The 56,054-nt window shown below is 62.2% G+C and carries 53 protein-coding genes (1 of these 53 running past the window's edge); 22 read left to right on the top strand and 31 right to left on the bottom strand.

What is annotated here, in order from left to right:
- Positions 1–1,169: the 3' portion of an FGGY-family carbohydrate kinase gene (locus EJ576_RS24730; protein ID WP_122729307.1), read on the top strand. Its footprint begins 364 nt before the window's first position; 1,169 of the gene's 1,533 nt are visible here — the last part of the coding sequence; its start codon lies beyond the left edge, outside the window; its stop codon occupies positions 1,167–1,169.
- A gap of 137 nt (positions 1,170–1,306) precedes the next feature.
- Positions 1,307–2,032, top strand: coding sequence for an SDR family oxidoreductase (locus EJ576_RS24725; protein ID WP_126571357.1), 726 nt, complete (start codon positions 1,307–1,309; stop codon positions 2,030–2,032).
- On the opposite strand, the gene EJ576_RS24720 is transcribed toward EJ576_RS24725, so the two are convergent.
- The 14 genes from EJ576_RS24720 to EJ576_RS24655 all read right to left on the bottom strand — a co-directional run bounded on the left by EJ576_RS24720 (position 2,029) and on the right by EJ576_RS24655 (position 17,846).
- On the bottom strand, positions 2,029–3,033 hold the full coding sequence (locus EJ576_RS24720; RefSeq protein WP_126571356.1) for a LacI family DNA-binding transcriptional regulator: 1,005 nt from the start codon (positions 3,031–3,033) through the stop codon (positions 2,029–2,031). The two genes, EJ576_RS24725 and EJ576_RS24720, sit on opposite strands and share 4 nt — an antisense overlap.
- A 58-nt stretch (positions 3,034–3,091) precedes the next feature.
- Positions 3,092–3,955: a LysR family transcriptional regulator gene (locus tag EJ576_RS24715; protein WP_122729302.1), complete on the bottom strand. Its 864-nt coding sequence runs from the start codon at positions 3,953–3,955 to the stop codon at positions 3,092–3,094.
- 151 nt (positions 3,956–4,106) lie between these two features.
- The gene (locus EJ576_RS24710) at positions 4,107–5,510 is read right to left on the bottom strand and encodes an amidase (protein ID WP_126571355.1); all 1,404 of its coding nucleotides are present in this window, start codon (positions 5,508–5,510) and stop codon (positions 4,107–4,109) included.
- Positions 5,507–6,775 carry a Zn-dependent hydrolase gene (locus tag EJ576_RS24705; protein WP_028617001.1) on the bottom strand — a complete coding sequence of 423 codons (1,269 nt, stop codon included), beginning with the start codon at positions 6,773–6,775 and terminating at the stop codon, positions 5,507–5,509. The genes EJ576_RS24710 and EJ576_RS24705 overlap by 4 nt, the downstream gene beginning before the upstream one ends.
- 13 nt (positions 6,776–6,788) lie before the next feature.
- On the bottom strand, positions 6,789–7,484 hold the full coding sequence (locus EJ576_RS24700; RefSeq protein WP_126571354.1) for an ABC transporter ATP-binding protein: 696 nt from the start codon (positions 7,482–7,484) through the stop codon (positions 6,789–6,791).
- Positions 7,484–8,233, bottom strand: coding sequence for an ABC transporter ATP-binding protein (locus EJ576_RS24695; RefSeq protein ID WP_038849033.1), 750 nt, complete (start codon positions 8,231–8,233; stop codon positions 7,484–7,486). Before EJ576_RS24695 ends, EJ576_RS24700 begins: the two co-directional genes overlap by 1 nt.
- Complete coding sequence (locus EJ576_RS24690) at positions 8,230–9,240, bottom strand: branched-chain amino acid ABC transporter permease (RefSeq protein ID WP_028616998.1); 1,011 nt, start codon at positions 9,238–9,240, stop codon at positions 8,230–8,232. Before EJ576_RS24690 ends, EJ576_RS24695 begins: the two co-directional genes overlap by 4 nt.
- Before the next feature lies 1 nt (position 9,241).
- Positions 9,242–10,102: a branched-chain amino acid ABC transporter permease gene (locus tag EJ576_RS24685; RefSeq protein ID WP_016974865.1), complete on the bottom strand. Its 861-nt coding sequence runs from the start codon at positions 10,100–10,102 to the stop codon at positions 9,242–9,244.
- 57 nt (positions 10,103–10,159) lie between these two features.
- On the bottom strand, positions 10,160–11,362 hold the full coding sequence (locus tag EJ576_RS24680) for an ABC transporter substrate-binding protein (RefSeq protein ID WP_122729292.1): 1,203 nt from the start codon (positions 11,360–11,362) through the stop codon (positions 10,160–10,162).
- Positions 11,363–11,586: 224 nt separating this feature from the next.
- Positions 11,587–12,354: a FadR/GntR family transcriptional regulator gene (locus EJ576_RS24675; RefSeq protein ID WP_015884774.1), complete on the bottom strand. Its 768-nt coding sequence runs from the start codon at positions 12,352–12,354 to the stop codon at positions 11,587–11,589.
- Between the two features lie 107 nt (positions 12,355–12,461).
- The gene (locus EJ576_RS24670; RefSeq protein WP_126571353.1) at positions 12,462–13,205 is read right to left on the bottom strand and encodes an alpha/beta fold hydrolase; all 744 of its coding nucleotides are present in this window, start codon (positions 13,203–13,205) and stop codon (positions 12,462–12,464) included.
- Positions 13,206–13,308: 103 nt separating this feature from the next.
- Complete coding sequence (locus tag EJ576_RS24665) at positions 13,309–14,712, bottom strand: efflux transporter outer membrane subunit (RefSeq protein ID WP_122729289.1); 1,404 nt, start codon at positions 14,710–14,712, stop codon at positions 13,309–13,311.
- Positions 14,705–16,675, bottom strand: a complete 1,971-nt coding sequence (locus EJ576_RS24660) for a MacB family efflux pump subunit (protein WP_126571352.1) — start codon at positions 16,673–16,675, stop codon at positions 14,705–14,707. Before EJ576_RS24660 ends, EJ576_RS24665 begins: the two co-directional genes overlap by 8 nt.
- 1 nt (position 16,676) lies before the next feature.
- Positions 16,677–17,846: an efflux RND transporter periplasmic adaptor subunit gene (locus tag EJ576_RS24655; RefSeq protein ID WP_028616993.1), complete on the bottom strand. Its 1,170-nt coding sequence runs from the start codon at positions 17,844–17,846 to the stop codon at positions 16,677–16,679.
- A 255-nt stretch (positions 17,847–18,101) separates the two neighbouring features.
- Here EJ576_RS24655 and EJ576_RS24650 point away from each other — a divergent pair, with 255 nt between their 5' ends.
- From EJ576_RS24650 to EJ576_RS24635, 4 genes are all read left to right on the top strand, one after another.
- The gene (locus EJ576_RS24650) at positions 18,102–18,584 is read left to right on the top strand and encodes a sigma-70 family RNA polymerase sigma factor (RefSeq protein WP_028616992.1); all 483 of its coding nucleotides are present in this window, start codon (positions 18,102–18,104) and stop codon (positions 18,582–18,584) included.
- Between the two features lie 119 nt (positions 18,585–18,703).
- Positions 18,704–20,041, top strand: coding sequence for a lysine N(6)-hydroxylase/L-ornithine N(5)-oxygenase family protein (locus EJ576_RS24645; protein WP_126571351.1), 1,338 nt, complete (start codon positions 18,704–18,706; stop codon positions 20,039–20,041).
- A gap of 66 nt (positions 20,042–20,107) precedes the next feature.
- Positions 20,108–21,328, top strand: a complete 1,221-nt coding sequence (locus tag EJ576_RS24640; RefSeq protein ID WP_016974873.1) for a putative DNA modification/repair radical SAM protein — start codon at positions 20,108–20,110, stop codon at positions 21,326–21,328.
- Complete coding sequence (locus EJ576_RS24635; RefSeq protein ID WP_126571350.1) at positions 21,325–22,158, top strand: TIGR03915 family putative DNA repair protein; 834 nt, start codon at positions 21,325–21,327, stop codon at positions 22,156–22,158. The genes EJ576_RS24640 and EJ576_RS24635 overlap by 4 nt, the downstream gene beginning before the upstream one ends.
- A gap of 124 nt (positions 22,159–22,282) precedes the next feature.
- Here the strand turns inward: EJ576_RS24635 and EJ576_RS24630 are convergent, their stop codons facing one another.
- The 7 genes from EJ576_RS24630 to ctlX form a co-directional block, all read right to left on the bottom strand.
- Positions 22,283–22,780: an Lrp/AsnC family transcriptional regulator gene (locus tag EJ576_RS24630; RefSeq protein ID WP_016974875.1), complete on the bottom strand. Its 498-nt coding sequence runs from the start codon at positions 22,778–22,780 to the stop codon at positions 22,283–22,285.
- A gap of 5 nt (positions 22,781–22,785) precedes the next feature.
- Positions 22,786–23,616 carry an ABC transporter ATP-binding protein gene (locus EJ576_RS24625; protein ID WP_016974876.1) on the bottom strand — a complete coding sequence of 277 codons (831 nt, stop codon included), beginning with the start codon at positions 23,614–23,616 and terminating at the stop codon, positions 22,786–22,788.
- Between the two features lie 3 nt (positions 23,617–23,619).
- On the bottom strand, positions 23,620–24,333 hold the full coding sequence (locus EJ576_RS24620) for an ABC transporter permease (RefSeq protein ID WP_028616988.1): 714 nt from the start codon (positions 24,331–24,333) through the stop codon (positions 23,620–23,622).
- Positions 24,330–25,031: an ABC transporter permease gene (locus tag EJ576_RS24615; RefSeq protein ID WP_122729282.1), complete on the bottom strand. Its 702-nt coding sequence runs from the start codon at positions 25,029–25,031 to the stop codon at positions 24,330–24,332. Before EJ576_RS24615 ends, EJ576_RS24620 begins: the two co-directional genes overlap by 4 nt.
- Before the next feature lie 167 nt (positions 25,032–25,198).
- Positions 25,199–25,978 (bottom strand): ABC transporter substrate-binding protein, encoded by a 780-nt coding sequence (locus EJ576_RS24610; protein WP_028616986.1) that lies wholly within the window; start codon positions 25,976–25,978, stop codon positions 25,199–25,201.
- A gap of 245 nt (positions 25,979–26,223) precedes the next feature.
- Positions 26,224–27,270, bottom strand: a complete 1,047-nt coding sequence (locus EJ576_RS24605; RefSeq protein WP_126571349.1) for an ornithine cyclodeaminase — start codon at positions 27,268–27,270, stop codon at positions 26,224–26,226.
- A gap of 16 nt (positions 27,271–27,286) precedes the next feature.
- Entirely contained in the window at positions 27,287–28,213 is a 927-nt protein-coding gene (ctlX, locus tag EJ576_RS24600; protein WP_028616984.1) for a citrulline utilization hydrolase CtlX, read from the bottom strand.
- Positions 28,214–28,480: 267 nt separating this feature from the next.
- Here ctlX and EJ576_RS24595 point away from each other — a divergent pair, with 267 nt between their 5' ends.
- Positions 28,481–29,377, top strand: a complete 897-nt coding sequence (locus EJ576_RS24595) for a GNAT family acetyltransferase (protein WP_126571348.1) — start codon at positions 28,481–28,483, stop codon at positions 29,375–29,377.
- A gap of 42 nt (positions 29,378–29,419) precedes the next feature.
- Here the strand turns inward: EJ576_RS24595 and EJ576_RS24590 are convergent, their stop codons facing one another.
- The 5 genes from EJ576_RS24590 to EJ576_RS24570 form a co-directional block, all read right to left on the bottom strand.
- Positions 29,420–30,439, bottom strand: coding sequence for a branched-chain amino acid aminotransferase (locus tag EJ576_RS24590; RefSeq protein ID WP_028616982.1), 1,020 nt, complete (start codon positions 30,437–30,439; stop codon positions 29,420–29,422).
- 225 nt (positions 30,440–30,664) lie between these two features.
- Entirely contained in the window at positions 30,665–32,044 is a 1,380-nt protein-coding gene (lpdA, locus tag EJ576_RS24585) for a dihydrolipoyl dehydrogenase (protein ID WP_123476032.1), read from the bottom strand.
- A gap of 3 nt (positions 32,045–32,047) precedes the next feature.
- Positions 32,048–33,307, bottom strand: a complete 1,260-nt coding sequence (locus EJ576_RS24580; protein WP_126571347.1) for a dihydrolipoamide acetyltransferase family protein — start codon at positions 33,305–33,307, stop codon at positions 32,048–32,050.
- Positions 33,308–34,369: an alpha-ketoacid dehydrogenase subunit beta gene (locus EJ576_RS24575; protein ID WP_093124311.1), complete on the bottom strand. Its 1,062-nt coding sequence runs from the start codon at positions 34,367–34,369 to the stop codon at positions 33,308–33,310.
- 1 nt (position 34,370) lies between these two features.
- A complete protein-coding gene (locus EJ576_RS24570) occupies positions 34,371–35,606 on the bottom strand; it encodes a 3-methyl-2-oxobutanoate dehydrogenase (2-methylpropanoyl-transferring) subunit alpha (RefSeq protein WP_028616979.1) in 1,236 nt (411 codons plus the stop codon).
- A gap of 195 nt (positions 35,607–35,801) precedes the next feature.
- Between EJ576_RS24570 and bkdR the strand changes: the two genes are divergently transcribed.
- Complete coding sequence (bkdR, locus tag EJ576_RS24565; RefSeq protein ID WP_010209335.1) at positions 35,802–36,287, top strand: Bkd operon transcriptional regulator BkdR; 486 nt, start codon at positions 35,802–35,804, stop codon at positions 36,285–36,287.
- On the opposite strand, the gene EJ576_RS24560 is transcribed toward bkdR, so the two are convergent.
- Positions 36,284–37,147, bottom strand: coding sequence for an MBL fold metallo-hydrolase (locus EJ576_RS24560; RefSeq protein WP_126571346.1), 864 nt, complete (start codon positions 37,145–37,147; stop codon positions 36,284–36,286). The genes bkdR and EJ576_RS24560 overlap by 4 nt on opposite strands.
- 94 nt (positions 37,148–37,241) lie before the next feature.
- Here EJ576_RS24560 and EJ576_RS24555 point away from each other — a divergent pair, with 94 nt between their 5' ends.
- The 5 genes from EJ576_RS24555 to EJ576_RS24535 all read left to right on the top strand — a co-directional run bounded on the left by EJ576_RS24555 (position 37,242) and on the right by EJ576_RS24535 (position 42,911).
- Positions 37,242–37,577, top strand: a complete 336-nt coding sequence (locus EJ576_RS24555; protein WP_005789341.1) for a helix-turn-helix transcriptional regulator — start codon at positions 37,242–37,244, stop codon at positions 37,575–37,577.
- 50 nt (positions 37,578–37,627) lie between these two features.
- Positions 37,628–38,872 (top strand): FAD/NAD(P)-binding oxidoreductase, encoded by a 1,245-nt coding sequence (locus EJ576_RS24550; RefSeq protein ID WP_126571345.1) that lies wholly within the window; start codon positions 37,628–37,630, stop codon positions 38,870–38,872.
- Positions 38,873–39,685, top strand: a complete 813-nt coding sequence (locus tag EJ576_RS24545; RefSeq protein ID WP_122684008.1) for a sulfite exporter TauE/SafE family protein — start codon at positions 38,873–38,875, stop codon at positions 39,683–39,685.
- A 198-nt stretch (positions 39,686–39,883) separates the two neighbouring features.
- Positions 39,884–41,029 carry a nitric oxide-sensing protein NosP gene (gene nosP, locus EJ576_RS24540; protein ID WP_122684006.1) on the top strand — a complete coding sequence of 382 codons (1,146 nt, stop codon included), beginning with the start codon at positions 39,884–39,886 and terminating at the stop codon, positions 41,027–41,029.
- Complete coding sequence (locus EJ576_RS24535) at positions 40,971–42,911, top strand: NahK/ErcS family hybrid sensor histidine kinase/response regulator (protein WP_126571344.1); 1,941 nt, start codon at positions 40,971–40,973, stop codon at positions 42,909–42,911. Before nosP ends, EJ576_RS24535 begins: the two co-directional genes overlap by 59 nt.
- Positions 42,912–42,948: 37 nt before the next feature.
- Here EJ576_RS24535 and EJ576_RS24530 read toward each other — a convergent pair whose 3' ends face one another.
- Both EJ576_RS24530 and EJ576_RS24525 read right to left on the bottom strand, forming a co-directional pair.
- Entirely contained in the window at positions 42,949–43,614 is a 666-nt protein-coding gene (locus EJ576_RS24530) for a response regulator transcription factor (RefSeq protein WP_033899773.1), read from the bottom strand.
- Positions 43,615–43,641: 27 nt separating this feature from the next.
- Positions 43,642–44,181, bottom strand: coding sequence for a PQQ-dependent catabolism-associated CXXCW motif protein (locus EJ576_RS24525; RefSeq protein WP_122729259.1), 540 nt, complete (start codon positions 44,179–44,181; stop codon positions 43,642–43,644).
- A 153-nt stretch (positions 44,182–44,334) separates the two neighbouring features.
- On the opposite strand from EJ576_RS24525, the gene EJ576_RS24520 reads away from it, so the two are divergent.
- Positions 44,335–44,961: a response regulator transcription factor gene (locus EJ576_RS24520; RefSeq protein ID WP_122684002.1), complete on the top strand. Its 627-nt coding sequence runs from the start codon at positions 44,335–44,337 to the stop codon at positions 44,959–44,961.
- On the opposite strand, the gene EJ576_RS24515 is transcribed toward EJ576_RS24520, so the two are convergent.
- Both EJ576_RS24515 and exaA read right to left on the bottom strand, forming a co-directional pair.
- Positions 44,958–45,605 (bottom strand): pentapeptide repeat-containing protein, encoded by a 648-nt coding sequence (locus EJ576_RS24515; protein WP_126571343.1) that lies wholly within the window; start codon positions 45,603–45,605, stop codon positions 44,958–44,960. The genes EJ576_RS24520 and EJ576_RS24515 overlap by 4 nt on opposite strands.
- A 98-nt stretch (positions 45,606–45,703) precedes the next feature.
- Positions 45,704–47,602, bottom strand: coding sequence for a quinoprotein ethanol dehydrogenase (exaA, locus tag EJ576_RS24510; RefSeq protein ID WP_126571342.1), 1,899 nt, complete (start codon positions 47,600–47,602; stop codon positions 45,704–45,706).
- Positions 47,603–47,856: 254 nt separating this feature from the next.
- Here exaA and pedF point away from each other — a divergent pair, with 254 nt between their 5' ends.
- The 8 genes from pedF (at position 47,857) to EJ576_RS24470 (ending at position 55,899) form a co-directional block, all read left to right on the top strand.
- The gene (pedF, locus tag EJ576_RS24505; RefSeq protein WP_028616968.1) at positions 47,857–48,318 is read left to right on the top strand and encodes a cytochrome c-550 PedF; all 462 of its coding nucleotides are present in this window, start codon (positions 47,857–47,859) and stop codon (positions 48,316–48,318) included.
- Positions 48,319–48,321: 3 nt separating this feature from the next.
- A complete protein-coding gene (locus tag EJ576_RS24500) occupies positions 48,322–49,065 on the top strand; it encodes a quinoprotein dehydrogenase-associated SoxYZ-like carrier (protein WP_068937217.1) in 744 nt (247 codons plus the stop codon).
- Positions 49,062–50,000, top strand: coding sequence for a quinoprotein relay system zinc metallohydrolase 1 (locus EJ576_RS24495; RefSeq protein ID WP_126571341.1), 939 nt, complete (start codon positions 49,062–49,064; stop codon positions 49,998–50,000). Before EJ576_RS24500 ends, EJ576_RS24495 begins: the two co-directional genes overlap by 4 nt.
- A 14-nt stretch (positions 50,001–50,014) precedes the next feature.
- Positions 50,015–51,535: an aldehyde dehydrogenase family protein gene (locus EJ576_RS24490; RefSeq protein ID WP_122729248.1), complete on the top strand. Its 1,521-nt coding sequence runs from the start codon at positions 50,015–50,017 to the stop codon at positions 51,533–51,535.
- Between the two features lie 142 nt (positions 51,536–51,677).
- Positions 51,678–51,749, top strand: coding sequence for a pyrroloquinoline quinone precursor peptide PqqA (gene pqqA / locus EJ576_RS24485; RefSeq protein ID WP_010209364.1), 72 nt, complete (start codon positions 51,678–51,680; stop codon positions 51,747–51,749).
- Between the two features lie 104 nt (positions 51,750–51,853).
- The gene (gene ercA, locus EJ576_RS24480; RefSeq protein WP_028616964.1) at positions 51,854–53,017 is read left to right on the top strand and encodes an alcohol dehydrogenase-like regulatory protein ErcA; all 1,164 of its coding nucleotides are present in this window, start codon (positions 51,854–51,856) and stop codon (positions 53,015–53,017) included.
- Complete coding sequence (locus tag EJ576_RS24475) at positions 53,001–54,371, top strand: hybrid sensor histidine kinase/response regulator (RefSeq protein ID WP_122729246.1); 1,371 nt, start codon at positions 53,001–53,003, stop codon at positions 54,369–54,371. The genes ercA and EJ576_RS24475 overlap by 17 nt, the downstream gene beginning before the upstream one ends.
- A 64-nt stretch (positions 54,372–54,435) precedes the next feature.
- Positions 54,436–55,899, top strand: a complete 1,464-nt coding sequence (locus EJ576_RS24470; RefSeq protein ID WP_028616962.1) for a DASS family sodium-coupled anion symporter — start codon at positions 54,436–54,438, stop codon at positions 55,897–55,899.
- Positions 55,900–56,054: the final 155 nt, after the last annotated feature.

Here is a 56,054-nt window from a genome sequence, read left to right as displayed (position 1 = left end):
TGTTCGCGATCACCGGCAACTCGGTGGACAGCTACTACGGCTTCACCAAGATGCTCTGGCTCAAGCAGCACCAGCCCGAGGTGTGGGCCAAGACTCGCTACCTGCTACCGCCCAACAGCTACATCAACTGGTGCCTCACCGGCGAGTTGGCGGTGGACCATAGCAGCGCCGGCAATATCGGTGGCGTCTACGACGTGAAGGTGCGCGGCTGGTCCGCCGAAATGCTTGATGCGCTGGGCATACCGCACACCATGATGCCGGAGCGCCTGGTGTATTCCGGGGAAGTCGTCGGTGGGTTGCTGGAGGGTTGGGCTGCGCGTCTGGGCCTGCAGGCGGGCACACCGATTCTGGCCGGTGGCGTCGATGCGGCCATGGCAACGCTGGCCGCAGGGGTGACGCAGCCAGGCAATCACGTGGCAATGATCGGCACCAGCATGTGCTGGGGTTACCTCAACCAGCAAGTGGATGCACACCATGGCTTGGTGAGCATGCCCCACGTCTACAACGGCCACCGCGACCTGTACATCTTTGGCGGTGCGATCACGGCAGGCGCGTCGGTCAGTTGGTTTCGCGAGCAGTTCTGCCAGGCCGAAGAGCAACAAGCCAAGGCCACCGGCCAGGACAGCCTGGTGCTGCTGGAACAGCGCGCGATGAACATCCCGGCCGGCAGCGAAGGCCTGTTGTTCCTGCCGTACCTGATGGGCGAGCGCAGTCCGGTGTGGGATGACCGTGCCAGTGGCAGTTTTGTCGGCTTGAATCTCTACCACAGCCGTATTCACCTGTATCGCGCGGTGCTGGAGGGCGTGAGTTTTGCCCTGCGACACAACATCGAAGCGGGCACACGCGGCGCGCATTCCCTGGACCCGCGCTTGATCGTGGTGGGCGGGGCGAGCCATTCGGATCTGTGGATGCAGATCATCGCGGATGTCACGCGCTACCCGGTGTACACCATTGTCCAGGAGGTGGAAGCGGCGCTGGGGGCGGCGTTGTTGGCGGCGCACACGGTGGGGTTGGTGAGCGATGGGGAGATGGATAAAGGGTGGGTGCAGTTGGCGCTGCGGGCGGAGCCAAAGGTTGAAAACGTCGGGGTTTATGACCGGGCGTTTGCCGAGTATTTGAAGCTGTATCCCGCCCTGAAACCGATCATGCATAACCTACAAACCAACTGATTCAACACAGTCCAAATGTGGGAGCTGGCTTGCCTGCGATAGCGGTGTATCAGTCGCAAATGTACTAGCTGAACCACCGCTATCGCAGGCAAGCCAGCTCCCACATTGGATCTTCATTGTTTTTGAGATCTCTATTCATGAACGCAGCCTTCGACTTCACCCACCATCGCATCCTCGTCACCGGCGCCAGCAGCGGCATTGGGCGCGAAATCGCTTTGCAACTGATCGCCAGCGGCGCCGATGTCTTTGCTCTCGGCCGCGACGCCCAAGCCTTGGCCGAACTCGGCTGCCACACCTTGTGCCTGGACATCGCCGACAGCGCCGCCCTCGACAACGTCTTGAAGGACCTGCCGCCGCTGCACGGCCTGGTCAACTGCGCCGGCATCTCGCGGCTGGAGCCGGCTGCCGCCATCAGCGCCGAAGCCTTTGACCAAGTGATGCAGGTCAACGCCCGCGCCGCCGCCCAGGTCGCCAGCCGCGTGGCGGCGAAAATGATCGAAGCACAAATCGCCGGCAGCATCGTCAATGTCTCCAGCCAGGCCTCGCTGGTGGCCCTGGACGATCACCTCGGCTACTGCGCCTCCAAGGCCGCGCTGGATGCGATCACCCGTGTGCAATGCGCCGAGTGGGGCCGCTTTGGCATTCGCGTCAACAGCGTCAACCCCACCGTCACGCTCACGCCGATGGCCGCCATGGCCTGGTCCGAACCGGCCAAGCGCGACCCGGCGCTGGCGGCCATTCCATTGGGACGTTTTGCTGAAGCCGTCGAAGTGGCGTTGCCGGTGCTGTTCCTGCTGAGCAGCGCCGCCAGCATGATCAGCGGCGTGAGCCTGCCCATCGACGGTGGCTACACCAGCCGCTAGCCGTTTTCCAACTGACCGGCGATCACCACCTTGTCCCGTGGCTTGAACGGGTCTTCCAGGCGATCGAGCAACAGGCGCACCGCGCTGCTGCCGGCCAGGGACGCATCGTGGGCCACGCAGGCGATGGGCACGCCGAAGATATCGGCGAAGGGCAGGCGGTCAATGCCGCAGATGGTCAGGCTGTCATGGGCGATGTTGTGCATGCGCAGTGCGCGCAAGGCGCCGAGGGTGATCAACTGGTTGAAGCCCATGATCGCGTCCGGCGCCGAGTGTTCGGCCAGGTAGTCGAGGGTGTGCAGGTAGGACGGCATCAGCGTGTAGTCGCCGGCCTGTACTTCGACCTGCACCTGCGGGTGCTCGGCCAGCACTTCGCGCAGGCCCTTGAGGCGTTCGACGGTGATGCGTGAGTGCTCGGGGCCGGTCAGCACCAGCAGGCGCTTGAGGTCGGGCGTCTGGCGCAGCAGGTAGTGCGCGGCCTGGGTGCCGCTGTGGTAGTTGTCGAGCACCACGCGGCTGAACGGGCTGTCGTGGATTGTGCGATCGAGCAGCACCACTGGGGTTTTGCCGTTGCCCAAGCGTTCGAGGTAATCGGGCTGGTAGCTCGGTTCATCCGAGACCGGCGACAGAATGATCCCCGCCACGCGGTAGCCCAACAGGGTGTCCACGGCCTTGCTTTCCAGCTCCTCCAGCTCATCGGTGTCCACCAGCATGATGGTGTAGCCGTGCTGTTTGGCCTCGCGGGAAATCGCCTTGATCATTTCGCTGTAGAACGGGTTGTCCACGGAGGCGGTGATCACGCCGATGATCAGGCTCTCACTGCGCTTGAGCCCGCGTGCGAAGGCGTTGGGCACGTAGTCCATCTCCCGCGCCACTTCGAGGATGCGCGCCAGAGTGGCCGGTTTGACCAGGTCGGGTTTGCTCAGTGCGCGAGACACCGTGATGGTGGTCATGCCAACCCGTTTGGCGATGTCGCTGATAGTGACGGACTTCTTCTTGTTCATCGGTCAGGCTGCAAAAGGAAACACCCGCAGGCTAGCATGCGCGGTGGAGATTGTTGCTTCAAATCAATGGGTCCCAACGCTGCGACCAGTCGCTTTCGGCCTTGACCACCTCACGCAGCAACCCCAGTGCCTGTTGCAACACTGCCGAATCTCGCGCCCGTGAATACACCAGGTATGTCGGGAAGCTGAATTCCGGCGCCTTGGGCACACGCTGCATTACGCCGCTGTCCAGGTAACTCTGCACCACGCGGGTGCGGAAATAACCGGCGCCACCGTTCTCAAGGATGTACTGCAATGCCAGCGGCCCCAGGTTGAAACTCAACGCGGCACGGGCCTTGTCGGGCAGCGCGGCGTCGTGTTGTTGACGAAACCCGGGCCCCCAATCGATATACACGTAGGGCGCCGGGTTACTCACCAACTGCACCAGGATCAGTTTTTCCTCCAGCACCTGTTCCACCTGCAAACCTGGCCAGTATTGCGGCTGGAACACCAATGCAGCGTCGAGTACGCCCAGTTCCAGCTGGCGCAACAGGTAATCGCCTTCGCGGATTTCGGTGCGCAGGGCATGGCCGGGGATGTGTTGGCGTAACGCTTGGGCCCAGCCGAGCATCAACGGGTTACACAGGCTGACCTCGCCGCCGATGTGCAGCACGTTGCGATAGCCATCGGGCAGCGGCAGGTCGCGTTTGGCGGCTTCCCAGGTTTGCAGCAACTGGTTGGCGTATACCACGAAGGCCTCGCCGTCGGCGGTCAGCCGGGCGCCGGCGCGGTTGCGGATGAACAGTGTGCTGCCTAGCTGGCTTTCGAGGCTTTTGACCCGCGCGGTGATGGCGGTCTGGGTGACGTGCAGTTTCTCGGCTGCTGCGGCCAGGCTGCCGCAGCGGGTGATTTCGAGGAAGGTGCGTGCCAGTTCGATGTCCATGAAGCCCCCGGGGATGAATGGGGGACAGTGTAATGGAATGTGGTTGAAACTGTGGGAGCTGGCTTGCCTGCGATAGCGGTGATTCAGTCAACCCAGTTGTCTCTGATACGCCGCCATCGCAGGCAAGCCAGCTCCCACAGTAGATTGCATTTCAGACTGGGGTTTTTGGTGCCTGTAAGTGCGGGGTAGGGAAGGCTTTGGCGTACGCCTGGCACACCCTCAACACCTGCTCATCCGCAAACCGCGCGCCCACCACGTGCAAACCCACCGGCAAGCCGTTCGCTGCCAGCCCACACGGCACCGAGGCTGCCGGTTGCTGCGTCAGGTTGAAGGGGTAGGTGAACGGTGTCCACTGTGTCCATTCCTGCAAACCCGAACCCGGTGGCACGTCATGCCCGGCGTCGAACGCGGTGATCGGCATCATCGGCGACACCAGTACATCGTAGTGCTCATGGAACGCCGCCATGCGTGCCACCAGGGCTGCGCGTGCTTCAAGGGCCGCGCTGAAGTCGTCAAGGCTCAAACGCTCGCCGCGTTGGGCTATGCGCAGCAGCCCGGGGTCCAGCAGTTGTTTTTGTGCCTCGCTCATGGGCCCGGTCAGGCGTGCAGCGCCGGCTGCCCATAAGGTGCTGAAGACTTCCAGCGGGTCACTGAAGCCGGGGTCGATCTGCTCGACAAGAGCGCCCAGTTGTTCCAGGCCTCGCACCGCCTCCGCGACCACCTTGGCCACTTGCGGGTCGACCTCCACGTAACCGAAGTTCGGACTGTAAGCCACGCGCAGCCCTTTCAAATCCGCCGCGCCCGACAACCACGGTGTGGTCCTCGGCGCACCGATCAACCCGTCCCGAGCATCCGGTTGCGCGATGGTCTGCAGCATCAATACGCTGTCTTCCACCGTGCGGGTCATCGGCCCCAGGTGCGAGAGGATCGTCATGGAGCTGGCCGGCCATTGCGGCACATAACCGAAGGTCGGCTTGATCCCGAAGGTGCCGGTAAATGCACAGGGAATCCGAATCGAACCGCCCGCATCGCTGCCTTGGTGCAGCACGCCCAGGTTCAATGCCGCCGCCGCGCCCGCGCCGCCGGATGAACCGCCTGCTGTGGTGCGGGTGTCCCAGGGGTTGCGGGTGATGCCGTACAGCGGATTGTCGGTCACGCCTTTCCAGCCGAATTCAGGGGTGGTGGTTTTGCCCAGCAGCACCGCACCGGCCTTGCGCATAAAGGCCGGGAAGGGCGCGTCCACCTCCCACGGCCCGTCGGCGGACGAGGTGCGTGAGCCCTTGCGGGTGGGCATGCCGATTGTCAGCGTCAGGTCCTTGATCGAAGACGGCACGCCGTCCAACGGACCGCAGGGTTGGCCGTTCAGCCAGCGTTGTTCCGAGGCGCGCGCGGCGTTCAGCGCACCTTCCGGGTCCACGTGGCAATAGGCATTCACCACTGGATTGAAGCGTTCGATACGCAGCAAGGCGTCCTCGGTCACTTCCACCGGCGACAAGGTCTTGTCGCGAAAATGCTGCAGCAGTTGCACCGCCGTCAGTTGGCCGATCTCGCTCATGCCACGTCCCCCTGCGCTGCGTTGACCATGGCGCGCAACAACACCGCGCAGCCTGCCGCCAGGTCGTCCGGCGCGGCGTTTTCGATTTCGTTATGGCTGATGCCGCCTTCGCACGGTACAAAGATCATCCCGGCCGGACCCAGTTCGGCGACAAAAATCGCGTCGTGGCCGGCACCGCTGACGATGTCCATATGGCTCAAGCCCAAGGCCTCGGCGCCTTCACGCACGGCATTGACGCAGGCTGGGGCGAAGTCCAGCGGTGGGAAGTCGGCGGTTGGCGTCAGTTCATATGCCAACCCGTGCCTGGCGGCGGCGGCTTCGATCACGCTGCGCACTTCATCAACCATGGCTTGCAGCTTGTCCGCGTGCAGATGACGCAGGTCGAGGGTCATGTGCACCTGGCCGGGAATCACGTTGCGCGAGCCGGGATGCAGGCTCAGGCAACCGACCGTACCGCAGGCGTGGGGTTGCTGTTGATGGGCGATGCGGTTGACCGCGCTGACCACCTCGGCGGCGCCGACCAGGGCGTCCTTGCGCAGGTGCATCGGCGTCGGGCCGGCGTGGGCTTCGACGCCGGTGAAGGTCAGGTCGAACCATTTCTGGCCCAGGCAACCCATGACCACGCCAATGGTAGTGGCCTGGTCTTCCAGTACCGGGCCTTGTTCGATATGTGCTTCGAAGTAGGCACCGACCGGGTGGCCGAGCACGGCGCGGGAGCCGGCGTATCCAATGCGCTGCAATTCGGCGCCGACTGACAGGCCCTGGTCATCGAGCTTATCGAGGGTGTCCTGCAAATCGAACTTACCGGCAAACACCCCGGAACCCATCATGCACGGCGGAAAACGCGAGCCTTCTTCATTGGTCCACACCACCACTTCGATCGGCGCTTCGGTTTCAATCTTCAAATCATTCAGGGTGCGGATCACTTCCAGTCCCGCCATTACCCCGTAGCACCCGTCGAACTTGCCGCCGGTGGGTTGGGTGTCGATGTGGCTGCCGGTCATCACCGGGGGCAGGGCCGGGTTGCGCCCGGCACGGCGCGCAAAGATATTGCCGATAGCGTCGACACTGACGCTGCACCCGGCGGCCTCGCACCATTGCACAAACAGGTCGCGGGCCTGGCGATCCAGGTCGGTCAGCGCCAAGCGGCACACGCCACCTTTGACGGTGGCGCCGAGCTGGGCCAGGTCCATCAGCGATTGCCACAAGCGGTCGCGGTTGATCAGCGGGGCGTTGCTCTTGAGCGGTTGCGCAAAACTATTCATCAGTAGTCTCCGGTCAGGCACTCAGGGCCAAATAACGGTTTTTGATGGTCGGGTCGGCGCGGAAGGCTTCGGCGCTGCCCTCGTAGACCACGCGGCCCTGTTCAAGCACGTAATGGCGGTCGGCGAGCTTGTCGCAGACCATCAGGTTTTGTTCCACCAGCAGCACCGGCAGGCCGTCGTCCTTGACCTTACGCAGGATCTTCACCAACTCGTCGACGATGACCGGGGCCAGGCCTTCGGTGGGTTCATCGAGGATCAGCAGCTTGGGATCGTTGAGCAGGGCGCGGGCGATGGCGAGCATTTGTTGCTCGCCGCCGGACAACGCGTGGCCAGCGTTTTTGCGCCGCTCCTTGAGGCGCGGGAACATGGCGTACACGTCTTCGAGCTGCCAGCGGCTGGCCTTGCGTGCGGCGATGCGCAGGTTTTCCTCGACCGTAAGCAGGCGGAAGATCCCACGGTTCTCCGGCACCAACGCCAGGCCCTGGCGGGCAATTTCGAAGATCTTCTGGCCCACCAGTGCCTGGCCGTTGAAGTGGATCTGGCCCTGGCGCGGGCAGATGATGCCGAGAATGCTGCGCAGGGTGGTGGTCTTGCCGGCGCCATTACGCCCCAGCAACGTCACCAGTTCGCCAGGGTTGACGGTCAGCGACACGCCTTCCAGCACGTGGCTCTTGTCGTAGTAGGAATGGATATTCTCAACGATCAGCATCAGGCAGCCTCCCCAAGGTAAGCGGTGCGCACGCGCTCATCGGCGCGCACGAATTCCGGTGTGCCTTCGACCAGGATCTGCCCGTGGCTCATCACCGTGATGCGTTGGCTGATGGACATGACGATGCTCATGTTGTGTTCGATCAGCAGCACCGTGTGGTCGCGGCCGAGGTCGCTGATCAACTGCGTCATGATTGGGATGTCATCGATGCCCATGCCCGAGGTAGGCTCATCCAGCATCAACAGTTTCGGTTTGGAGCAGATCGACATGCCCACCTCCAGCACCCGCTGCTGGCCGTGGGACAACTCGCCGGCCAGGGTGTCGGCACGGGCGGTGAGTTGCAGGCGTTCCAGCACCTGGTCGGCCATCTCCAGGTGTTCGCGCTTGCTGTCGACGCGGCGCCAGAAATTCAACGCGCGCGCGCCGTCACGACCTTGGGCGGCCAGGCGCAGGTTTTCGCGCACGCTGAGGTTCTGGAACAGGCTGGTGAGCTGGAACGAGCGCGCCATACCCAGGCCGACGCGGCCGTGGGCAGGCTTGCGCATCAGGTTCTTGCCGTCGAAGTGGATCGCCCCGGCGGTGGCCTGGCGTTCGCCGGTGAGGCAGTGGAACAGGCTGGTCTTGCCCGCGCCGTTGGGCCCGATGATGGTATGGATAGTGCCCGCCTCGACCTTGAGGTTCACGCCGTTCACCGCATGGAACGCGCCGTAGGCCAGTTCCAGGTCTCTGGTTTCCAAAAGGATGCTCATAGCCCTTCCTCCTTGGCGACAACGGCCGTTTTGCGATGGCCGCGTACCTTTTCGAACAGCGACGCGAGGCCGCCCCACAAACCGCCGCGCATGAAGATCACCACCAGGATCAGGATCACCCCCAGCAGCATCAGCCAGCGCGGCCACAGGTCGGAGAGGAAATCCCCGAGCAGCACGATGGAACCGGCACCGAGCAATGAGCCGAACAACGAGCCGGTGCCGCCGACGATGGTCATGATCAGGATGTTTTCCGACATTGCCAGGTCGATATTCGACAGCGGCACAAAGTGCAGCAGCATGGCGTAAAGCGCGCCGGCAATTCCGGTGACCGCGCCGGACAGCACAAACACCAGGATCTTGAAGTGGCGTGTGTCATAGCCGATGGCCGAGGCGCGGGTTTCGTTTTCGCGGATCGCCATCAAGGTGCTGCCGAACGGTGATGCGATCACCCGGCGGGCGCCGATGAAGATCAGCAGGAACAGCACTGCGACAAAGCCGTAGAAGGCGCGGGCGTCGGCCAGTGACAGCAGCACCGTTTCACCCACGCGGATCTCCGGGCGCGGCACGCTGAGCAGGCCGTTGTCGCCACCGGTCCAGTCGCTGAGGGTGTAGGCGACAAAGTAGGCCATCTGGCTGAACGCCAGGGTCAGCATCACGAAGTAGATGCCGGTGCGACGGATCGCCAGGGCGCCCACCAGCAACGCCAGGAAACCACCGGCCACGGCGGCGCCGAGCAACGCCGTGAACAGGCCCAGTTGCAGGTGGATCATCAGCAACGCCGCGCAATACGCGCCGGCCCCGAAGAAGATGCCTTGGCCGAAGGAGAGCAGGCCGGTGTAGCCCAGCAGCAGGTTGCAGGCCAAGGCCGCCATCGCAAAGATCAGGATCTCGGTGGCCAGGGTCGCCGAGGGCAATATCAACGGTAGGCCGATCAGCACCGCCAACACCCACAGCAACATCGCGCGCGATTGCGTCTTGGCAAACGGCAGGGGGTTTTTTTCGCTCATGTCAGGCTCTCCCAAACAGGCCGTAAGGACGGACCAGAATCACCACGGCCATTGCGCCGTAGATCATCAGGCTCGCGCCCTGGGGCCAGAGTGTGGTCATCAGGCTTTGCACCACGCCCACCAGCAAACCGCCGACCAGCGCACCGCTGAACGAGCCCATGCCGCCGATCACCACCACCACGAAGGCCACGCCGAGAATCTCCGGGCCGACAAAGGGTTGGGCGCCGCGCAACGGGGCGAAAAGCACGCCCGCGACGCCGGCCAGGGCTACGCCGAGGGCGAAGGTCATGGAGAACAGCCGGAAGATGTTGGTGCCCAGCAGCGACACGGTCTCGGTGCTTTCACTGCCGGCCCGCACCAGGGCGCCGAAGCGCGTGCGTTCCAGCAGCAGCCACAGACCCAGGCCGACGAGCCCGGAAAATACGATGAGAAACAGGCGGTAGTAGGGGTAGACGAAGTCACCCACCACCAGCACGCCGCGCAGCAGTTCCGGCACGGCGACGCTTTTGCCCACCGGGCCCCAGATCATCACGCTGGCCTCCTGGATGATCAGCGCGATCCCCAGGGTCACCAGGATCTGGAACATGTGCGGTAAGTGATAAATGCGCTGGATCAACAACCGCTCGATGGCCCAGGCCAGCGCGGCCACCACCAGCGGCGCAATCAGCAACGCGAGCCAGAAGTTGCCAGTGAGGCTCACGGCGGTGTAGCAGATATAGGCACCCAGCAGGAAGAACGCGCCGTGGGCGAAGTTGACGAAGTTGAGCAGGCCGAAAATGATCGTCAGCCCGACCGCGATCAGGAAGTAGATCATCCCCAGCCCAAGGCCGTTGAGGATCTGGAACAGATAAAGATTAAGCATGCAGGAACCCTCTGCAGGAGGCCGCTCGCACGGCCCTGCGCTACCAAATTCAGGGGATCAGCCGAGCGTGCAGCCTGTGGCGTCCACGGGCGGGAACGACTGGCCGGCGCTGAGTACCTTGGCCAGGTCATCTTTGTCGGCCATGTCGTCGGTGGCCTTGCCGATCAGCAGGTAGTAATCCTTGATCACCTGGTGGTCGCCGGCGCGGATCGATTCCTTGCCGGTGGGCCCTTCGTAGCTCAGGCCCTGCAGGGCCTTGGCCACGGTCGGTCCGTCGAAACTGCCGGTAGAAATGATGGCTTCGAGCATGACCTTGGTGCTGATGTAATCGGCGGCCAGCGGGTAGGTAGGGTTGATGCCGTATTTGGCTTGGGTGAGCTTGACCAGTTCACGGTTGAGCGGGGTGTCGACCTGGTGCCAGTACTGCGCGCCGAGGTACACGCCTTCCAGCACATCACTGCCCAGTTCCTGGAACTGGTCGAGGCCGGCGGACCATACCAGCAACACCTTCATGCGTTCCTTGATACCGAAGTTCACCGCCTGGCGCAGGGTGTTGGACGACTGGCTGCCGAAGTTGAGCAGCACCAGCACATCGGGCTTGGCGGCGATGGCGTTGGTCAGGTAGCCGGAAAATTCCTGTTCCTGCAACGAGTGGTAGCTGTTGCCGATGTGTTCCAGGCCGTTTTCCTTGAGCACATTCTTCGCGCCTTCGAGCAGCGCTTCGCCGAACACGTATTGCGGGGTGATGGTGTACCAACGCTTGGCGTCCGGCAGCAGCTTGATCAGCGGCACCATGGTTTCACGGATCGCGCCGTAGGTGGGCACCGACCAGCGGAAGGTTGCCTTGTTGCAGTCCTTGCCGGTGACTTCATCGGCGCCCACCGGGGTCATGAACACACCGCCGACCTTGTCCACCTCCTTCGCCACCGCCAGTGCCGACGACGACAGGGTGCAGCCCTGGAAGAACCGCGCGCCGTCCTGCTGGATGGCTTCCTGCACCTTGCGCACGGCCTTGCCGGCGTTGCCTTCGGTGTCGATCACCTTGTAGTTCAGCGGGCGGCCGAGCAGCTCGGGGTGTTGTTCCACCGCCAGGCGCGAACCCATGTCGGCAAACTTGCCATAGCTGGCAAAGGCGCCAGACATGGACTTGAGGCCGTAAAAGGTAAAGGGCTCGGCGGCGAATGCAGACCGAACGCTCAGCGGGAGGCTGAGGGCGGCGGCTGCGGTAAGACTGGCTTTCAACAACGTACGACGCTGCATGGGGTGACTCCCTGGTTTAGTTATTGGCAGGAGTGGCAATGGCGATACGGTGGAGCAAGGGCCTGTGGGCAGGCCTGTTATTGGATGAAACGATGTGTGGTTGAAATGCAGCCCAAATGTGGGAGGTGGCTTGCCTCCGATAGCGGTGTGTCAGTCGACATTAATGTTGAGTGTGCTGGCGTCATCGGGGGCAAGCCCCCCCCACATGGGGCCTGTGGTGTTTTTTAAGAGTGGTCGAACTCCAGCAAAAAGTGCGGGCTGACCTGGCCTTCAAGGGCGGTCATGTGGTGTTCGGCATCGCACATGTGTTCATGCATCAAGCTGCGCACCGCGCTTTCATCCCCGGCACGAAAGGCGATCAGCAACTGCTTGTGATAGTCCAGGTTGGCGGCGTCGAACTGCTTGCGCTTGGGCTTGTAGGCTTTTTTCAGCACCACCAGGTCGCGCAGCAGATCGTTGAGGAACTGCGCCATGAAACTCAGCAACGGGTTGGGGCAGGCCTTGGCCAGCAGGTTATGGAACTCCAGTTCCGCCAGGCGCTGTTCACGCTGGCCGGCCTCGCTGTCTTCGGGGGCGCTGCAAAAATCCACATTGTCTTGCAGGGCCTGATAGTCGTCCTCGCTCAAGCGCCCAAGCACCGACACCGCCAGTTCCACTTCGATGACTTTGCGCAGTTGGTACACCTGTTCGCCGTCCAGGTGCTGGAAGTGCAGGTAGTTGCGCAACGCGCGGCTGGCCGGTTCGGTGCCGGCCTGGTTCAGGTAGGCGCCGCCGCTGGGCCCGGTGCGGGTGCTCACCAGGCCTTCCACTTCCAGTGCCTTGAGCGCTTCGCGGGCCGATCCCTTGGAGCACTGGAAGCTTTCCATCAGTTCGCGTTCGGTGGGCAGGCGGTCGCCGGGCTTCAAGGCGTCGGTGACGATGGAGCGCTTGACCGACTCGACAATCACATCGGACAGCTTCTGGCGTTTGCGTCGTAGCGGGCGGCTTAGCATAGGTTCGATTTATCGTATTAATGCGGATTAATAGCACTTAATAGCGATCGGAATGCAGCGTCAACAGCGGGTGTCGTTTTCGATGGCAACAGGTCGCAATCGGGTGGTTACTCCCCGTTGCCTGAATCGAGGCAGCGCGTGGACGGCGGTGGTTGCTTGCCGAACACCAGAAAGTCGCCCATCCAGCGGTTGATGCAGCTGCTGGCGTCCTGTTGGGCTGTTTCTTTCAGGCGCAGTTGTTCGACCTTGGGTGCCGCCGACTCGGGTTGCTTTGCATTGACCAGTACCATGCGCGCCACCCGTTCGGGAAACAGGGCCGCGTAACGGTTGCCCAGGCGGGCCGCATCGGCATTGCCCAGGTAGAGCAGTTGGGCGTCGCCCAGTTGAGTGCGGACAAACTCCAGGTCTTGGGCGGCTTGTTCGACTCCATTGTCGTTGCCGAGGTCGCGGGGGGTGAGTTCGATGACGTCGTAGCGGTTGACCAGTGTGCGATACGCCGGGTTGGAGTAAGAGCCCCAGAGGCTGGTCAGGTGAATGACAAAGGTGCCGCCCTGGTTCCTTTTGGACGCATCGCCGGCCAGGGCAAACACCACGCCTTCGCGATTCAGCGGGTCTCGGGCGCCGACGCGGGTCAGGTGGAGGCGCAGGTTGCCTTGCCGGGGCGCAGCGTAATTACGCGGCACGCTCACGACGCCGCATTGAGTGCGTTGCAGCACTTCGGGGTCCAGGCGTTCAGTGGTGGGCAGGGGGCAATCCAGCAACCAGTCAATGGCGGTGGGGGGAATCAGTTCTTGGGCAGCGCTTGCAGTCACCCAGAGACAGGCGCATGTCAGGTATTTTGCGACAGTCATCAAGAGGTCCTGGGCAACCGTGTGAGTACGGTTTTTTTACCAAGGACCTTTGCTCAAGAATGTAGGACTAGAAGATAGTTGGTGTACGAAAGCGGAGTTTTGTTTATCGGATCTGCGTCTGCCAGCCGCCGCCCAGGGCTTTGTACAACGCGATACTGGCCTGCAGGCGCGACAGTCGCAGTTGCACGTTCTGGTCCTGGGCCGCGTACAGCGTGCGCTGGGTTTCCAGTACCGTGAGCAGGTCTTCGGCGCCTGCCTGGTAGCGGCTTTCAGCGATCTGGAAGGCGGTCTGGGCCTGTTGCAGTTCTTCGCTTTGCCATTCGCGCTGCTGGTCGAGACGGGTGATGCTGCTGAGGGATTTTTCCACGTCGGCAAAGCCGTTGATGATCGCACCGCGATAGGTTTGCAGCAGTTCATCCTGGCGCGCGCGGGCCTTGTCGCGTTCAGCGCTTAAACGGCCGTTGTTGAAGATCGGCGCCACCAGCCCAGCGGTCAGCGTGTAGTAGGGGCTGCGCAGGATATCCACGGCCTTGTAGGCGTCGGAACCCAGGGTCGCGCCGAGGGTGATGGCGGGCAGCATGGCCGCGCGGGCCACGGTGACGTCGGCCTGTGCTGCCGCCAATTGCGCCTCGGCCTTGGCGATATCGGGACGGCGGCTGAGCAATTGACTGGGCATGCCGGCGCCGATGGCAGGCCAGGTCAAGGCTTGAAACGGTTCGCTGCCAAGGTCCAGGGCTTGGACGGGTTGGCCGAGAAGGGCGGCCAGCGTGATCCGCGACTCTTCGGTCAACTGTTGAATCAGCGGCAATTGACGTTGCTGGCTGGCCACCAGGCTTTTTTGCTGGGCCAGTTCCAGGGCGGTGGCGGAGCCGGCGTCATAGCGGGTCTGCACCAGGTCGAGCACGTTACGCGCATTGGCCAGGTTCAGTTCTGCAATCTGCTGGCGCTGCTGCGCGGCCAGGGTTTGTGCGTAGCGGTCGGCCACGCTGCTGAGCAAGGTCAGCTCCACGGTGGCCTGGTCAAACTCGCTGGCGCGCAGGGTATGCAGGGCACTGTCGCGGGCGGCTGCGCGGCCACCCCAGAAGTCCACTTCGTAGCTGGCGGTGAGGTTGGCGCCAAAGTTGTCGACGGCGTCATCGCTTTGCGAAGCGTCAAGGTCCGGTCCACCCGGGCCACGTAACAACTTTTGGCGGCTGGTGGTGAGGTTGAGCTTCACTTCCGGCAACAGCGGCGCACCGGCGATCACTGCGCTGGCTTGGGCCTGGCGCACGCGCGCGGTGGCGGCGGCCACGTCGAAGCTGTCTCGCCGGGCCTGTTCGACCAGACGGTTCAGCTGTGGGCTACCGAACTGCGTCCACCATTGCTGGTTGGTGACCTGGGCGGCGTCGCGTTCGGCAAATTGCCAGGCGGCAGGCGCTGCAATCCCGCTGTCGAGCGCGGGCGGGTTGCCGGTGCAGGCGCTGAGTAACACGCACAAGGCCGGCAGGTAGAAGGACTGTTTATTCACTGGTCAACGCCTTAACCGGATCGAGCCGGGCAGCTTTACGGGCCGGCATGAAGCCGAATACGACACCGGTGACGAGTGCACAACCAAAGGCGCCAAACACCGCCAAAAGGGAGAACTGCACTGCCACCTTGGCCAGCACCAACACGCCGCCAACCAACAGCGCCAGGGCGATGCCGCACAAGCCGCCGACCACCGAGAGCATCACCGCTTCGGTGAGGAACTGGCGCAGGATGTCGCGTTGGCGTGCGCCGGTGGCCATGCGGATGCCGATTTCACGGGTGCGCTCACGTACGGTCATCAGCATGATATTCATCACGCCGATCCCGCCCACCAGCAAAGATATCGCTGCAATAGAACCGAGCATCAATGACAGCGTGTTCTGCGTACGGGCCTCGGCCTGGATCATCGCCGCGTTGTTGGTCAGCTCATAGTCACGCTTGCCGTTGTGCAGCTTTTTCATCAACTGGTCGATGGCCACTTCGGCTTCGTGGACCTTGCGCGCATCCGCCGCCGCGATCACCACATACTCAGGGTTGTAGCTGCCAAACAGGCGCACACTGGCGGCGGTGTAAGGGATGGCGACACGGTCGTCACTGTCCTTGTTGCCGGAGGCGGCGCCTTTTTCCGCCAGCACTCCGATCACCTGGAACGGCACGTTTTCAATCAGGATGTACTGGCCGATTGGGTTGACCTCGCCCTTGAACAGCTTCTCGCGCACGCGATGACCGATCACCGCCACGGTGGCGGCGGCACGCTCGTCGGCGGCCGTGAAGTAACTGCCCTCGACCACCGGCCAGTTGAAAATCTCCGGGAAGTTGGTGTCATTGCCGCCCACGTACGCCATGTAGTCCACGTTGCCGTAACGCACCCCGACTTCGCTGCCGTTGACCGGCATGATGTGTTTCACCTGGGGCAGGGCCGCCAGCGCGTGGACGTCATTGAGGGTGACGATGCCCAGCGGTGTACGCGGGTTGGGCGACGTGCCGCTGAGGTAGATGATGTTGGAGCCGAATGCGCCCATCTGCGCCATGACTTGCCGCTTGCTGCCCTCACCTACGGCCAGCATCACCACCACCGACGCCACGCCGATGATGATCCCCAACAGGGTCAGCGCGGTGCGGAAACGGTTGATCCACATCACCCGCCAGGCGGCTTGCACTGCGTCCACCAGTTCGGCTTTCCACGCGCCATTGTGTTCGGCACCGTCGGCCAGGCGTTGGCGCAGGTCCACGGCTTGCAAGGCGCCGCTCGCTAATACTGGCGCAACGTCGCTGCCGTCGGCCGAGTCGCTGATGATCAAGCCATCGCGAATCTCGATGATGCGATTGGCCCGCGCCGCCACTTCGCGGTCGTGGGTGATCAGGATCACCACGTGGCCCTGGCTGGCGAGTTCATCGAGCAGGGTCATGACCTCGGCGCCACTGTGGCTGTCGAGGGCGCCAGTGGGTTCGTCAGCGAGGATGATATGCCCGCCGTTCATCAACGCACGGGCAATGGACACCCGCTGTTGCTGGCCGCCGGAAAGCTGGTGCGGACGATTGCCGGTGCGCTCGGCCAGGCCCAGGCGCGTGAGCAGGGCGTTGGCGCGGGCATGGCGTTCGGCGGCGCTGATACCGGCGTAGATCGCCGGCATCTCGACGTTTTCCTGGGCCGAGCCCGACGGGATCAGGTGGTAGCCCTGGAACACGAAGCCAAAGGCTTCGCGGCGCAACCAGGCCAGTTCGTCGCTGTCCAGATGGGCGACGTTTTCCCCGGCGAACAGGTAGTCGCCTGTGCTTGGACGGTCGAGACAGCCAAGGATATTCATCAACGTGGACTTGCCGGAGCCCGAGGCACCGACGATGGCGACAAATTCCCCGGCATGGATCGACAGGTCGATGCCGCGCAACACGTCGACCTGCGGGCTGTCGCCGCCGCCGTAGGACTTGCGGATGTTCTTGAGTTCGATCAGGGGCGTGGTCAACTCAACCCCCGTTGCCGTCGGCTGGGCCGATCAGCAGGTGATCGCCTTCGCTCAAACCGTCGAGCACCTGGACGCGCAGGCGGTCGCTGATGCCCACCTGCACCTGGCGCTGCTCGATTCGGCCATTCTTGCCCACGACCTGGGCGATCTGCTCGTTGGGGTTCGCCGTGCCCGATAACGCGGCGACCGGCGCGGTGAGGGCGTCCTTGACCTGGCTGGCGACGAAAAATACCTGAGTGGTCATTTCGGCCATCAACGCGTTGTCGCTGTTGTCCACGTCCAGCAGCACGGTGTACAGCACCACGCGGCCGCTGCCGCTTTTGCTGGTGCTGTTGGGGCTGCCGCTGCCTTGGGTTTCATTCAATGGCTTGGGCGGAATCGGCAGGATCTGCCGCACGGTGCTGGTCCAGCGCCGGTTGCCGCCGCTCAACGTGGTGAAATACGCGGTCATGCCCGGTTTGACGTGGCCGATATCGGCTTCCGAGACCTCAGCCCACACGGTCATCGGTGACAATTTGGCGATGCGCAGGATCAGCGGCGTCTGCTGCTGGGCGTTCAGGGTCTGGCCGACCCGCGCGTCCACCGCGACCACGGTGCCGGTCATGGGCGCATAGATGCGCGTGTAGCCCAATTCAGCTTCGTCGCTGCGCAAGCTGGCCTGGGCTTGCTGGATCTGCGCCTGGAACATGTCGACCCGCGCCTGGGTGGCGCTCAGTTCGGCCTTGGCGGTTTGCACGTCTTCTTCACGGGTGGCGTTGCCGGCGGCCAGGCGTTGCTGGCGCTGGTACTTCTGGCGTGCCAGTTCGTGCTGGGCCTTTTGTTCCTGCAACTGGGCCTTGAGGTTTTCGATGGCGTAGCGGCTGGCGTCCAGCTTGGCTTTTTGCGTGGAGGGGTCGATCTCCACCAGTAACTGGCCTTCCTGGACCTGGTCGCCGGCCTCGACGTGGATCTTGCGGATCTGTCCGGAGGCCTGGGCCCCCACGTCCACATAACGGCGCGGCTGCAGGGTGCCGAGGGCGGTCACGCTGTTTTCGATACTGCCGCGGGTGACGGTGACGGTGGTGAGGGTGTCACGCCCCGGCGGCAGCACTTGCCAGGCCGCGATGGCGAAAATGGGGATCAGGCACGCGATAACAAGCAAGGCGCGTCGGGCAGGTCGAGGGCGTTTCATGCTTTGGTTCCAGCCAGGAAAGTTCGGACCGCAGTTGCGGGGAGCTGACAAGTAAACGAGAGAATTGCGCGGGGATTTAGGCGGTTACATAAGCAGTTACAGCTCCCTTGAAGAAAAAAATCGTCCGTTGATACAAGTCTGCTTTAAAAGTAGATGAGAATTACTATAAATTGCACGCACTCAAACTGCCATCACCTGAATGCTGTCTTTATTTGCACCCAAGGACCTAATGCCGCCACCCGGCGGTCGGGAGTCATGTTGGAAAACTACTATCGCGAGCTGGTGTGTTTCCTCAACGCCAAGCTGGGCAACCGTCAGGTGGCCGAGGATGTGGTGCATGACGCTTATGTCCGGGTGCTGGAGCGTTCCAGCGACACGCCCATCGAACAACCCCGTGCCTTTTTGTACCGCACGGCGCTCAACCTGGTGATCGACGGCCATCGGCGCAATGCCTTGCGCCAGGTCGAACCCCTGGATGTGCTGGATGCCGAAGAACGCTTCGCCAGCAGTTCGCCGCACACTAACCACGACCACGGCCAACGCCTGGAACTGCTCGAACGCGCCCTGGCCGAGCTGCCACAGGCCTGTCGCGACAGCTTCCTGCTGCGCAAGCTCGAAGGCCTGACCCACCTGCAAATCGCCGAACGCCTGTGCATTTCTCGCGCCTTGGTGGAGAAACACATCGTCAACGCCATGAAGCACTGCCGGGTGCGGATGCGCGAGTGGGAAGCGCACTGATCAATGATCAGTTAAATTTTATTTCACTGTCCTCGTTTCCTATCAACACACGACCTGTTGTTCAGGTCTTGAAGGTATTCCCGCCCCACCGCCAAGGGGCTTATCCAGAGGACACTGGAATGACACAGGCAATTGCTTCGCCCGCGGTTCACGACCTGATCGGTATCGGTTTCGGCCCTTCGAACCTGGCGCTGGCCATCGCCCTGCAGGAGCGCGAAAAGGCCCAGGGCAAACTGGACGTGCTGTTTCTCGACAAACAGGCCGACTACCGCTGGCACGGCAATACCCTGGTGACCCAGAGCGAGCTGCAGATTTCATTCCTCAAGGACCTGGTGACCCTGCGCAACCCCACCAGCCCGTATTCCTTCGTCAACTACCTGAAAGCCCACGATCGCCTGGTCGACTTCATCAACCTGGGCACCTTCTACCCGTGCCGCATGGAGTACAACGACTACCTGCGCTGGGTCGCCGGGCAGTTCCAGGCCCAGGCGCGCTATGGCGAGGAAGTGCTGGCCATCGAGCCGATCCTGCACCAGCAGCAGGTTGAAGCGCTGCGCGTGATTTCCCGCGATGCGCTCGGTGAGCAACACGTGCGCACCACCCGTTCGGTGGTGGTCAGCGCCGGGGGCACGCCGCGCATTCCTGAAGCGTTCAAGGCGCTCAAGGGCGACAGCCGGGTGTTCCATCATTCCCAGTACCTGGAGCGCATGGCCAGCCAGCCGTGTGTCGAGGGCAAGACCATGCGCATCGCCATCATCGGCGGTGGCCAGAGCGCGGCGGAAGCCTTCATCGACCTGAACGACAGCTTCCCGTCGGTGCAGGTCGATATGATTCTGCGTGGTTCGGCGCTCAAGCCGGCGGATGACAGCCCGTTCGTCAACGAAGTGTTCTCGCCGGCCTTCACCGACCTGGTGTTCCAGCAAGAGGGCGCCGAGCGTGAACGTTTGGTCGCCGAGTACCAGAACACCAACTATTCGGTGGTGGACCTGGACCTGATCGAGCGTATCTACGGCATCTTCTATCGCCAGAAAGTCTCCGGCATCGCCCGCCAGGCGTTCCGCACCATGACCGTGGTCGAGAAGGCCACCCCAGGCCCGCTGGGCATTGAATTGGTGCTGCGCAACAACGCCAACGGCGATACCAGCATCAATCACTACGACGCGGTAATCCTGGCCACTGGCTATGAGCGCCAGACGCACCGCGCCTTGCTCGCACCGCTGGAAGACTACCTGGGTGACTTCGACGTCGCGCGTGACTACCGCATCGTCACTGACGAGCGTTGCAACGCCGGCATCTACATCCAAGGGTTCAGCCAGGCCAGCCACGGCTTGAGCGATACCTTGCTGTCGGTGCTGCCGATTCGCGCGGATGAGATTGCGGCGTCGTTGTATGCGCTGGACCGTGGTCGCGGCAAAGGGCGTTCGGTGCAGGACCTGTTGCTCGCCACCGCGAGCTGACAGGCTGCACTTGTGACCTGGAGGGTTGGCTGATACTGTACAAAAAACCAGTATTGGTAACCCTCCATGCAGTTGATCGAAAAACTCAGTATTCTCGCCGACGCCGCCAAGTACGATGCGTCCTGCGCCAGCAGTGGCGCACCCAAGCGCAGCTCCGAAGGCAAGGCGGGGCTGGGGTCTACCGATGGCATGGGCATCTGCCACAGCTACACGCCGGACGGGCGATGTGTGTCGCTGCTCAAGGTGTTGCTCACCAACTTCTGTCTTTACGACTGCCAGTACTGCGTCAACCGCCGCTCCAGCGACGTGCCCCGCGCGCGTTTCAGCCCGGAGGAGGTGGTCACCCTGACCCTGGATTTCTACCGACGCAATTGCGTCAGCGGGCTGTTTCTCAGTTCCGGCATCATCCGTTCGTCCGACTACACCATGGAGCAGTTGGTGCGGGTCGCCAAATTGCTGCGCGAAGAGCATGACTTTCGCGGCTATATCCATCTCAAGACCATTCCCGATGCCGACCCGGCGCTGATCGCCGAAGCCGGAAAGTATGCCGATCGCCTGAGCGTGAACATCGAATTGCCGACCGAGGCCAGCCTGCAGACCCTGGCGCCAGAAAAAAAGATCGTGTCGATCAAGCAGGCCATGCAGACCATCTATACCGGCGAGCAGACGGTCCGCAACGAGCCGCGCGCGCCGCGTTTTGCCCCGGCCGGGCAGAGCACGCAACTGATCGTCGGCGCGGATGACACCGATGACAGCACCATCCTCCACGGTGCCGAGGCGTTGTACGGCAACTTCAAGCTGCGCCGCGTGTATTACTCGGCGTTCAGCCCCATCCCCAACAGCCCGAAAAGCGTGCCCCTGGCTGCGCCTCCGTTAATGCGTGAGCATCGCTTGTACCAGGCCGATTTCCTGCTGCGCAGCTATGGGTTCAACGCCAATGAACTGTTCAAAGGTCCCGGCCACCTGGCGCTGGATATCGACCCCAAGTTGGCCTGGGCCCTGGAAAACCGTGAGGTGTTCCCCCTGGACCTGAACCGCGCCGAGCCGACCTTGATCGCGCGTATCCCAGGCATCGGCCTGCGCACCACCCAGCGCCTGGTGGATCTGCGCCGCGAGCGCAAGATCCGCTTCGAAGACCTGGCGCGCATGCGCTGCGTGCTGGCCAAGGCCAAGCCGTTTTTCATCACCAGCGACTACCACCCGCAACAGGCCGACAGCACCAGCGTGTTGCTGCGCGAACAACTGCGTGACCGTCCGCAACCGCAGCAAATGGGGCTGTGGGGATGATCAGCCTGGAATGCAAAAACCTGTTCAGCACCTGGCGCGAGCAGGCGCGCTGGCTGCTAAGCCATCAGGTCGACCCTAGCCAGGTGAGCTGGGGCGAGGCCGAGGTGGCGGACCTGTTTGCCACCGACGAACCGATTCCCGAAGGCTTGGGGCCTTACCAGACGCGGGTACCCAAGGCCCTGTTGGAGTTGCTGGAGTCGGCCGCCTGTTACCACGGCGAACAGCGCTGGAGCTTGTTGTACGAAGTGTTGTGGCGGGTCAGTCATGGTGACCGCACGGCAATGCTGGCGGGGGACAAGCTGGGCAGTGAGTTGCAACGGCGGATCAAGCAGGTCAGTCGTGAGGCGCACCACCTGCATGCGTTTGTGCGGTTTATCGCGTTACCCGCCGAGGCCGGGCCGCAATTGCCCGAGTACGTGGCCTGGCATGAGCCTGCCCACGACATCCTGAAATCGGCCAGCCAGCATTTCATCGGGCGCATGGGGCGGCATCGCTGGATGATCGCCACGCCGTTGGACGGGGTGTATTACGACGGTGAGCAGTTGATCCATCAGCGCGAGTGTCCCGAGGCATGGCGGCAATTGGCGCAGAATGTCGAAGACCCCCACAGTGCGATGTGGCTGACCTACTACAGCCACATCTTCAATCCGGCGCGGTTGAACCCCAAGGTGATGGAAGGGCACTTACCCAGCCGGTTCTGGAAGAACCTGCCGGAGGGCAAGTTGATACCGGGGTTGATCAGCGAAGCGCGGACGGGCAAGCAGAAGGATGGGCAGGCGAAGATGATTGGGGTCAAGCCTGGCAAGAAAATACTAAGTGGGCACGGTTAAAAAATGTGGGAGCGGGCTTGCTCGCGAATGCGGTGTATCAGTGACAAATTAAGTGACTGACACTCCACATTCGCGAGCAAGCCCGCTCCCACAGGGGTTATGCAGTGTTTGGTGAAATTGGGGCTCAGGCCAGTTCGGTGGCGGTGTTCTTGACCACCGCCAACTCCGGATGCGCCACCAACTTATCGATGTGCAACTCGTCATTGTTCAACCAGGTCTCCGTCAGCACCCGGTAATGCTCCATGTCCCGGCAGCGCATGCGCAGGCTGTAGTCAAACGGGCCGCTGATCAACTGGCATTCGAACACTTGCGGGCAGGCCTTCACACAGGCTTCAAAAGCCTTCTGCGCCGAGCGCCCGCTCTGGTTCGACAAGGCCACCAGCACCAGCAACGACAACCCAGGCGACACCATCTGCACATCAATGATCGCCCCATACCCACGGATCACCCCGCGCCGCTCCAGCTTGCGCACCCGTTCCAGGCAGGGCCTGGGCGTGAGGTGCACCAGCGACGAGAGCTTTTCGTAGGTGATACGCCCCTGGTGGCGTAGGACTTCGATGATGGCTTCATCGATGCGGTCCAGCGCGGGGGAGGAATGGGGTCCGTTGGCCTTGGTATCCATGGGTTTCACTTCAAACGGTTGGAAAGAAATTGCTGCAAGCGTTCGCTATTGGGGTGGTCGAGGATCCTGGCGTCGCCGTGTTCCTCGACCCGGCCCTGGTGCAAGAACAGCACTTGGCTGGACACCTGGCGGGCAAAGCCCATTTCGTGGGTGACCATCAGCATGGTACGGCCTTCCTCGGCCAACGTCTGTATGACTTTGAGGACTTCTCCTACAAGTTCGGGGTCCAGCGCGGACGTCGGCTCATCGAACAGGATGATCTCCGGCTCCATCGCAAGCGCCCGGGCAATCGCCACGCGCTGTTGTTGGCCACCGGAGAGGAACGCCGGGTATTGATCCGCCACGCGGCCCGGCAGGCCGACCTTGTCCAAATACATCCGTGCGCGTTTTTCCGCTTCGGCGGCGCTCACGCCCAACACCCGGCGCGGGGCCATGGTGATGTTTTCCAGCACGGTCATGTGGCTCCACAGGTTGAAGTGCTGGAACACCATGGCCAGGCGCGTGCGCAGGTTCTGCAATTGATCTTGATGCGGCGCACGGGTGCCGGCGCGGCCCTGGCGCATTTCGATGCTGATGCCGTCCAGGGTGATCACCCCGGCGTCCGGCTGTTCGAGGAAATTGATGCAGCGCAGCATTGTGCTTTTGCCGGAGCCGCTGGCGCCGATCAGGCTGATCACGTCGCCATGACGCGCATTCAGGGAAACCCCCTTGAGCACTTCGTGTTCGCCGTAGCGTTTGTGGATGCCTTCGACTTGTAGCTTGATGGCGGCGGTGGCGGGTTTGGCAACAGGTTCATCAACGGGATAAGCGGCCAGGGCCTGCGCGGACTGATTCATGGGTTAGCCACGGGTAGGAACAAGAAAACGCATCCAGCGACGTTCGGCCAGTCGGAACAGGCCCACCAGTGCAAAGGACAGCAGCATGTAGAGCAGGGCAGCGATGCCGAACGCCTGGAACGTCAGGAACGTCTCGGCATTGGCGTCGCGGGCCACCTTGAGGATGTCAGCCACGGTGGCGGTAAACGCCAGGGAGGTGGCGTGCAGCATCAGGATCATTTCGTTGCTGTAGGCCGGCAATGCGCGGCGCAGTGCGGCGGGCACCACCACGAACAGGTTGAGACGCCAGCCGTGCAGGCCATACGCGCGGGCCGCTTCGATTTCACCATGGGGAATATTGCGGATCGCCCCGGCAAAGATTTCCACGGTGTAGGCGCAGGTGTTGAGCACAAAGGCCAGCAGCGTGCAGTTCAGCGCGTTGCGGAAAAACTGGTTGAGCAGGGCGTTGTCCTGCACCACTTCCAGGCTGTACAGCCCGGTGTAGCAAATCAGCAGTTGGATATACAGCGGCGTGCCGCGAAACAGGTAGGTGTAGACCTCCACCGGCCAGCGCAGCCAGACGTGCTCGGAAACCCGCGCGAGTGCCAACGGTATTGATAGGAAAAAACCGAACACGACAGAGATGATGAACAACCACAACGTCATCGCTACGCCGGACAATCCTGTGCCATCGCTGAACAGATAGGCCAGGCCATATTGCTGGAACAGTTCGATCATCGCGCCATCCCTTTGATGCCGAGGTTGTAGCGCCGTTCGAGGCGCTTGAAGATGCGGTTGGAGAGGGTGGTGATCACCAGGTACACCAGGCCGGCGAGGATCAGGAAATACAGTGGCTCGTTGGTCGTCTTGCCGGCGTTCTGCGCGGCCTTGACCAGGTCCGACAGGCCGATGATCGACACCAGCGCGGTGGACTTGAGCAGCACTAGCCAGTTATTGCCCAGGCCCGGCAGGGCAAAGCGCATCAGTTGCGGGAACAGCACCAGGTGAAAGCGCTGCCAGCGGCTCAGGCCATAAGCGGTCGCCGCTTCCAGTTGGCCCACCGGCACGCTGAGGATCGCGCCCCGGAAGTTCTCGGTAAAGTACGCGCCGTAGATAAACCCCAGGGTAATCACCCCGGCGGTAAACGGATCGATTTCGAAGTAATCCCAGCCGAACACTTCGCTCAGGTCGTTGAGCCACAGTTGCAGGCTGTAGAAGATCAGCAGGATCAGCACCAGGTCCGGCACGCTGCGAATCAAGGTGGTGTAGAGCGTGGCCGGCACGCGCAGCCATTTGGCGCTGGAAAGCTTGGCGCCGGCGGCAATCAGGCCCAGGGCAAGGCTGAGGGCCAAGGCGAGGAATGACAGTTTGAGCGTCATCCACGCACCCTGGGCGAGCATCGGGCCGTAGCCCTGCAAGTTGAGGAATTCATTCATGGAAATGATCTCGATGGAGCACAGAGATTGACTGTGAACGCTGCCTTTTGTGGGAGGGGGCTTGCCCCCGATAGAGGTGTATCAGTGCCAAATCAGTTGACTGACCCACTGCAATCGGGGGCAAGCCCCCTCCCACACAAGCAAGTTTCCACAGGGAGGTGAGGGCGTCACTCGTTGTAGATGTCCTGGTCGCCGAAGTACTTCTTCTGGATCTGTGCGTAGGTGCCATCGGCCTGGACGGCGGCGATGCCCTTGTTGATCAGCGCGCGCAGCTCCTGATCGTTCTTGCGCAGGCCCATGGCGATGTCCAGGGGCAGTGTCGGGTCCTTGAAGGCCGGGCCGGTCTTGAAGTCGGCGCCTTCGGGCTTGGACAGGAAGTTGAGCTGGGCTTCGAGCTTGTCGGTCAGGGTCGCGTCGAGTCGGCCGTTCTGCAGGTCGGCGTAGTTCTGGTCCTGGGACTGATACGCCTTGATCTGCGCGCCGAGTTTGGCCAGGTGCGCCCGGGCATAGGCTTCTTGCAGCGAGCCTTGCAGCACGCCGACTTGCTTGCCCTTCAGAGATTCCGGCGTGTCGCCGAAGTCGGCGCTCTTGCGCGTGATCACGGAGGTCGGGCTGAGGAACAGACGATCACTGAAGTCGATGATCTTTTCGCGGGCCGGGGTCACGGCCATGGAGGACATGATTGCGTCGAACTTGCGTGCGCGCAGGGCCGGGATCATGCCGTCGAATTCGTTGTGCACCCAGGTGCATTTCACTTCCAGCTTGGCACAGATCGCGTTGCCCAACTCGATATCGAAGCCTTGCAGGCTGCCGTCGGCGGCGACGGATTCGAAGGGGGGATACTCGGGGAATACGCCGAAGCGAATTTCCTTCCAGTCCTGAGCGTGGGCGGCGGTGGCGCAGAGTGGCAACAGCAACGCGGCGAAGAGTGATCGCAGTGGAGTCATGTGGAGTCCCTATATTTTGTAATTGATGTCAGGGCAGTCTTTAAATTGAAACAAATAGTTTTTGTTGGAGGGAGAGAATGCTTCATGGTGGTGCGTTTTTTGTGTCGTTTACCCCTCCCACAAAGCGCGAATTACGCTGTTAAAACGGGCAATGCAGCGGAATCGGCTGAGGCACCCGCTGAATCGGCTTTTCACCAAGGTGAATCTGGCCCGCCCTCGACGCAAAGCGGCAGGCCAGAGCGTTTTCAGGCGCGCTTTTTCTGCTGTACGCGTGGTTGTTGGGCCAGGCGTGCGAACAGGTCTTTCGGGTCGGCCAGGTCCGGCACCAGCTCCAGGTCGCTGCCTACATCCAGTGCCTTGGCCACGTCCAGCACATAGCGCAGGGCCGAGTAGTCTTCGATGGCAAAACCTACCGAATCGAACAGGGTGACCTGGCGCGCATTTTCGCGGCCGGGCTGCTGGCCGTTGATCACTTGCCACAGTTCGGTGACCGGCGAATCTTCCGGCATGTGCTGGATTTCGCCTTCGATACGGCTTTGCGGTTCGTACTCGACGATCACTCGGGCGCGCTCGACGATGCGTCGGTCCAGCTCAGTCTTACCGGGGCAGTCGCCGCCGACGGCGTTGAGGTGCATGCCGGGCTCGATCATCTCGTCCGTCAGGATGGTGGCGTAGGCCTTGTCGGCCGTGACGGTGGTGACGATGTCGGCGCCTTTCACCGCTTCGGCGACGCTGGCGGCCAGGATCACCTTGATCGCCGGGAACGCCTTGAGGTTGGTCGCCAGCTTGGCGGTGGCTTTGGCGTCGATATCGAACAGGCGGATCTCATTGATGCCGAGCATGGCGTGGAAGGCCAGGGCCTGGAATTCGCTTTGCGAGCCGTTGCCGATCAGCGCCATGCTGCGGCTGTTGTCGCGGGCCAGGTAGCGGGCGACCAGCGCCGAGGTGGCGGCAGTGCGAATTGCGGTGGTCAGGGTCATTTCCGCCAGCAGCACGGGCAGGCCAGTGTCTACATCCCCCAAGGCGCCGAAGGCCATCACGGTGAGCATGCCGGCCAGGGTGTTTTTCGGATGACCGTTGACGTATTTGAACGCGTACAACGACGCGTCGGAGACTGGCATCAGCTCGATCACGCCGTCCGGCGAGTGGTTGGCCAGGCGCGCGCATTTTTCGAAATCCTGCCAGCGCAGGTAGTCGGCACGGATGTACTCGGCCATCTCGGTGATGCAGGTTTGCAGGCCTTTTTGCGAGACCAGGTAGCAGAGATCGTTGACGTCGATATAGCGGGTCATGGCAAGACTCCTTGAGTTATTGGACGGTGGCGCGGGCGGGCAGGTGCACTTCCGCCAGCATGCAGCGGGCACTGCCGCCGCCGATGCGTTCGATGTTGTCGATGTTCACCACCACCGGGCGCGTATGGCGCTCCACGTGCTGGCGCTGGGCGGGTTGCAGGGCGCCCCAGGCGCTGGCCGACATCACCAGCAGCGGCTGGCCGTCGCGGTCATGCACTTCGAGCATGTTGCCGGCGAAGGCTTCCAATTGGTCGAAGTCGAGGGCGAGGATGTCTTTGCCGGTGTCGCGCAGGGAGCGTTCCAGGGCCTGGCGTTCGCTGGCGTCGGGCAGGGCTTGCAGGCACACCACCGAGAGGTCGCGGCCGACGCTCATCATCACGTTGCTGTGGTAGATCGGCGCGTGATGGCGGTCGACGGCGTGAAACACGCAGAGCTGGTAGTCGAGGCGTTCGGCGAACTGGCGCAGCGCGTCGTGATGGGTGCGCCCGGAGTGGCAGGCGTAGCTGATGCGGTGCTGGCGGTCGAGCACCATGCTGCCGGTGCCTTCGAGGAAGATGTTCTGTTGTTCGAGGTGGCTGAGGTCGATGGTGTCCTTGACCGTAAATCGTTGTTCCAACACTTGCAGCACGCCTTTGTTGCGTTCCAGTCGTCGGTTCTGGCCTTCCATCGGGTACAGCACCAGGCTGCCGTCGGCGTGGCTGCTCCACCAGTTGTTGGGGAAGATCGAGTCGGGGGTGTGAGGTGCCGGGGTGTCCTGCACCACCAGTACTTCCACGCCGTGCTGGCGCAGGGTATCGACATAGCCGTCGAATTCTTCCAGCGCTTTCTGCTGTGCACTGAGCGGGTCGAGGGGGCGGCGTTGGAAGCGGTTGTTGATCGCGGTGTCCGGGTTGAAGGCAAAGCGCGCCGGGCGAATCATCAAGACAGTATTGGTGGTTTGCATGGGTGCACGGGTCCATGGGGTGAGCTGTGGGAATATTGTGTGGCTTGTGCGGGATGAATCCCGGCTGAAACCTGAGGGCGGCTCAGCCGGGAAAGCTGAAAAGGGTAATGGCACAGCCGAATCGGCTGTAGGGGTTGGAATGCGATCAATCTGTAGGAGCCGGCTTGCCAGCGATAGCGCTGGGTCTGACAGACCGCTATCGCTGGCAAGCCAGCTCCTACATTAGTATGGGGGCGGTCGCGAAACCCGAACCAGGAAGGAGAATGCATGTCTACCGCTGTTCGTACGGCCCAAACCGCTGATGCCGAGGGGATCAGCCAGGTCATTCTGGCGGCACTGCACAGCAGCAATGCGCGGGACTATCCGGCGGATGTGATCGCGCGGGTTGCCGCTAACTTCACGCCGGAGGCGGTGCTGGAACTGCTCAAGCGTCGCGTGGTGCTGGTGGCGGTTCAGGAACGGGTAATCGTCGCCACTGCGGCCCTCGACGGCAATGTGGTGCGCTCGGTGTTCGTCAACCCGGCGCTGCAAGGGCAGGGCATTGGTCGGCTGTTGATGATCGAGATTGAGCTACGCGCCCGCGAAGCCGGAGTGACGGTGCTGAGCGTACCGTCTTCGCTGACGGCCGAGCCGTTCTACGCCAAGCTGGGGTTCCATACCGTGCGCGACGTCTACCACGGCAACGAGCGTACGCTGGTGATGGAAAAAGCGCTGCTGTCCCGCCACCCTATCGGGCCGTACCGCGACCGCCCACACCGGGCGCAGGTGGTGGCGTTATGGCAGGAAGCATTTGGCTATGACACGGCGCATAACCTGCCGACGCTGGCGATTGATAAAAAGCTGGCGGTCAACGACGGGCTGTTTTTCGTGGCGATGGACAAAAAAACCGTGATCGGGACGATTCTGGCCGGCTACGACGGACATCGCGGCTGGCTGTATTCGGTGGCGGTGCACGCCGACTATCGGCGGCATGGCCTGGGGTCGTCGCTGGTGCGCCATGCGGAACAGGCATTGACGGCGCTGGGCTGCATGAAGATCAACTTGCAGATCACCAGTGGCAACGACGCGGTGGCGGGGTTTTATGAGGCGTTGGGGTATGGAGTGGAACCGAGGATCAGCATGGGCAAGAAGATTGCCGAAAACATCCCCAAGAACGGCGCGTAAACCTGTAGGAGCCGGCAAGCCGGCTCCTACAGGGTTTATGGGTTAGACCTTGACGATCCAGCCTTCCGGCGCTTCAACGTCACCGGTCTGCACACCGGTCAGCTCTTTGTAGAGCTTTTGGGTGATCGGGCCGACTTCGGTCTCGCTGTGGAACACGTGCAACTTGCCGTTGTACTGGATGCCGCCGATTGGCGAGATCACCGCAGCCGTACCGCAGGCGCCGGCTTCCTTGAACTGGTCCAGCTTGTCGATGAACACTTCGCCCTCGATCACGTCCAGGCCCAGGCGGGTCTTGGCCAGTTCGATCAGCGACAGGCGGGTGATGCCTGGCAGCACCGAAGGCGACTTCGGCGTAATGAACTGGTTGTCGTGGGTGATCCCGAAGAAGTTGGCCGAGCCGACTTCTTCGATTTTCGAATGGGTCATCGGGTCCAGGTAGATCGCATCGGCAAAACCGGATTTCTTCGCTTCGGAACCTGGCATCAGGCTGGCGGCGTAGTTGCCACCGACCTTGGCGGCACCGGTGCCTTGTGGCGCGGCGCGGTCGAAGGTGGAAATCTGGAAGTTGTGCGGCACCAGGCCGCCTTTGAAGTAGGCGCCGACCGGGATGCAGAACACGGAGAAGATGAACTCCGGCGCGGTACGTACGCCGATGTTGTCACCGGTGCCGATCACGAACGGGCGCAGGTACAGCGCGCCGCCGCTGCCGTACGGCGGGATGAAGTGCTCGTTGGCCTTGACCACTTGTTTGCAGGCGTCGATGAACACGTCGGTCGGCACATGCGGCATCAGCAGGCGGGCGCAGCTGCGCTGCATGCGGGCGGCGTTCTGGTCCGGGCGGAACAGGTTGATCGAACCGTCCTTGCAGCGATAGGCCTTGAGGCCTTCAAAGCATTGCTGGCCGTAGTGCAGGGCGGTGGAGCCCTCGCTGATGTGCAGCACGTTGTCGTCGGTCAGGGTGCCTTCTTGCCATTCGCCGTTTTTCCAGACCTGGAGAAACCGCTTGTCGGTCTTGATGTAGTCAAAACCCAGCTTGTCCCAATTGATGCTTTCGTTACCCATGACACCCTCTATCTCTGTTCAACCGCCTGGTCGAAGGCAGGCTTGTCGGTTTTTTTCTGGATGGGCGCAACAATACTTCATTCTTGGCCGGTGTGGGAGCGGGTGGGCGGACCATTCAGCCTCTGTATTGGCTGATCCGCCGCTATCGCAGGCGAGCCAGCTCCCACATTTGCAATGCATTCCACTGTGGGAGCCGGGCTTGCCCGCGATGGCCTCACCTCGGTTTTACAGGTGCAGCGCGTGCCCCAACGCTCTTAATGCGGCTTCCTGTACGGCTTCGCCCAAGGTTGGATGGGCGTGGATAGTGCCCGCCACGTCTTCCAGGCGCGAACCCATCTCCAGGCTCAGGCCGAAGGCGGTGGACAGTTCCGAGACACCAACCCCCACGGCTTGCCAGCCGACGATCAGGTGGTTGTCACGCCGCGCCACTACCCGCACGAAGCCGGTTTTGGACTCCAGGGTCATCGCCCGGCCATTGGCCGCGAACGGGAAGCTCGACACGATGCAATCCAATCCGGCGGCCTTGGCGTCGTCCGGGGTCTTGCCGACCACCACCAGTTCCGGGTCGGTAAAGCACACCGCCGGGATCGCGGCCGGGTTGAATTCGCGGGATTGACCGCTGATCAGTTCGGCGACCATTTCACCCTGGGCCATCGCTCGGTGCGCGAGCATCGGCTCGCCGCTCAGATCGCCGATGGCATACACGTTGCGCATGCTGGTCTGGCAGCGGCTGTCGATCTTGATCGCCGCGCCGTTCATCTCCAGGTTCAGCGCCTCAAGGTTCCAACCCTGGGTGTTGGGTTTGCGACCAACGGCAACCAGCACCTGATCGGTTGCCAGCGACAGGGTGTCGCCATTCGGGTCGCGTACTTGCAGGCTGCCATCGGCAAAACCCGTGACGCTGTGCTTGAGGTACAGCTTCACGCCCAGTTGCTTGAGGGATTCGTTCACCGGCTGCGTTAGCTCAGCGTCATAGGCGGGCAGGATGCGATCCTGTGCTTCGACCACACTCACGTCGGCGCCGAGCTTGCGGTAAGCGATGCCCAGTTCCAGGCCGATGTAACCGCCACCGACCACGATCAGGCGCTTGGGCACGCTTTTCGGCGCAAGGGCTTCGGTGGACGAAATGATCGGCCCGCCAATCGGCAGCATCGGCAGGTTGACGCTTTTCGAGCCGGTGGCCAGCAGCAAGTGTTCGCACTGGATGCGCCGGTCGCCGACGTCGACGGTCTTGCCGTCCACCACCTTGGCCCAGCCGTGGATCACCTGCACTTTGTGTTTCTTCAGCAAGGCGGCGACGCCGGTGGTCAGGCGGTCAACAATGCCGTCTTTCCATTCCACGCTTTTGCGGATATCCAGGGTCGGCACATCCACTTCGATGCCCAGTTGCGAACCCTGGCTGTGGTGGATGGTTTGCTGGAACTGCTCGGCCACGTGGATCAAGGCCTTGGATGGGATGCAGCCGATATTCAGGCAGGTGCCGCCCAGCGCCTGGCCTTCCACCAGGATGGTCGGAATGCCCAGTTGCCCGGCACGGATCGCTGCCACATAACCGCCAGGGCCGCCGCCGATGATCAGCAGCGTGGTATTCAATGTCTGTGTCATGCCTTACTCCAGGAACAGGCTGGCGGGTTGTTCGAGCAGGCCGCGAATGGCCTGGATGAATTGCGCCGCGTCCATGCCATCGACCACGCGGTGATCGAAGGAACTGGAGAGGTTCATCATCTTGCGCACCACGATCTGGCCCTTGATCACCATCGGCCGTTCCACGATGCGGTTGACGCCAACAATCGCCACTTCCGGCAGGTTCAGCACCGGTGTGCTGACGATGCCGCCCAAGGCACCCAGGCTGGTCAGGGTGATAGTCGAGCCCGAGAGCTCGTCACGGCTGGCCTTGCCATTGCGCGCAGCCGTGGCCAAACGTGCGATTTCTTCGGCATTGCCCCACAGGCTGCGGGCTTCGGCGTGACGCACCACCGGCACCATCAAGCCAACATCGCTCTGGGTGGCGACGCCCACGTGCACGGCGCCGAGACGGGTGATGACCTGGGCCTCGTCGTCGTAACGCGCGTTGATCTGCGGGAAGTCACGCAGTGCCACCACCATGGCGCGCACGATGAACGGCAGCAGGGTCAGCTTGCCGCGTGTGGCGCCGTGTTTCTCGTTGAGGTGCACGCGCAGCTCGTCGAGGGCGGTGACGTCGATCTCTTCCACATAACTGAAATGTGCGGCGCGCCGGGTGGCGTCCTGCATGCGCTGGGCGATCTTGCGGCGCATGCCGATCACCGGGATCTGTTCTTCGGTGTGGCGTTCGGCGTAAGGGTTGGCAGCGCTTTTATTCTGCGTCGGACCCTGGAGCAAGAAAGCCTCTAAATCTTCGTGCAGAATCCGGCCCGCCGGGCCAGTGCCCTGGACCAGACGCAGTTGAATCCCGGCGTCCAATGCGTGTTTGCGCACGGCCGGGGAGGCCAGCGGGCGATCGTCGGCTTCACGTGCCACAGGCGCCTGGGCTGCGATAACCGGTGCAGGTTTGCTTTCAACCACCACCGGCGCAGGCTTGGCCTCAACCACAGGGGTGGCCTTCGGCGTTTCCTTCACGGCGGGCGCTTCCTTGGCGTTGCCGGCACCTTCCACTTCAATGCTGATCAGAATACTGCCCACGGCCATGACTTCACCCGGCTCGCCGCCGAGGGAAATCACCTTGCCGTGCACGGGCGAGGGAATGTCCACCATCGCCTTGTCGGTCATTACATCCGCCAGCACCTGGTCTTCCACGACCATGTCGCCGACCTTTACATGCCACACCGACAGTTCAACTTCCGCGATGCCTTCGCCAATATCCGGCATCTTGATAACGTGCGTGCCCATTCAGACCTCCATGACCCGTTTCAACGCCGCGCCCACTCGGGACGGCCCTGGGAAATACGCCCACTCTTGCGCGTGCGGGTAGGGGGTGTCCCAACCGGTGACGCGTTCGATCGGCGCTTCCAGGTGGTGGAAGCAGTGTTCTTGCACCAGTGACACCAGCTCGGCACCAAAGCCGCAGGTGCGGGTGGCTTCATGCACCACCACGCAACGGCCGGTCTTCTTCACGGATTTGACGATGGTTTCCAGGTCCAGCGGCCACAGGCTGCGCAGGTCGATGACCTCGGCGTCGATGCCGGTTTCTTCGGCGGCAACTTGCGACACATACACGGTGGTGCCATAGGTCAGCACGGTAACGGCCGAGCCCGGACGCACGATGGCGGCCACGTCCAGCGGCACGGTGTAGTAACCGTCCGGCACCTGGGCTTGCGGGTGTTTCGACCACGGGGTTACCGGGCGGTCGTGATGGCCATCGAATGGGCCGTTGTACAGGCGTTTTGGCTCAAGGAAGATCACCGGGTCATCGTTCTCGATGGAGGCGATCAGCAGGCCCTTGGCGTCATAGGGGTTCGACGGCATCACCGTGCGCAACCCGCAAACCTGGGTGAACACCGCTTCGATACTCTGGCTGTGAGTCTGGCCGCCATAGATGCCACCGCCGCACGGCATGCGCATGGTCAGTGGCGCGGTGAACTGGCCGGCCGAGCGATAACGCAGGCGCGCCGCTTCGGAGATGATCTGGTCGGTGGCGGGGTAGACGTAGTCGGCGAACTGAATCTCGGCCACCGGGCGCAGGCCATAGGCGCCCATGCCCACGGCCACGCCGATAATGCCGCTCTCGGAGATCGGTGCATCAAATACCCGCGAGCTGCCGTATTTGGTCTGCAAACCTTCGGTGCAGCGGAACACGCCGCCGAAATAACCGACGTCCTGGCCAAACACCACCACGTTGTCGTCTCGTTCGAGCATCACATCCATGGCCGAGCGCAGGGCCTGGATCATGGTCATGGTGGTGGTGGTGGTCATGGCGGTTTCCACTTCAATACTGTTGTTGTGATCGTTCATGTCAGATCCCCAACTCTTGACGCTGGCGCTTCAAATGCTCCGGCATCTCTTTGTAGACGTCTTCGAACATGGTCGCGGCGCTTGGAATCTGGCCGCCGGCGAGGGTGCCGTACTGTTCGGCTTCTTTCTGTGCCTTGACCACTTCGGCTTCAAGTTCTGCACTGACCGCCGCGTGTTCCTCTTCGGACCACTGGCCAATCTTGATCAGGTGCTGCTTGAGGCGGGCAATCGGGTCGCCCAGGGGGAAGTGGCTCCAGTCGTCGGCTGGGCGATATTTCGACGGATCATCAGAAGTGGAGTGCGGGCCGGCGCGGTACGTGACCCACTCGATCAGCGTAGGACCAAGGTTGCGGCGCGCACGCTCGGCGGCCCAGGCGGAGGCGGCGTACACCGCGATGAAATCGTTGCCGTCCACCCGCAGGGAAGCGATGCCACAACCGACGCCGCGTCCGGCGAACGTGGTGGCTTCACCCCCGGCAATGGCCTGGAAGGTGGAGATGGCCCATTGGTTGTTGACCACGTTGAGGATCACCGGCGCACGGTACACGTGGGCGAAGGTGAGGGCGGTGTGGAAGTCCGATTCGGCGGTGGCACCGTCGCCGATCCAGGCGGATGCAATCTTGGTGTCGCCCTTGATCGCCGAGGCCATGCCCCAGCCCACGCCTTGTACGAATTGGGTGGCGAGGTTGCCGGAAATGGTGAAGAAGCCGGCGTCCTTGACCGAGTACATGATGGGCAACTGACGGCCTTTGAGCGGATCACGCTCGTTGGACAGCAGTTGGCAGATCAGGTCCACCAGTGGCACCTCGCGGGCCATCAGGATGCTTTGCTGGCGGTAGGTGGGGAAGCACATGTCGTCGATGTTCAAGGCCAGGGCCTGGGCACTGCCGATGGCTTCTTCGCCGAGACTTTGCATGTAGAACGACATTTTTTTCTGACGTTGGGCGACCACCATGCGGTTGTCGAAGATCCGCGTCTTGAGCATGGCGCGCATGCCGCGGCGCATGATCTCGACGGGAACACCTTCGGCCCATGGCCCCAAGGCCTGGCCCTGGTCGTCGAGCACGCGGATCAGGCCCTTGGCCAGGTCGGCGGTGTCGGCGGGTTCTACGTCGATGGCGGGTTTGCGCACTAGACCTGCGTCGGTCAGGCGCAGGTACGTGAAGTCGGTCTTGCAGCCTGGGCGTCCCGAGGGTTCAGGGACGTGCAGGCGCAGTGGTTCATACTGCTGGGTCATGGCTTTCTACGCTCTATCTTGTGAATTTCTTGTAGTGGGCGCGCTAGCTGACAGTCAGTCTCCGGATAGGAGAAATCTTGTCCTACAACAATCATAGGCGGGGCGTAGAAGAATATTTATCTGTGTTTCATTGCGCTCGGGATCATTTGCGGATAAAAAAACTGCATAAGCATAATAAACAGGTGATTTTGTCTCATGCGCAAACTGGACCGTACCGATATTGGCATTCTCAACGCCCTGCAGGAGAACGCCCGCATCACCAACGCCGACCTGGCCCGCTCGGTGAACCTGTCGCCCACGCCGTGTTTCAACCGGGTGAAGGCGATGGAGGAGTTGGGCTTGATCCGTGACCAAGTCACGCTGCTCGACGCCGATCTATTGGGGCTGCACGTCAATGTGTTCATCCACGTCAGCCTGGAAAAGCAGAATGAGTTGGCGTTGCAGCAGTTCGAAGGCGCGATCTCGGACCGGCCAGAAGTGATGGAGTGTTACCTGATGGCCGGCGACCCGGACTATCTGATCCGGGTGCTGGTGCCGACAATCCAGTCGCTGGAGCGTTTCATGATGGACTTTTTAACCAAGGTGCCGGGCGTCGCCAACATCCGCTCCAGCTTCGCCCTCAAGCAGGTGCGCTACAAAACCGCGTTGCCGCTACCGGCCAACGGCATCAACCTGGGTTAGAGGTGGTTGACCGGAATCTTCAGGTACACCACACCATTGTCCTCCGCCGGCGGCATATTCCCCGCCCGCACATTCACCTGGATCGCCGGCAGCAACAGCGTCGGCATCCCCAGCCCTGCGTCACGCGTGGTGCGCATCTCGACAAACGCGGCTTCATCCACGCCATCATGCACATGGATATTCCCCGCACGCTGCTCAGCCACCGTGGTCCGGCACTTTGCCTCACGGCCTTCAGGCGGGTAGTCGTGGCAGACGTACAACTCGGTTTCCAGGGGAAAGCCCAGCAACTTGCGCATCGACGCATACAACTGCCGCGCATCGCCGCCAGGGAAATCACAGCGCGCCGTTCCGACATCCGGCATGAACAGCGTGTCACCCACCAGGATCAGTCGGTCGTCGATCAGGTAGGCCATGTCCGCCGGGGTATGCCCTGGCACATGCAGGGCCTGGGCCTTGATCGTGCCGATGTGAAACACCTCATCCGGCGCAAACAGGTGATCGAACTGCGAGCCATCCACGCGAAATTCCGGCTCCAGGTTGAACAGGTTCTTGAACACCCCCTGCACTTTGCTGATCGACTGCCCGATGGCGATCTTGCCACCCAGCGCGCGGCGCAGGTATGGCGCGGCAGACAAGTGATCAGCGTGGGCGTGGGTTTCCAGCAGCCATTGCACCTGCAGCCCATGCTCGCGCACAAAGCGGATGACCTTGTCGGCCTGGGCGGTGTCGGTGCGCCCCGAGGCCGGGTCGTAGTTGAGCACCGAATCGACGATGGCACAGGGGCCGCCATCGGTTTCATAAATCACGTAGGTGTAGGTCGACGATGCCTCGTCCAGAAAGGCTTGGATCAGCGCTGGCATGGCGGTTGTCCCGGATGAAGAAAAAAGTAGTTACAATCAGTTTACGTTTTCACATAATGTTTTGAGCTTAAGTGACAAAAAGGACCCGAGGCAAATGGAATCTACTCTGAGTGAGGGCGAAGTCGCCCAGTTGCGCGCATCGGCGTCCAAGGCCTGCTCCTTGCTCAAGGCCCTGGCCAATGAGGATCGTTTGTTGATCCTGTGCCAGTTGACCCAGGGCGAGCGCAATGTCGGCGAACTGGAAGCCCTGACCGGCGTGCGCCAGCCCACGCTGTCTCAACAGTTGGGCATCCTGCGTGACGAAGGGTTGGTCGCCACCCGTCGGGAAGGTAAATACATCTTCTACGGGTTGGCCAGCCACGAAGTTATTCAAGTAATGAAGACCCTGTCCGGCTTGTACTGCGGCGCGGTCATAAAAAGCTGGGCGTGACGCCATCCGGCAGCGACCCTTGTGTGCATGTATGACAAAGGCGATAGACCATGACCGACCAACACTGGGGCCCAACCATCAGTGGCGACATCGTAGTCATCGGCGGCGGCTCGGCGGGCATTGGCCTGCTGGCCAGCCTGCTCAAGCGCGACCCGCACCTGAATATCATCCTGATCGAACCGAGCGACCATCATTGCTACCAGCCCGCCTGGACCCTGGTGGGTGGCGGCGCCTATGACCTGAAAAAGACCCGCCGCCCGCTGGCTGATGTATTGCCCAACGGCGTTACCTGGGTGCAAGCCGCCGTCACCGAAGTACTGCCCGACGAGCAGACCCTGATCCTCGACAGCGGCCAGCGTGTCAGCTGGCAAAACCTGATCGTCTGCCCCGGCCTGCGCCTGGCCTGGGAGAAGATCGAAGGCCTGCAAGACACCCTCGGCAAGCATGGCGTCACGTCCAACTACAACTACCAGCACGCCGCTTACACCTGGCAACTGGTGCAGCAACTCAAGGGCGGCAAGGCGATCTTCACCCAGCCAGCCATGCCGATCAAATGCGCAGGCGCGCCGCAAAAAGCCATGTATTTGTCCTGCGATCACTGGCTCAAGCAGGGCGCGCTGAAAAACATTGACGTCGAATTCAACCTGGCCGGTGCCGCGCTGTTCGGCGTGGCGACCTTCGTGCCGCCGTTGATGAAATACGTGGAGAAGTACAACGCCCGCCTGGCGTTCAACGCCAACCTGGTGAAAGTCGACGGCCCAGCGCGTAAGGCCTGGTTCGAAGTGAAGGACGCCGAAGGCAATGCCCGCGTTGAAGAAAAATCCTTCGACCTGCTGCACGTGGTCCCACCGCAGGTTTCTCCGGACTTCATCCGCCAAAGCCCGCTGTCCGACGCCGCCGGCTGGTGCGAAGTGAACCCGCACAGCCTGCAACACCTGCGTTACCCACACATCTTCGGCTTGGGTGATGTGTGCGGCACCACCAACGCCAAGACCGCGGCGGCGGTGCGCAAGCAGATCGTGGTGGTCGCCGAAAACCTGCTGGCCCTGCGCAAACAGGCGCCGCTGCCGCTCAAATACGATGGCTATGGTTCCTGCCCATTGACGGTGGAGAAGGGCAAGGTGGTGTTGGCAGAGTTCGGCTACGGCGGCAAGCTGCTGCCGACCTTTCCCCTGGACCCGACCCAGGCGCGGCGTTCGATGTGGTTCCTCAAGGCCACCTTGCTGCCGTGGTTCTACTGGAATGGCATGCTCAAGGGCCGCGAGTGGCTGACCCGACTGAGCAAGGTGGACTGAATGCTGCTGGCGAGTGTGTTGGGGTTATTGATGGGCCTGGTCATGGGCCTGACCGGCGCGGGCGGCGGCATCCTTGGGGTGCCGGCGCTGGTGCTTGGTTTGGGCTTGAGCATGACCCAGGCCGCGCCGGTGTCGTTGCTTGCGGTTGGTGCGGCGGCGGCGGTGGGAGCGGTCGATGGTTTGCGGCATGGCCTGGTGCGTTACCGCGCTGCGTTGTTGATCGCCTTGCTCGGTGCGTTGTTCTCGCCGGTGGGGGTGTTTCTCGCCCATCAACTGCCGGAAGCGTTGCTGATGGGGCTGTTCAGTGGCTTGATGGTGTTGGTGGCCTGGCGCATGTTGCAGCGTGAAAAACGTGAGGACGGGCCGAGTGGCCATGGCACGGCGTCCTGGGGCCAGAAGAACTGCATGCTCGATCAGCAGACCGGGCGCTTCGCCTGGACCGCCAAATGCAGCGCGACCCTGGCCGCCCTCGGCGCGGTGACCGGTGCGGTATCCGGCCTGCTCGGTGTGGGCGGTGGCTTCCTGATCGTGCCGGCGTTCAAGCAACTCACCGATGTGCAGATGCGCGGCATCGTCGCCACCTCCTTGATGGTGATCAGCCTGCTCTCCTTGGTCGGTGTGGCCGGCGCGTTCCATGCCGGTGTACGCATCGAATCGGTGGGCTGGGTGTTTATCGGTGCGAGCATCGTCGGCATGCTGGCCGGTCGACGCCTGTGTTCGGTGATTCCTGCGCGCACCTTGCAGATGGGGTTTGCCAGCCTGTGTGTACTGGTGGCCGTTGGCATGTTGGTCAAGGCCGGTCTTACGTCCTAAGTGCCGGACCTGGACTAAATCGAATTTGCCGGCAGTCCTCACCTGGTCCCCCTCACTTTGCAGGTGCCGGATTGGCGCAAGCCGGCCCCTGCAGAGGCAGTGGCAATTCATCCCATTGAATCCCCCACCCAGTACCCAAGTAGCATAGGTCCATTCCCAGGCCCTTCGTACACTGATGCTTCAGAGGGGGAGTCAACGATGCACAACAGTGAAGGCGTAGTCAGCGCCATGTCCCAGGCCACGGATGCCGGGCAGGCCGCCGAGGAACTGGCGCGGCAACTGCTGCATCCGTACCTGGGTTTCGTGCTGTTTTTCTGCTCGGCGTCCTACGATCTACAGGTCCTGGGCCAGGCCTTGCAACAGTGCTTCGGCAATGTGCGAGTGGTCGGCTGCACCAGCGCCGGTGAGATCACCCCCCAAGGCTACGGTCGCAACTGCATCACGGCAGTCGGCTTCAACCATGCGCACTTTTCCATCGCCACCGAACTCATCGACCAGGTGGAGCATTTCAACCTGATCAACGCCCAGGACATGGTCGAGCGACTGGTGGGCGGTTGCCGTAGCAATACCCTGGCGCCGATCAAGGGCAACACGTTTGCCCTGACCTTGCTTGACGGCCTGTCCAGCCGCGAAGAAATGGTATTGGCCGCGCTCAGTGCGGCCCTCGGGGATATCCCGCACTTCGGCGGCTCGGCCGGTGACGACAACTTCCTCACCCACACCCACGTGTATTTCAACGGTGTATTCCACAGTGGCGCGGCGGTGGTGATGCTGGTCAATACCTGGTTGGATTTCGAGGTGTTCACCACGCACCACATCCTGCCGCGCACGGAAAAGCTGGTGGTCACCGGCGCCGACAGCCCGTCGCGCCGCGTCTTCGAACTCAACGCCGAGCCCGCTGCCGAAGAGTACGCACGGCATATCGGCGTGGCAGTGGCCGACCTCGACCATCGCGTCTTCGCCGCCCACCCGCTGGCGGTGCGCATTCACGATCAGTACTACGTGCGCTCGATCCAGCAAGTACACGCCGACCTCAGCCTGAGTTTCTACTGCGCGGTGGAAAACGGCATCGTGCTCACCGTCATGAAGCCTGGCCCGATCCTGCCCAATCTGGAAACCCTGTTCGACGGCCTGCAAGCGCGCCTTGGCGACCTGTTGCTGACCATCGGCTGCGATTGCTTCCTGCGCCGCCTGGAACTGGAAGACACCGGCAACCTGGAACAGATCGGCGGGTATTTGCGCGACCAGCGGGTGATGGGCTTCAACACCTACGGAGAACAGTTCAATGGCATGCACATCAACCAGACCTTCACCGGGGTCGCCATTGCCCGAGGCCGGCGCTGACCTGTCCGCTCAACTGGCCCGGCTGCAACAGGACAACCACAAGCTGGCGCGGATCAACGCGGCGCTGATCGAGCGCATCGAGTCCGGCATGACCCAGGGCAACAACCCCTACACCACCTTCCAGCATTCGGTGGTGCTGGCCGAGCAAGTGCGCGAGCGCACCGACGCGCTGAACCAGGCAATGGCCGAACTCAAGGCCAGCAACCACCTGCTGATCAATGCCCGGCTACGCGCCGAAACCCTGCGCGGCGAGCAGGCCGCCGCGCAGAAGGCCCAGGAAAGCGAACGCTGGATCCGCCTGATCACCGACAACGTGCCGGCGCTGATCGGCTACTTGAATGCTGATCTGGTCTACGAATTCACCAATAAAGTCTATGAGGAATGGTACTGCTGGCCGCGCGGCATGATGCTCGGCCAGAGCCTGCGCGAAGTGCACAGTGAGCAACATTGCCAGCGCCTGGACGCCTACGTCGCCCGCGCGTTGGCGGGGGAGAGCGTGACCTTCGAATTTGCCGAAACCAACATCAACAACCAGGAGCGCTACATGCTGCGCTCCTATGTGCCGAACCTGTTGGCCAGTGGCGAGGTGGTAGGGATCTTCGTGTTGATCCGCGACATCACCGAACGCCGCCGCACCGCCGAGGCCTTGCACCAGGCCTATCAGCACCTGGAGCAGCGCGTGGCGCAGCGCACGTCGGAACTCACCTCGCTCAATGACCAGTTATTGAAGGAAATCGACGAACGCCGCCGCATGGAAACAAGGTTGCGCGAAGCCAAGCTGGAGGCCGAGCAGGCCAACCTGTCCAAGACCAAATTCCTTGCCGCCGTCAGCCATGACCTGCTGCAACCACTGAACGCGGCGCGGTTGTTCACCAGTGCCTTGCTGGAGCGCCCCAGCGAAACCCTGGTGCGCAATGTGAGCAACTCCCTGGAAGACGTGGAAAACCTGCTGGGTACGTTGGTCGATATTTCCAAGCTGGATGCTGGGGTGATCAAGGCGGATATCGCGCCGTTTGCCCTGAGTGAACTGCTGGAAAACCTGGCTGCCGAGTACACCGAACTGGCCCGTGCCGAAGGGCTCGAACTGCACTTTGTCGGGTGCTCGGCGCTGGTGCGCAGCGATATCCAGTTGCTGGCGCGGATCCTGCGCAATCTGCTGAGCAATGCCCTTCGCTACACCTACAAAGGTCGCGTGGTGTTGGGGTGCAGGCGCCAGCATCAGCGCCTGTCGATCCAGGTGTGGGACAGCGGCATGGGCATTACCGAAGACCGCCTGGAGGAAATTTTCCAGGAGTTCAAGCGCGGCGATGTGCAGCGCCCTGACCAGGATCGCGGGTTGGGCCTGGGCCTGGCCATCGTGGAAAAGATCGCCGGCATCCTCGGCCACCGTATCAGCGTCAAATCCTGGCCAGGCAAGGGCTCGATGTTTTCGGTCGAGGTGCCGTTGAGCGCCACTGCACCCAAGTCATTGCCGGCCCCGTGCATGAGCGAGCCGATGCTCGAACGCCTGCAAGGCGCGCGGGTGTGGGTGCTGGATAACGACGCGGCGATCTGCGCCGGCATGCGCACCTTGCTCGAAGGCTGGGGTTGCCGGGTGATCACCGCGCTGTCGGAACAGGACCTGGCCCGGCAGGTGGACAACTACCATGCAGAGGCAGACCTGTTGATTGCCGATTATCACCTCGACGACGACCAGAACGGCGTGGACGCGGTGGCGCGGATCAACGCTCGACGAGGCCGTGCGGTGCCGGCGTTGATGATCACGGCCAACTACAGCAACGAGTTGAAGCTGCAGATTCGCGAGTTGGGGCATACGTTGATGCACAAGCCGGTAAGGCCGATGAAGCTCAAGACCGCCATGAGCCACTTATTAGGCAAGTGAACACCGCAACATCATCCAATGGAGATCAAATGTGGGTTCAGCGCCGAAGGTAGGAACCGAAATCAATATCCCCGGCACTGAGTATCGCCTGCACCCGATTATGCACATTCAACTTGCGCAAAATTGCCGAAACATGGGCCTTCACCGTGGTCTCGGCAATCTCCAGGGTATAGGCGATCTGCTTGTTCGACTCGCCTTTGGTCATGCGTTCCAGCACCAGCAACTGTTTGCGCGTGAGGGCCTGCAGCAGCTCCGGGGCAAACCCCGGGCTGTCGTGCATGCGCCGTTGCCCGGGGTTTTTCTGGGTGCGGATGATGTCGGGCGGCAAGTACACGTTGCCGTTGAGAATCTGCTGGATTGCCTCGGTCATTTGCAGGCGCGGTGATGACTTGGTAATGAAACCCACGGCGCCGTAGGTGATGGCTTGCAGCACGATTTGCTTGTCCTGCTCGGCCGAGACGATCACCACCGGGATGGTCGGTGACTCGTTGCGCAGGTTGATCAACCCGTTGAGGCCGTGCATGCCGGGCATGTTCAAGTCCAGCAGGATCAGGTCGAGGTCGTCGTGTTCCTGGGTCAGGGCGAGGGCGCTGTCCAGGTCGGCGGTTTCCATCACGTCGCTGCCTGGGAAACCGTCGCTGATGACGTTATGAATCGCCTCGCGAAACAGCGGGTGATCGTCGGCAATCAGAATTTTGTACATGGCCGTTCACCTTCTTGTTGTGGTTTTTTATTCAAAGGGTTCGGGTGTCGCAGCCATCACTGGCAGTTTTGCCGCTTCCCATGCGTCCAAGCCATCGCGATACCAATACACAGAGGTATAGCCCAGGCTGGCGGCTCGTTTTACCGCGTTCCAACTCAGCCAGCAATCGGAGCGGCAGTAGAACACCAGCGGGCGTGCCAGCTGGCCGTCGGTGAACTTGTACAGATGCCGCACGAAGTAGCCCTGCCATTCCGGCGTGAGGTCGCCGTCGCCGGTATTGGCCAGCCAGTGGCTGCCGGGCAGGTTGGCGTGGGGCTGGTCTTCGATGAAGCGACCTTGCAGCCATTGGCGGCGGTACACATCGATGAGTACCGGTGCGGGCGTCTGGTTGAGCAGGGTTTGCAGCGCTGGGGTGTCGACGATGGTTGCGCCGGGCAGATGATCGGGCGTAGGGCTTCGGTACAGGCTGGTGCGGTAGCCCTCGGCGGAAAACAATGGGGTGTCGGCCTGTACGTGGCTGATGAACAGGCACAACAGTGCCGCAAGGGGCAGTCGAGCGGGCAGCATGGCGGGTCAATCCTTATCGTTATGCGCCCATTACACGCGAGTCCCGCTGCCTTGGGAATGCGACGATAGACAGGAAAACCAGTACCAAAGTAGTAGGTCGCCGCAGGCCATTGGGTTCTAGCATGCACAGCACGCACTGCCATTGGAGGCGCTATGAACATCCTGTTGGTCGACGATCACGCCGTGGTCCGCCTGGGCTATGCCGGCCTGTTGCGCAGCGGCCTGCCGGGTATGGAGGTGCGTGAAGCGGCCAGTGGCGAAGAGGCCCTGGCGCGGGTGCATGAGGCGGTGCCTAACCTGGTGATCATCGGCTTTGGCCTGCCAGGTATCAGTGGCCTGGAAACCACCCGGCGCCTGCGTCAGCGCCTGCCGCAATTGCGCGTGCTGTTTTTCAGCCAGCATGCCGAGCTGCCCCTGGTGCGCCAGGCTTTGGACGCGGGCGCTTCGGGATATCTCACCAAGAGCGCTTCGCCTGCGGTGATGCTTGAAGCGGTTGAGCGCATCCTTGACGGCCACACCTATATCGAACAGGACCTGGCCACCCAGCTGGCGTACCACCCCACCGATCGCCGCCTCCAAAGCATGACCCAACGCGAGTTGGAGATTTTCCTGATGCTCGCCAAGGGCACCCCGGCTCGTTCGATTGCGGCCCAGCTGAGTATCAGCAGCAAGACCGTGTCCAACCACCTGACCTTGCTCAAGAGCAAGTTGCAGGTGAGTTCCCATGCCGAACTGGTGCACCTGGGCATCGACATGGGCGTGGTGCGGGTGGCGGGTTAACGGTCCCAAGTGGTGGGGCAGTCCTTGCAGCCTTCCATATTCGCGTCCTGAAAGTTCGCATAATGCTGGCGGCTGCCGCTGAGGGTGGCCTTTTCCAGGTTGCTTTCACCAAACTTGGCTTCTTGCAGGTTGGCGTCGCTGAGGTCCGCGCCTTGCAGGTCAGCCTTGCTCAGCCAAGTCATTTCCAGGTCGGCCGCACGCAGGTTGGCCTTGTGCATTTTTGCCCCCGACAGCCGCGCAAATTGCAGGTAGGCGGCGCTCAGGTTGGCGTTTTCAAATTGCGCGCCCTGGGCAAACATCCCCCAGCCTTGCACGGCCATCAGCGTGGCGCCGGTAAAGTCGGCCAGGCGCAGGTTGGCTTGTTGCAGGCTGGCGCGGGTCAGGTTGGCGCCTTGCAACTGGGCTTTTTCCAAGTTGGCCAGGTCGAGGTTGGCGTGGCGCAAGTCGGCATCGCGCAGATCGGCACCGGCCAGGTTCATGCCGCTCAGGTTCTGGTTGCGCAGGTTGGCGCCCTTGAGATTGGCGCCGGGGCATTGGCTGTGCTCGGCAAGAGTGCAACCGTTGATGACCAGGGGAGCGTCGTCACCGTTGTCGGCGTGGGCCAGGGGCAGGCATAGCAGGACTAATAAGGGCAGATATTTCATCGCGAGACCTCTGGGGAGCCTGTGGTGAGCGGGCTTGTTGTGGTGAGCGGGGCAAGCCCGCTCACCACAAAGGGCGGCCCCGGCATACTCAGTGGGGGTTATTTCTGAGCGGTTTTCTGATCCCAACTCGGAATCTTGAACACCCAGAACGACCCACCCTGTGCCACCGGCTTGGTCAGCTCGGCCATGTCGCCGCCCCACAGCGGCACCGCACCGCCGTAGCCGACGGTGACGCCGACGTACTGCTCGCCATCCTGTTCCCAAGTGATCGGCGGCGAGACGATGCCGCTGCCGGTCTGGAACTTCCACAGCTCCTTGCCGGTTTTCGCATCGAAGGCCTTGAAGAAACCATCGCCGGTGCCGGTGAACACCAGGTTGCCCTTGGTCGCCAGCACGCCGGCCCACAAGGGCAGGTGTTCCTGGTGCTCCCACACTACCTTGCCGGTGGTCGGGTTCATCGCCCGCAAGGTGCCGACGTGGTCGTCATACATGCGCTTGATGCGGAAACCCATGCCCAGGTACGCCGAGCCCTTCTTGTAGTTGACCTCTTCGGTCCAGTATTCCTCTTTCCACTGGTTGCCAGGGATATAGAACAGGCCGGTGTCCTGGCTGTAGGCCATGGGGTTCCAGTTCTTGCCACCCAGGAACGGCGGCGAGACTTCCACCGGCTTGCCCTTGGTTTCACCCGGTAACGGCTTGGCCGGACGCTGGCCTTCGTTTTCCACGGGGCGGCCGGTCTTCAGGTCAATGTGGCTGGCCCAGGTGATGTTGTCGACGAACGGGAAGGCGTTCTGCAGCTTGCCGTTGTTGCGGTCCACCACGTAGAAGAAGCCGTTACGGTCGGCATGGCCGGTGGCCTTGACCACTTTGCCGTCCTTGTCCTTGTAGTCGAACAGCACCAGTTCGTTGTTACCGGAGAAGTCCCAGGCATCGTTCGGCGTGTGCTGGTAGAACCACTTCACTTCGCCGGTACTGGGGTCTACACCGACCTGGCCCGAGGTGTAGAGGCTGTCGAAGTCGTGGGGGTTGCCGTCCTTGGAGGTGCGCGCCCAGGTGTTCCACGGGCCGGGGTTGCCGGCACCGACGATGATGGTGTTGGTCTCGGCATCGAAGCTCGCGCTCTGCCAAGGGGCGCCGCCGCCGTGGCTCCAGGCCTCGACCTTGCCGGTTTCGGTGGTCGGGTCATCCGGCCACGACGGCGCCTTCACGTCGCCGGTCGGGGTGCTGTCCTTGCCGTTCAGGCGGCCCATGTGGCCTTCCACGAACGGACGCATCCAGACTTCTTCACCGGTGTCGGGGTCGCGCGCATACAGCTGGCCGACTACGCCGAATTCATCGCCGGAGCTGCCGTGGATCAGCAACACCTTGCCGCTGACCTTGTCTTTGATCAGCACCGGGGCGCCGGTCATGGTGTAGCCGGCGGCGTGATCACCGAATTTTTTGTTCCACACCACTTTGCCGGTGTTCTTGTCGAGGGCGATCAGGCGCGCGTCCAGGGTGCCGAAGTAGATTTTGTCGCCAAAGATCGCCGCGCCGCGGTTGACCACGTCACAGCACGGGCGAATGTTGTCGGGCAGGCGGTGGTTGTAGGTCCACAGGCGTTTGCCGGTCTTCGCATCGAGGGCGAACACGCGGGAATAGGAGCCCGTGACGTAAACCACGCCGTCGCTGACGATGGCCTGGGATTCCTGACCGCGCTGCTTCTCGTCGCCGAACGAGTAGGACCAGGCCGGCGTGAGCTTGAACACGTTCTTGTCGTTGACCTGCGCCAGGGGGCTCCAGCGTTGGGCATTGGTGCCCATGCCATATTGCAGCACGTCCTTGGTGGTCAGGTGATCGTTGGCGATGTCTTCCCAGGTGACATTACGGGTTTGCTTGGCGACGGCAGGTTCGGCGGCTGCAAGGCCTGCAGCACTGAGGGACAGGCTGCCCACCAGCACAAAGGCTTGCACGGCAAGGCTTATAGGTGAGCGGGCGGGTAGCGATCTTATTGTCATGGTTGCAGTTCCCAGTGGAGGTTTTGGCCTGCACAGGTTGCTGCCTGGCTGCGTTGACGAATACGGAAAAAGTCCCGGTGTTGCCGGGACTTTTTCCCGAACCGCCTCTGATTTAGCAGTGCCCCACAAGGCCTGCTACCAACGGATGAGAGCCCGCCCACCAAAGCAGCATACGGGCGCCGCCGGGGGCTTCCTAAGATGGTTGCCATAGCCTCTGCGAAGAGGTTTTGCGTGCAATCCTGAGGGAAAAAACAATGACAACAAAACGCAACGCCTTGATCACCGCCTGCCTGATTGCCGGTGCGCTCAGTGCCGGTTCAGTTTGGGCCCACGGCAACGTGACGCCCACCGCCGTGGAAACCAAAGGCCTTACCCCGATCAAGGAGGCCGGCGTGCCGTTGGACGCCGATGGCTGGGCCGCCACCAACCCGTATCGCACCACCGCCGAACACGACAAGGCCGTCGAAGTGGGTGCCTCGGCGTACAACCAGAACTGCGCGGCGTGCCATGGCCTGGAAGCCAAGTCCGGTGGCATCGCCCCCGACCTGCGCATGCTTGATGCCGGTGACGCCGGGGATGAGTGGTTCGTGGAGCGTGTGCGCCACGGCGCGGTGCGCGATGGCCGGGTGTACATGCCGAAAATGGCGGATTATTTGAGCCAGGAAGCCCTGTGGGCGGTGCGTACCTACCTCGACAGCGTGCACGTCGAGGAGTAAGCCATGCGCCTGCGCGGGTGGTGGGTATTCTGTTTGCCAATGCTGGCCTGGGGCGCGCCTGTCGACCCGGTGCCCTCGGTGATGTGGGCCTACTATCACCAGCGTTTTCTCGACAACGCGCCGTTTGTGTTCGACGAGCGGGTGAAGCTCTTGGCGCCACCGTTCGCTGAGGATGCACGCCAGGTGCCGTTGGAAATCGACGCCCGTGCGTTCAAGGGGGAGGTGGTGAAAATCCTCGCCTGGGCCGAGTTGAATCCGTTGCCGCAGATCGTCGACTTCCAGCCGGTGGAGCGCGTGCTGCCGTGGCTGTCGATCCGGATTCGCATCGAACAGGCCACGCCCTTGCGCGCGGCGGTATTGACCAAGGATGGCATTTGGCATGTCGGCTCGACCCTGATCGATGCCGCCGGCGGTGGTTGCACGGCGCCCAGCGTGGTGCGCACCCAGCCCGGTTGGGAAGACCACCTCGGCGAAGTGCTCGGCGGGCGTTACCCGCGTGCCGCGTTCAGCCGCCTGAAGCTGCAAGTCGCGCATCCGATGGATAACGGCATGGTCAGCGGCATTCCCGAGTTCTTCATCAACCAGGCCGAACTGCACGGTGTGAATAACCAGCTGTTGGCGCGGCTGGAGCTGTTCCCTGCGGTCAGTGAAAACCCCAACCTGGCCTTCGACGTCGAAGGCGCCGGGCCCACACGCCTGACCCTGCGCGACACCAGCGGCAGCCAGTTCGAGGCGGCCATCCCATGACCCAGCGCTGGATTCTGCTGTGGCTGCTCATGCTCAGCCTGCCGGTGCTGGCCGAGCTGGACTACGGCCTCAAGCCGCGTTTGATTGCCGATAACACCTGGGTGCTGGAAGGCAGCACCGACAACTTTGCCAAGGACAACGGTGGCAACATTGTCAACGTTGGCTTCATCGTCACTGAACCTGGCGTCGTAGTGATCGACACCGGGCCGTCCAAACGCTACGGCGAAGCCCTGCGCCAGGCCATCGCCGGTATCACCGACAAACCGGTGATCCAGGTGCTGCTGACTCACCATCACCCCGACCACGCCCTGGGCAACCAAGCCTTCAAGGACGTGCCGATCGGCGCCCTGGCCGGCACCACCGAGCTATTGCATGAGCAGGGCGACAGCATGGCCGAGAACCTGTATCGCATGGTCGGTGATTGGATGCGCGGCACCGAAGTGGTATTGCCCAACCAGACCCTGCAACCCGGCGTGAAAAGCTTCGGCAGCCACGACCTGCAACTGCTGCAGCTGCGCGGCCATACCGGTGCCGACCTGGCGATCTTCGACCAGAAGACCGGCGTGCTGTTTGCCGGTGATCTGGTGTTCTACCAACGTGCGCTCACCACGCCTCATTCACCGGGGCTGCTGATCTGGCTGACGGATATCGCCACCCTGCAAGGTTTGCCCTGGACGCTGATCGTACCCGGCCACGGCCCCATCGCGACCGACGCCAAACCCTTCGAGCAGATGCACGACTACCTCGCCTGGCTCGACCAGTTGCTACGCGACGGTGCGGCCCAGGGCAGTGACATGCCTGAGCTGATCCGTAGCCCGATCCCCGAGCGATTCGCCGCGATCAGCCTCAGTCGCTATGAGCTGATCCGCAGCGTGACCCACCTGTACCCCCACTACGAACGCACCCAGATGCAGCCCATCAACACCCAACAATAAGCAGAGGCCTCACCATGATCTACGCCCAACCTGGCACCCCCGGCGCCATCGTCAGCTTCAAGCCGCGCTACGGCAATTACATCGGCGGTGAGTTTGTCGCGCCGATCAAGGGTGAGTACTTCACCAATACTTCGCCGGTAACTGGCGAAGTGATTGCCGAATTCCCGCGTTCCAGCGCCGCCGATATCGACAAGGCCCTCGATGCCGCCCATGCCGCCGCCGATGCCTGGGGCAAGACCTCGGCCCAGGATCGCGCCCTGGTGTTGCTGAAAATCGCTGACCGCATCGAGCAACACCTCGAAGTGCTGGCGGTGGCCGAAACCTGGGACAACGGCAAGGCGGTGCGCGAAACCCTCAACGCCGACGTGCCTCTGGCCGCTGACCACTTCCGCTACTTCGCCGGATGCATTCGGGCCCAGGAGGGCGGTGCCGCCGAGATCAACGAGCACACCGCGGCCTATCACTTCCATGAGCCCTTGGGCGTGGTCGGGCAGATCATCCCGTGGAACTTCCCGCTGCTGATGGCTGCCTGGAAACTTGCGCCTGCGTTGGCTGCCGGTAATTGCATCGTGCTCAAACCGGCCGAGCAGACGCCGTTGTCGATCATGGTGTTCGCCGAGCTGATCGGTGACCTGCTGCCGCCTGGCGTGCTCAACATCGTACAAGGCTTTGGCCGCGAAGCCGGGGAGGCGCTGGCCACCAGCAAGCGCATCGCCAAGATCGCCTTCACCGGCTCCACTCCGGTGGGCGCGCACATCATGCACGCGGCCGCCGAGAACATCATTCCGTCCACCGTGGAGCTGGGCGGCAAGTCGCCGAATATTTTCTTTGAAGACATCATGCAGGCCGAGCCGCAATTCATCGAAAAAGCCGCCGAAGGCTTGGTCCTGGCGTTCTTCAACCAGGGCGAAGTGTGCACCTGCCCATCACGCGCGCTGGTGCAGGAGTCGATCTACGATGCGTTCATGGCCGAAGTAATGAAAAAGATCGTCAAGATCAAGCGCGGCAACCCGCTCGACACCGAGACCATGGTCGGCGCCCAGGCGTCCGAGCAGCAATTCGACAAGATTCTTTCCTACCTGAAGATTGCCCAGGAAGAGGGCGCAGTGCTGCTGACCGGCGGCGCGGCGGAGCGTCTGGAGGGCGACCTGTCCAGCGGCTATTACATCCAGCCGACCCTGCTCAAGGGCCACAACAAGATGCGCGTGTTCCAGGAGGAAATCTTCGGGCCGGTGGTGGGCGTGACCACCTTCAAGGACGAAGCCGAAGCCTTGGCGATTGCCAATGACAGCGAGTTCGGCCTGGGCGCCGGCCTGTGGACTCGCGACATCAACCGTGCATACCGCATGGGCCGGGCGATCAAGGCCGGGCGCGTATGGACCAACTGTTATCACCTTTACCCGGCGCATGCGGCGTTTGGTGGGTACAAAAAATCCGGTGTCGGTCGTGAAAACCACAAGATGATGCTCGACCATTACCAGCAGACCAAGAACCTGCTGGTGAGCTACGACATCAATCCGCTGGGCTTCTTCTGACCCTGACTTGAAATGCAATCCCCTGTAGGAGCCGCGACTAATGCAGGGTGGCTAGTGCTTCGAAAGTAGCATTCGCTCCCCGCATTCCCCATGCATTAATGACCCCACCGGAACCCTCCGGCACAACAAGAGGACTGCCCCAATGTGGACCAAACCTGCGTTTACCGACCTGCGTATTGGCTTCGAAGTCACCATGTACTTCGCTAGCCGCTGATCGCGGGAGCTGCTGGAAGGATGCCTCTTTGGTCTGATTGCATTCGCGGCCGGATCGGTTAGTGTGGAGCGCATTCTTCCAAAATAATAAAAACAGGCTTTCCAATGAGCCAGACCCTGAGCCAACTGCGTAAATTCGTCTCGCCTGAAATCATCTTTGGTGCCGGCTGCCGGCACAACGTCGGCAACTACGCCAAGACCTTCGGTGCGCGCAAAGTGCTGGTGGTCAGTGATCCTGGCGTGATCGCCGCCGGTTGGGTGGCCGATGTGGAAGCCAGCCTGCAAGCCATCGGCATCGACTATTGCCTGTACAGCGCCGTTTCACCCAACCCCCGCGTCGAAGAAGTCATGACTGGCGCCGAGGTGTACCGCGAAAACCATTGCGACGTGATCGTCGCCATCGGCGGCGGCAGCCCCATGGACTGTGGCAAGGCCATCGGCATCGTGGTGGCCCACGGGCGCAGCATTCTTGAGTTCGAGGGCGTCGACACCATTCGCGTGCCCAGCCCGCCGCTGATCCTGATCCCCACCACCGCCGGCACCTCGGCGGATGTCTCGCAGTTCGTGATCATATCCAACCAGCAGGAACGCATGAAGTTCTCCATCGTCAGCAAGGCGGTGGTGCCGGATGTGTCGTTGATCGACCCGGAAACCACCGCCAGCATGGACCCGTTCCTGTCCGCCTGCACCGGCATCGACGCGCTGGTGCATGCCATCGAGGCGTTCGTCTCCACCGGCCATGGTCCGCTCACCGACCCCCATGCGCTGGAAGCGATGCGCCTGATCAACGGCAACCTGGTGCAGATGATCGCCAACCCCACGGACATTGCCCTGCGCGAGAAAATCATGCTCGGCAGCATGCAGGCCGGGCTGGCGTTCTCCAACGCGATTCTCGGCGCGGTGCACGCCATGTCTCACAGCCTGGGCGGCTTTCTCGATCTGCCCCACGGCCTGTGTAACGCGGTGCTGGTCGAACATGTGGTGGCGTTCAACTACAGCTCGGCGCCGGAGCGCTTCAAGGTGATTGCCGAGACCTTTGGCATCGACTGTCGCGGCCTAAATCACCGGCAGATCTGCGGACGGCTGGTGGAGCACCTGATCGCGCTGAAACATGCCATTGGCTTCCACGAAACCCTTGGCCTGCATGGGGTGCGCGTGGCGGATATTCCGTTCCTGTCCCAGCATGCGATGGGCGACCCGTGCATCCTCACCAACCCGAGGGAGTCGAGCCAGCGTGATGTCGAGGTCGTCTATGGCGAAGCTCTCTGACGACCAGCAGCGTGCGCTCGCGGGGCTGTTGGGGCTGAGCGACCAGTCGGCGCGCAAGAGCCATTACCCGGAACTCACCGCGCGGCTGGATGAGTTGGAGGCCGAGCGCAAGCGCTATATCCGTCTCAACGACGAGCTGGAACAACGCGTCGCTGCGCGCACCGACGAGTTGCTGGAGGCCAACCACAACCTGCAGCAACAGATTGCCCAACGCGAACAAATCGAACAGGACCTGCGCGACGCCCGCGACGCCGCCCAGGCCGCCAATCGCAGCAAGGACAAGTACCTGGCCGCCGCCAGCCATGACCTGCTGCAACCGCTGAATGCCGCGCGGCTGTTGATCGCCACCCTGCGCGAGCGCCAGTTGCCCAGCGTCGAGCAGGTGCTGGTTGAACGTACGCACCAGGCGCTGGAAGGCGCCGAGGATTTGCTCACCGATTTACTGGATATCTCGCGGCTCGACCAGGCGGCGGTCAAGCCGGATGTGGCGCTGTATCGGCTCGATGAACTGTTCGCGCCGCTGGTCTCGGAGTTTCAATCAGTGGCCCAGGCGGCGGGGCTAAACCTGCGGGTGCACACCGGGCGTTATGCGATCAGCACCGACCTGCGGCTGCTGACGCGGATCCTGCGCAATTTCCTCAGTAATGCCTGCCGCTACACCGACGAAGGCTGCATCCTGTTGGGTGCCCGTAGGCGCGGCCATTGTTTACGCCTGGAAGTGTGGGACACCGGGCGTGGGATTGCGGCGGACCGGTTGCAGTCAATCTTCCTGGAATTCAACCAGCTCGATGTCGGCCGCGCTGCCGACCGCAAGGGCGTGGGGCTGGGGTTGGCGATTGTCGAGCGGATCGCCGAGATCCTCGGGTACCCCATCGCCGTGCGTTCCTGGCCGGGGCGGGGCTCGATGTTCAGCATCGAAGTGCCGTTGAGTGATGAGATGCCGTTGCCGATCAGCCAGTTGCCGGTGCAACCGACCACCGGCAACCCGCTGCCGGGGCGGCGTTTGCTGGTGATCGACAACGAGGTGAGCATCCTCGAAAGCATGCGTGCGCTGCTCGGGCAATGGGGCTGTGAAGTGGTCACCGCCACCGACCAGGCCGGTGCGTTGCTGGCCTTGCAGGGCAGGGCGCCGGAGTTGATTTTGGCGGATTACCACCTGGACCATGGGGTGGTGGGTTGTGCGGTGGTCAAGCAGTTGCGCGAGCATTTTGCCTGCAAGATCCCGGCGGTCATTATCACGGCCGATCGCACAGACCAATGCCGCCGTGCTTTGCGTCGCCTGGAAGCACCGTTGCTGAACAAACCGGTCAAGCCCGGCAAGTTGCGGGCGGTGTTGAGTCAGTTATTGGCCTAGGTCAACACGCCGCAGGTGGTTTTGCCCCATGCTCAAGGCCTGATTCAGAGCCTTGGAGCACCCCATGAGCGCGGCATCCTACAAATTACCCCTGGGCCTGGTGGTCGCCGTGCTGGTGATGGCCGGGGTGCTGCTGTTGCCGCTGCCCGCCGACTTGCCGGTGGCCGGGCATCGCATGCTGGCAATCCTCGCGTTTGCCGTGGTGGTATGGATCACCGAAGCGGTGTCCTATGAAGCCAGCGCGATCATGATCACGTCGCTGATGGCCTTTTTGCTTGGCACGGCGCCGTCGCTGCAAGACCCCACTCATTTGATTGGCACCAGCCCGGCCATCAGTATGGCGCTGACCGGCTTCTCCAACCCGGCGCTGGCGCTGGTGGCGGGCGCATTGTTTATCGCCGCCGCCATGACCCACACCGGCCTGGACCGACGCATCGCCCTGGTCACCCTGAGCCGCGTCGGCACCAGCACCCGGCGCATCCTGCTCGGGGCGATTGCGGTCACCATCCTGCTCAGCCTGGTGGTGCCCAGCGCCACCGCGCGCAGTGCCTGCGTGGTGCCGATCATGATGGGCGTGATCGCCGCGTTCGGCGTGGACAAGCGCTCGAACATCGCCGCCGGCATCATGATCGTGGTGGCCCAGGGCACCAGCATCTGGAACGTTGGCATCCAGACCGCCGCCGCGCAGAACCTGCTGACCGTCGGCTTCATGGACAAGATGCTTGGCCAGCGCGTGTCGTGGATCGACTGGCTGATCGCGGGGGCGCCGTGGGCGTTGATCATGTCGGCGGTGTTGCTGTTCCTGGTGCTCAAATTGCTGCCGCCGGAGACCGACAGCATTCCCGGTGGCAAAGAAGCGGTGGCGCAGTCACTGGTGGACATCGGGCCGATGACCGGGCCGCAGAAGCGCCTGTTGACGGTGTCGGTGATGTTGCTGCTGGCCTGGGCCACGGAAGGGCGTTTGCACAGTTTTGATACCACCTCGACCACGTACGCGGGGTTGGTGTTGCTGTTGCTGCCGGGTATCGGCGTGATGACCTGGAAGGATGTGCAGTCGCGGATTCCGTGGGGCACGGTGATTGTGTTTGGGGTCGGTATCAGCCTGGGGACGGCGCTGTTGACCACCCAGGCTGGGCAGTGGTTGGGGGCTGCGGTGGTGGCTCACACGGGGTTGGATCAGGTTGGGCCGCTGGGGGTGTTTGCGATTCTGGGGGCGTTTTTGATCGTGATTCATTTGGGGTTTGCCAGTGCCACGGCGTTGACCTCGGCACTGCTGCCGATTTTGATTGCGGTGTTGCAGACGTTGCCGGGGGAGTTCAGTCGGCTGGGGATGACGATGCTGTTGGGGTTTGTGATGAGTTATGGGTTTATTCTGCCGATCAATGCGCCGCAGAATATGGTGTGTCTGGGGACGGGGACGTTTACGGCGCGGCAGTTTGCCAAGGTGGGGGTTTTGGTGACGCTTGTCGGTTATTTGTTGATGGTGGTGTTTGCGGTGACTTACTGGAGTTGGCTGGGGTGGGTTTGATGGGGTTGGGTTGGGTTGGGTTGGGTTGGGTGTATATCCGTTATTTGGGTAACGGCTGCTTATGGTTCCGCTCTTACAGCGGCTCACTTTTGAAAAGCGCAAAAGTAAGCAAAACGCTCTTGCCCCAACACTCGGCACCTCGCTTAGGCTCGGTG

Source organism: Pseudomonas sp. C 49-2, assembly GCF_003970195.1.
Lineage (GTDB): Bacteria > Pseudomonadota > Gammaproteobacteria > Pseudomonadales > Pseudomonadaceae > Aquipseudomonas > Aquipseudomonas canadensis.
This window is presented reverse-complemented; position numbering and strand designations above follow the sequence as displayed.

Excerpts from the sequence above, each read along its gene's own strand:
- nosP (WP_122684006.1), top strand. The coding sequence starts at position 39,884 with ATGCACAACAGTGAAGGCGTAGTCAGCGCCATGTCCCAGGCCACGGAT.
- EJ576_RS24490 (WP_122729248.1), top strand. The coding sequence starts at position 50,015 with ATGATCTACGCCCAACCTGGCACCCCCGGCGCCATCGTCAGCTTCAAG.
- lpdA (WP_123476032.1), bottom strand. The coding sequence starts at position 32,044 with ATGACACAGACATTGAATACCACGCTGCTGATCATCGGCGGCGGCCCT.
- EJ576_RS24470 (WP_028616962.1), top strand. The coding sequence starts at position 54,436 with ATGAGCGCGGCATCCTACAAATTACCCCTGGGCCTGGTGGTCGCCGTG.
- EJ576_RS24590 (WP_028616982.1), bottom strand. The coding sequence starts at position 30,439 with ATGGGTAACGAAAGCATCAATTGGGACAAGCTGGGTTTTGACTACATC.
- EJ576_RS24655 (WP_028616993.1), bottom strand. The coding sequence starts at position 17,846 with ATGAAACGCCCTCGACCTGCCCGACGCGCCTTGCTTGTTATCGCGTGC.
- EJ576_RS24675 (WP_015884774.1), bottom strand. The coding sequence starts at position 12,354 with ATGCTAAGCCGCCCGCTACGACGCAAACGCCAGAAGCTGTCCGATGTG.
- EJ576_RS24725 (WP_126571357.1), top strand. The coding sequence starts at position 1,307 with ATGAACGCAGCCTTCGACTTCACCCACCATCGCATCCTCGTCACCGGC.
- ercA (WP_028616964.1), top strand. The coding sequence starts at position 51,854 with ATGAGCCAGACCCTGAGCCAACTGCGTAAATTCGTCTCGCCTGAAATC.
- EJ576_RS24635 (WP_126571350.1), top strand. The coding sequence starts at position 21,325 with ATGATCAGCCTGGAATGCAAAAACCTGTTCAGCACCTGGCGCGAGCAG.
- EJ576_RS24560 (WP_126571346.1), bottom strand. The coding sequence starts at position 37,147 with ATGCCAGCGCTGATCCAAGCCTTTCTGGACGAGGCATCGTCGACCTAC.
- EJ576_RS24645 (WP_126571351.1), top strand. The coding sequence starts at position 18,704 with ATGACACAGGCAATTGCTTCGCCCGCGGTTCACGACCTGATCGGTATC.
- EJ576_RS24570 (WP_028616979.1), bottom strand. The coding sequence starts at position 35,606 with ATGACCCAGCAGTATGAACCACTGCGCCTGCACGTCCCTGAACCCTCG.
- EJ576_RS24625 (WP_016974876.1), bottom strand. The coding sequence starts at position 23,616 with ATGAATCAGTCCGCGCAGGCCCTGGCCGCTTATCCCGTTGATGAACCT.
- EJ576_RS24580 (WP_126571347.1), bottom strand. The coding sequence starts at position 33,307 with ATGGGCACGCACGTTATCAAGATGCCGGATATTGGCGAAGGCATCGCG.
- EJ576_RS24640 (WP_016974873.1), top strand. The coding sequence starts at position 20,108 with ATGCAGTTGATCGAAAAACTCAGTATTCTCGCCGACGCCGCCAAGTAC.
- EJ576_RS24630 (WP_016974875.1), bottom strand. The coding sequence starts at position 22,780 with ATGGATACCAAGGCCAACGGACCCCATTCCTCCCCCGCGCTGGACCGC.
- EJ576_RS24705 (WP_028617001.1), bottom strand. The coding sequence starts at position 6,775 with ATGAATAGTTTTGCGCAACCGCTCAAGAGCAACGCCCCGCTGATCAAC.
- EJ576_RS24680 (WP_122729292.1), bottom strand. The coding sequence starts at position 11,362 with ATGCAGCGTCGTACGTTGTTGAAAGCCAGTCTTACCGCAGCCGCCGCC.
- ctlX (WP_028616984.1), bottom strand. The coding sequence starts at position 28,213 with ATGCAAACCACCAATACTGTCTTGATGATTCGCCCGGCGCGCTTTGCC.
- bkdR (WP_010209335.1), top strand. The coding sequence starts at position 35,802 with ATGCGCAAACTGGACCGTACCGATATTGGCATTCTCAACGCCCTGCAG.
- EJ576_RS24715 (WP_122729302.1), bottom strand. The coding sequence starts at position 3,955 with ATGGACATCGAACTGGCACGCACCTTCCTCGAAATCACCCGCTGCGGC.
- EJ576_RS24500 (WP_068937217.1), top strand. The coding sequence starts at position 48,322 with ATGCGCCTGCGCGGGTGGTGGGTATTCTGTTTGCCAATGCTGGCCTGG.
- EJ576_RS24495 (WP_126571341.1), top strand. The coding sequence starts at position 49,062 with ATGACCCAGCGCTGGATTCTGCTGTGGCTGCTCATGCTCAGCCTGCCG.
- EJ576_RS24555 (WP_005789341.1), top strand. The coding sequence starts at position 37,242 with ATGGAATCTACTCTGAGTGAGGGCGAAGTCGCCCAGTTGCGCGCATCG.
- EJ576_RS24575 (WP_093124311.1), bottom strand. The coding sequence starts at position 34,369 with ATGAACGATCACAACAACAGTATTGAAGTGGAAACCGCCATGACCACC.
- EJ576_RS24535 (WP_126571344.1), top strand. The coding sequence starts at position 40,971 with ATGGCATGCACATCAACCAGACCTTCACCGGGGTCGCCATTGCCCGAG.
- EJ576_RS24515 (WP_126571343.1), bottom strand. The coding sequence starts at position 45,605 with ATGAAATATCTGCCCTTATTAGTCCTGCTATGCCTGCCCCTGGCCCAC.
- EJ576_RS24700 (WP_126571354.1), bottom strand. The coding sequence starts at position 7,484 with ATGCTGATCGTTGAGAATATCCATTCCTACTACGACAAGAGCCACGTG.
- EJ576_RS24615 (WP_122729282.1), bottom strand. The coding sequence starts at position 25,031 with ATGAATGAATTCCTCAACTTGCAGGGCTACGGCCCGATGCTCGCCCAG.
- EJ576_RS24720 (WP_126571356.1), bottom strand. The coding sequence starts at position 3,033 with ATGAACAAGAAGAAGTCCGTCACTATCAGCGACATCGCCAAACGGGTT.
- EJ576_RS24595 (WP_126571348.1), top strand. The coding sequence starts at position 28,481 with ATGTCTACCGCTGTTCGTACGGCCCAAACCGCTGATGCCGAGGGGATC.
- EJ576_RS24710 (WP_126571355.1), bottom strand. The coding sequence starts at position 5,510 with ATGAGCGAGATCGGCCAACTGACGGCGGTGCAACTGCTGCAGCATTTT.
- EJ576_RS24685 (WP_016974865.1), bottom strand. The coding sequence starts at position 10,102 with ATGCTTAATCTTTATCTGTTCCAGATCCTCAACGGCCTTGGGCTGGGG.
- EJ576_RS24520 (WP_122684002.1), top strand. The coding sequence starts at position 44,335 with ATGAACATCCTGTTGGTCGACGATCACGCCGTGGTCCGCCTGGGCTAT.
- exaA (WP_126571342.1), bottom strand. The coding sequence starts at position 47,602 with ATGACAATAAGATCGCTACCCGCCCGCTCACCTATAAGCCTTGCCGTG.
- EJ576_RS24690 (WP_028616998.1), bottom strand. The coding sequence starts at position 9,240 with ATGAGCGAAAAAAACCCCCTGCCGTTTGCCAAGACGCAATCGCGCGCG.
- EJ576_RS24525 (WP_122729259.1), bottom strand. The coding sequence starts at position 44,181 with ATGCTGCCCGCTCGACTGCCCCTTGCGGCACTGTTGTGCCTGTTCATC.
- EJ576_RS24545 (WP_122684008.1), top strand. The coding sequence starts at position 38,873 with ATGCTGCTGGCGAGTGTGTTGGGGTTATTGATGGGCCTGGTCATGGGC.
- EJ576_RS24550 (WP_126571345.1), top strand. The coding sequence starts at position 37,628 with ATGACCGACCAACACTGGGGCCCAACCATCAGTGGCGACATCGTAGTC.
- EJ576_RS24670 (WP_126571353.1), bottom strand. The coding sequence starts at position 13,205 with ATGACTGTCGCAAAATACCTGACATGCGCCTGTCTCTGGGTGACTGCA.
- EJ576_RS24530 (WP_033899773.1), bottom strand. The coding sequence starts at position 43,614 with ATGTACAAAATTCTGATTGCCGACGATCACCCGCTGTTTCGCGAGGCG.
- EJ576_RS24620 (WP_028616988.1), bottom strand. The coding sequence starts at position 24,333 with ATGATCGAACTGTTCCAGCAATATGGCCTGGCCTATCTGTTCAGCGAT.
- EJ576_RS24610 (WP_028616986.1), bottom strand. The coding sequence starts at position 25,978 with ATGACTCCACTGCGATCACTCTTCGCCGCGTTGCTGTTGCCACTCTGC.
- EJ576_RS24650 (WP_028616992.1), top strand. The coding sequence starts at position 18,102 with ATGTTGGAAAACTACTATCGCGAGCTGGTGTGTTTCCTCAACGCCAAG.
- EJ576_RS24605 (WP_126571349.1), bottom strand. The coding sequence starts at position 27,270 with ATGACCCGCTATATCGACGTCAACGATCTCTGCTACCTGGTCTCGCAA.
- EJ576_RS24475 (WP_122729246.1), top strand. The coding sequence starts at position 53,001 with ATGGCGAAGCTCTCTGACGACCAGCAGCGTGCGCTCGCGGGGCTGTTG.
- EJ576_RS24695 (WP_038849033.1), bottom strand. The coding sequence starts at position 8,233 with ATGAGCATCCTTTTGGAAACCAGAGACCTGGAACTGGCCTACGGCGCG.
- pedF (WP_028616968.1), top strand. The coding sequence starts at position 47,857 with ATGACAACAAAACGCAACGCCTTGATCACCGCCTGCCTGATTGCCGGT.